Here is a 57,671-nt window from a genome sequence, read left to right as displayed (position 1 = left end):
CCTGGGCCAGCACCCGGACGCCTACGCGACGGTCTCGACCGCGGAGCAGGTTTACACCCGCAGCGCGCTGGAAGAGACGGTGGGCCCGGACGGAAGGATTCACGAGGGCTCTGCCAGGGCGACCGTGCGCGTGGGTGCCGAGGTGCAAGGCATGCTCGACCAGTCCCGGGCCGACCAGGTGGAGGCGACGAACCTCAAGACCCACGAGGACTACGAGAAGGCGGTCGCCAAGCGGTCGGGCTGGGTCGAGTTCGGGGCCACTGCGGGCATCGCGGCGGGCGTCGCCTTCCTTCCCGCGACCGCGGCCGTGGGAACGGCCGCGGTTCTCATTCCGCTGGCGACTGACACCGCCAGTGGTGCCGCCGAACAGCTCATCGGCCAGATGGTCGGCGACGTCTCCGACAACTCGGTGGATGAGCACAAGGAGAAGATGGAGGACCTCACAAGAGAGGAGAAGACCAAGGTTTACTCCGCTGGTGAAGGCATGGCCGAGGCCCCGATGGAGGAGTTCCTGGAGCGTCGCGGTGTGGGAAGGGACAGCGTTTTCAGTCAGGACCTGCACGAATCGTTGCTGATCGGCTACGGGGTCGGCAACGACCGGGAGAACCAGCAGGGAAACGACCCGGAGACGGGCTGAGGCCGGCAGACGGCCGAGGACACGTGAGGATGCGGACAGTGATCAGTCGTAGGTCGGTACGCGGGGGGCTTCTCCCGGCGGCCGTGGCCGGCTCGTTGTTTCTCGGGGCCACGGGTTGTGGAGGGGTCGGAGACGCGGACGGGACTCCGAAAACTCCGAAGGACTACAAGGTCGTTGCGGGGAAACAACTCTGCGGTGGCGATGCCATGTCCGCTGACGCGTCCAAGGCACTGAAGGTGATCACGGGGTCGTCGCGGTTCGAGGCGTCGGCGGAGAAGTACACCGTGGCGAAGGCCGCGGCGAGCCTTGTCGGAACGTTCCCGGGCTCCACCGTGCCCAAGGACGCCTGCCGTGTCTACACGCCCATCGGTACGCCGGACTTCGAGCTCAGGATCACCTGGGACCTGGCCGACAACGCCCCGACGGGCCCCTCGGCCCCGCAGTTCACCGAGTTCAAGATGGGGGAGCGGGCCGTGGCCGCGGCGGACAAGGCGTACGTCTTCTTCGCGTGCCGGAGCGACAGGCTGTCCGACTCCTCGGAAGTGGCCCACATCATCGTCGGCGTGGAGCGCGGGGGCATGCCCAAGCCATCCGAGGGCGACGGGGAGACGTTGAAGGACGCCTACGCGACCGTGGCCCATTCCTTCTCGCTGGCCATGGCCAGGGAACTGCGCTGCGAGAAGAACGGCGGGCTCCCCGCGAAGCCCGTGCTGGATCCCGCGTAGCCGCTGACGAACGCGGAAACGAGCATGATCAGGCGGTCCTCCTCTGTCCGGAGGAGGGCTGCCTGCAGTATGCGGTGTGCCACGGACGAGCGGTGCACGGGCCCCGTCTCCAGGGCGCGCCGACCTCGCGCTCGCCCACGACTTCGACCCGGTCCGCCCCCCGTACCGGGCGATGAGGAGAAACCTTCCCCGGTGGGGACCCGGTCGGGGTCTGCCGTCGGCAGCGAGCTTCCACTCGGCCTCGGGCATACCGTTGTCCCAGTCGGCCGGAAGGGTCACGCTCGCAGTGGTGTGGTGTAGCCGGTCTGGTCGGTGATCCAGGTGGCGGCGTCTACCCGGTCGGCGTCGCTGCCGGTGGTGCAGGGTGCACGCCCACGTCGGCCGCACTCCCCCGGCCCAAGCCGCGCTGCTGGTCGTACGCCCGGCCGTACCCTGCCGAGGGCCTGAGACACCGCTCGCGGATTCCCCGGCGACCGGAAGGTGCGCGCGCTTAGGGTCGGCACATGCGACTGAGTACCGTGATCCTTCCCGTCCGGCGGTGGCACGACGGGGGCCGTGAGCAGTGGGTACGGGCCGAGCGGCTCGGCTTCCACGCCGCGTACACGTACGACCACCTGTCCTGGCGGAGCCTGCGCGACCGCGCGTGGTTCGGGGCGATACCGACCCTGACGGCCGCCGCCGGGGTCACCGAGCGGCTGCGTCTCGGCACCATGGTGACCTCGCCCAACTTCCGGCATCCGGTCACCCTGGCCAAGGAGCTGATCTCGCTCGACGACGTCTCCGGCGGCCGGATCACTCTGGGCATCGGCGCCGGCGCCGCCGGGTACGACGCGACCGCGCTCGGGAAGGAGGCCTGGAGCCCGCGCGAACGGGCCGCGCGGTTCGAGGAGTTCGTGCCGCTGCTCGACCGGCTCCTGACCGAGGACGCGGTCAGCCACGACGGCACCTACTACTCCGCCTCCGAGGCCCGCACCATCCCCGGCTGCGTCCAGCGCCCCCGTCTGCCCTTCGCCATCGCGGCGGCGGGCCCCCGTGCGCTGCGGGTCGTCGCCCGCCACGGCCAGGCGTGGGTGACGATCGGCGACATCAGGCTCTGGCAGACCGGGACGGCCGAGCAGTCGATGGAGGCGATCCGCGAGCAGTCGGCCCGGCTCGACGACGCCTGCGCGGCGGAGGGCAGGGACCCGGCCGGGCTGGAGAGGATCCTGCTCACGGGGCTCACCCCGGACCGGCCGCTGGCCTCTCTGGACGCGTTCGTGGACTTCGCCGGGAAGTACGCGGCGCTCGGCTTCACCGAGATCGTCGTCCACGCGCCCGTACCGGACTCGATGTTCGACACCTCGGAGGAGGTCTTCGAGCGGATCGCGACGGAGGGACTCGCCCAACTCGGCGGTAACTAGGGGAACTCCGGGGCTGGCACGAACGTGCTTGGCCGGGTGTGGCCAGCGTCGCAACGTCCAAGGTGGGCCGGGTGGCGGCTCCCGCTACGGGGGGCCCCATCCGGCCTGGCCTGTTGGTGCAACGCGGCATGTACTGACAGTGACACGGCGGCCAGCCAGTATTTCTCTCGAGCGCCACAGCGGCCGGTTCATCCGATACGGCCCTCGCCATCGCTGGTTCCCGATTTCCCGAAGGAATAACGTGAAGAATTCCCAGCTTTCCGTCGCCCGGTTCGTCGTCGCCGCCGCCGCGGTCGCCGCCGTCGCCGCCCCGTTCGCCGTCCTCGCCGACGGCACCGGCCGCGCCGGCGCGGCGGTGACCGCCACCACCGACGCCCCGGCTTCGGACGCGAGCGTCACCGAGAGCCCGGAGCCCGGCTTCGGCTGGGGCTGATCGGCACCCGCCACCGAGCGAAGCACGTCCATGTATGCCGCCGTCGTCGTGTTCAAAGCCGGCGCCGACCAGGCCAAAGCCTCCGTCAGCAGCGCCTCGCTGACCGACGCGTTCTGGGCGCACGCGCAAGCGGACGACGGCCTGGAGCACGTACGGACCGCGGACCGCGCCGACGGCTTCTCGGTGGTGCTCTTCATGCATGGGGGAGACGAGACCGAGGTGGCCACATCCGCGCTCGCCCTGTGCTGGCGCCTGGTGATGGTCATGCCGCCCCTGGCGGGCTGGTATGTCGATTCCTGTGTCGTGCGCGGCGCCTGGCGATAACGGCGGCCACACGGATGCGGAATTCCGTCGGCCCCGACCGGGTCGATCGCCGCAGCAGAATTGCCCGGAGGAAGAGTGAGCATCTCCCTGAATCTGCCGGAATCCCTTTCTCTCGACGTCCTCGACCCGGACGCCGACGACGCGACGACGGTGTGCCTCCCCGTCCGCGCGCTGCGGTTCGGGGACTCGCCGCGCGGCGGCGGGCTGAACGACGCGCACTGCCGCATGCTGGCCGCCGCCGGGGACACCCTGCCCCCGGTCGTCGTGCACAGCCGCACCATGCGCGTCGTGGACGGCAACCACCGGGTGCGGGCCGCCGTGCTGGGCGGCCGGCAGGAGATCACGGCCCGGATGTTCGAGGGCACGGCCGACGAGGCGTTCGTGCTGGCCGTGCGGCTGAACACCCTGCACGGCCGCGGCCTGCTCCTGTCGCGTACCGACCGCACCGCCGCGGCGGCGCGCCTGGTCACCACCCACCCGCACTGGTCCAACCGCATGATCGCCTCCCTGACCGGCCTGTCGGCGGGCACCATCGGCCGCATCCGGGGCCAGCTGACCGCCGAGTCCGGCGGCGCGGTCGTACGGGTCGGCAAGGACGGGCGGGCGCGGCCCGTGGACGGCTCCAGCGGCCGGATGAAGGTCTACGAGCTGCTGATGAGCGACCCGACCGCGTCCATCCGCGACATCGCGCAGCGCGTCGGCGTCTCCCCGTCGACCGTGCACGACGTACGCAAGCGCGTCCTGGCGGGGGAGGAGCCGGTCTCCCGGCGCCGCCGGGCGCAGGCCGAGGACGAGACCGAGCAGGACCGCACCGTTGCGCCGCGCCCGCAGCCCGAGCCGGAACGGGAGGCGCCCGCCGACCCCGCGGCGATCATCGCGGCGCTCACCAAGGACCCGTCCCTGCGCTACAACAACATCGGCCGGCGGCTGATCCGCTGGCTCGACGGGTGCCGGCGCGGCGTGGCCGAGTGCCCGGAGATCGCCGAGCGGGTGCCCTCCCACAACATCGACCCGGTGGCGGCGCTCGCCCGCGAGTACGCCCACGCGTGGCTCGACTTCGCCACCGCGCTGGAAGAGCGCAACCGCGACGCCTGCTGACCGCCGTCCGGCAGGCGCACATGTCCGCGGCGGCCACTCACCATCCCGTGACCGGTCCCACAGGCCGCCGGGGTGCATTCTCGGAAGGGTATTCCATGGCTGACATGACCGAGGCATTCGCCGAAATAGAGGACATCAGGGCGAGCCTCCCCGAACGACAGTTCCTGCGGGACGAGACCGAACTCAAGGAGCTCTCCCGTCAACTCGGCTCCAGCCGTGCGCTGCGCGGTGTGCCGGCGGTCGAGGCGTTCCTCGACGACCTCGCCGTCTTCGAACCGGGAAAGCGTCTGGAGGCGACGAAGGCACACATCAACAACCGGCGCGACAACGTCATCTTCTCGCTCTTCGACGCCTCGTACTTCCCGCGTCTGAACCTCGACTGCCTCACGTACGACACGCTGCCGACCGACCCGTACCTGGCCGAGCGTTACGCCAGCAACACCATGCCCGTGAACATCACGGGAAAGACCACCGGATTCGGCTCCCGGGTCGTCGTGGCGCTGTTCCCGGAGAACCACATCGACGGCATACAGAAGCCGGACGACCTCATCTTCTACTTCATCGACAAGTTCCTGGAGCGGCACAACAGGATCACCCGTCTCCTCATCGACGAGGTGATGGAGCCGGGCAGCTTCCCGCAGATCCAGGGCGCCTCCGACCGGAAGGTCGAGCAGGCCTCGTCCTGGTGGGTCCGGCTGCACGAGTACCACCACCGCCACGGCGACATGCCGATCCCGGAGTACCTCTCGGCGAAGAAGCTGAAGCCGCTGGCCGGCCTGGAGGAACTGCGCGTCGACGTCTCCGGCATGCTCGTCTGCCTGCACGACACGAAGCTGCCGCGCGAGGAGGCGCGGGCCGCGTACGAGTTCATCCTCGCCGAGCGTCTGCTGCGCTACGCGGTGGAGGGCATCCCGCGCCCGAACTACGACGCGGTCGCCTCCCAGTTGCTCTTCAACTATCTGGAGGGCAACGGCGGGATCGGTCTCGTCGACGGCCGCATCCGGCTTACCGAAAAGCTCCCCGACGTGCTGCGCGATTTCCTCTCGGAGATCGAGCGCATCGAATCCGGTATCCACCGGGACCCGGTCGAGGTCGTGAAGCAGCGCCTTCTCGACTTCACCAACCGGTACACCGACTACGACACCGAGTCGCGCGACTACCGGCACATTCCCTACTTCGCCGAGGTCAAGAACCGACTCGGCGTCTGAACAACGTCACCGGGCCGGAGTGTTCGACCGTGCAGCACAGTCGATCACACCGGCCGATCAGTGCGGGCATCATCAGGAAATCGCCCTGCGTAAGAGCCGACTGTTCTAGAGGAGTAGTTGTGAGAAACGAAGGCGCGGCCCCCGAGGGCGAGGACCTGGCGGGAACGACCGCGGAACGCCCCTACGACCTCCTGGGCATAGGATTCGGCCCTTCCAACCTGGCTCTCGCCGTGTGCGCCCGTGAGCAGAAGCTGCCGCTCTCCTGCCTGTTCGTCGAGCGCCGCGAGGGCGTCGCCTGGCACCCCGGCATGCTCATCGACGGCGCCCGGATGCAGATCTCCTTCCTCAAGGACCTGGTGTCGCTGCGGAACCCGGCCAGCCCCTACTCGTTCCTCCAGTACACCAAGGCCAAGGGGCGGCTGGAGCGGTTCGTCAACCTCAACGAGTTCCGGCCGACCCGGATCGAGTACGACGACTACCTGAAGTGGGTCGCCGAGGACTTCCCCGACCAGGTCCGCTTCGGTACGCGGGTGAACCACGTGACGCCGGTGACGGCCGGCGGCGGCACCCTGTCGCTCTTCCGCGTCGAGACCGAGGAGGTCGCCACCGGCCGGCGCACCACCCACTACGCCCGCAACGTCGTCCACGCGGGCGGCGGGCGGGCGGGCCGGCCGGACGGTGTCGCCGACGTCTCCGCCGTCATCCACTCCAGCGAGTTCCTGACCCGCTTCCCGGAGCGGTTCAAGGACCACGACGCGCCGTACCGGTTCGTGATCGCCGGCGGCGGCCAGAGCGCGGGCGAGATCGCCGAGTACCTCCTCCACCACTACGACCGGGCCGAGATCCACCTCGTCGTCTCCGGGTACACCCTCCAGCCGACCGACAACAGCCCCTTCGTCAACGAGCAGTTCTACTCCGGCGGCGCCGAATCCTTCTACCGGATGGCGCCCGAGCACCGCGCGGTCGTCGCCGCCCAGCTGCGCGACGCCAACTACGGCGTGGTCCGCGAGGACCTGCTGGAGCGGCTCTTCAACACCGACTACCTCGACGAGGTCAAGGGCCGCCGACGGCTGCACATCCACTCCTTCTCCCGCCTCGGCGAGGTCCGCGAGGACGGGGACGGACTGGCCGCGACCCTCCACGGGCGGCTGGAGGAGCGCCCGGACGAGGTGCTCGCCTGCGACGGCGTGGTCCTGGCCACCGGCTACGACCGCTCGCTCGACCCGGAGATCTTCGCGGACGTGCTGCCCCACCTCGTCACGGAGGAGGCCGGCGCCGGTGTCTCCCTCACGCGCAGCTACCGGGCCCGTACCGGCTCCGAGCTGCGCGCCGGGCTGTACCTCCAGGGCTTCGGCGAGGCGCAGTTCGGCCTCGGTGACACGCTGCTGTCACTGCTGCCGTTCCGCTCCAAGGAGATCGTGGACGACATCGCCGACCGGGTGCCGGCCCCGGCGGGCATCGGCGGCTGCCCGGTGATGTCGCCGGGCGCGTCCGGCCGCCCGGCCGTCTCCGCCCCGGCCGGCGCGTCCGGCACCGCCGCGTACCCGCCGAGCTGGTACCTGGAGCACGACCGGGAGAAGCTCTACGCCCTGATGGAGCGGTTCCGCTTCGCCACGCTGATCTCGGCGCGCTCCGGCGACGAGCCGTTCGCCACCCACCTGCCGCTGATCCTCGACCGGTCCCGTGGCACCAAGGGCGTCCTCTTCGGGCACCTGGACCGGGCGAACGAGCACGCCTCGCTCATCGACGGCCGCCGCATGCTCGCCGTCTTCCACGGCCCCAACGCCTACATGCCGCCGGACCTCTTCGCGAGCGACCCGCTGCCCACCTGGAACTCGATGTCCGTCCACGTGCGCGGCCGGGTCCGGGTCATCGAGGACCGGGACACGCTGGTGCGCGGTCTGATCGGGATCGCGGAGCACTCCGAGCCCGACAACCGGCTGCGCGGCGACGACCCGCGCATCGACCGCATCATCGGCGGCATCCTCGGCTTCGAGTTCGAGATCGACGAGATCGTGGGCCGCTTCAAGCTGTCGCAGGACCGCGACGAGACCGACCGCCGGCACGCCGCCGTCGCCCTGGCCCGCGCGACCGAACGCGGCGAGCGGGACTTCATCGAGTACGCGGTGGGGCTCAGTCTCCTCACCGAGGACGCCCCCCGGGACCTGGCCGACCGCCCCCTCCTCCCCATCGCCATTGGAGGCATTCATGAGTGACACGACACTGACCCAGGAGCGTTACTTCGTGGTCCGCAACCACGAGGAGCAGTACTCGGTCTGGCGCGCCGACCGCGAGCTGCCGCAGGGCTGGGAGCCCGTCGGCGAGGCCGCCGCGAAGGAGGAGTGCCTGAGCCGGATCGAGGAGCTGTGGACCGACATGCGGCCGCTCAGCCTCCGGACCTTCATGGAGGGGGACCGATGAGCGGGACGCAGCTCCGGGACGTCTCCACCAACGCCTCGCCGATCTTCACCCTCTTCGACGCCGAGACGGTCGACGAGCTGACCCGGGACCACATCCTGCGGCTGGCCGTCGGGGTGCTCGGCGCGGTACGGATCCGCGGCTTCTCCTCCGAGGAGGAGTGCGCCGACATCATGGAGGGCCTGGACCACCGCGAGTTCGGGGCCTACGACGAGAACCTGATCTTCCCGCCCATCGCCAAGATCGGCCCCGCCGCGTACGACTTCTACGGCGCGCACACGCTGACCGACGAGTACTGGAAGACCGCGGACGAGGCGCTCCGCCTGCGCGGGAAGCTGCACCACGGCTCGGACCCGATGGACCTGGCCGTGGAGCGGGTCAGCCGCGCCTGGGGCGACGAGGTGGTGCCCGCCCGGTCCAGGGGCCGTGAGATGTTCGCGGGGATGATCCGGGAGATCCCGAACGGCGCCAAGCTCCACTTCGACGAGATCGTCCGGGAGTTCCCGGGCATCCTCGACGAGACCCCGGCCAGTTTCCTCACCCTCAACTGGTACCTCTCCATGCCCGAGCAGGGCGGCGAGACCCGTGTCCACCGGCGCCGCTGGCGGCCGGCCGACGAGCCCTTCCGCGACGGCTACGGCTATGACGAGAAGGTGATCGAGGACGAGCCGGTGGCGGTGGTCCGCCCGCGCACCGGCGACGCGGTGATCTTCGACTCGCGCAACCTCCACGCGGTCAACGAGATCGGTGGCGAGGGCCGCCGGGTCAGCCTCTCCTTCTTCCTGGGCGTGACCGGGCGCGGCCCGCTCCAGGTCTGGTCCTGAAACACCCCTACCCATGAGCAGAGTGATCACATGCGACTCAGCCAAGAGCAGGTGCGGCAATTCCGGACTCAGGGCTACCTGATCCTCGACGGGTTGTTCAGCCCGGAGGAGGCCGAGGCCCTTCAGGACGCCTTCCAGCGCGACTCCCTCATACCCGGTGACCACCGTGTGGCCGAGCAGGACGGCGGCGAGGTGCGCGCCGTCTACGCCTCCCACACCCGACAGCCCGAGTTCGCCGCCCTGATCCGCACCCCGAGGGTCCTCGGCCCGGTGCGGCAGCTCCTCGGCGGCGAGGCGTACATCTACCAGTTCAAGATCAACGCGAAGGCGCCCTTCTCCGGCGCCGGGTGGTCCTGGCACCAGGACTTCGCCGCCTGGCAGATGGCCGACGAACTGCGCCTGCCCCGGCTCGTCAACGTCGGCGTCTTCCTCGACGAGGTCAACGAGTTCAACGGGCCGGTGATCTTCTGCCCCGGCTCGCACCGCGACGGCCTGGTGAAGAAGGGCCGGGCGGCCGGCCCGGCCGCCTCCGAGCAGCACGTCGACCCGGAGGACATCGCCCTCACCCCGGCGGACATGACCGGGCTCGTGGAGCGCCACGGCCTGGTCAGCGCCAAGGGCGCCGCCGGCACCGTCGTCCTCTTCGACCCCGAGATCGTGCACGGCTCCGCGACCAACATGGCGCCCTTCCGGCGCCGGCTGCTGATCGTGACGTACAACGACGTCACCAACGTGCCCAAGCCGGCGGGCGAGCGGCGCCCCGAGTACGTCGTCGGCCGCGACACCGCGCCGCTGGAGCTGACCGACCAGGAGATCGTCCCGGCCCTGGAGGTGCTGGTATGAGCGTCGGACGCGCCGTCGTCCTGGCGGAGTTCGGCCGGCCGCTGGAACTGAGGAAGTTCCCGGTCCCGCCGGCACCGGAGGGCGGCATGATCGTCGCCAGCCGGTACGGCGGGGTCTGCGGCACCGATCTCCACCTCCAGCAGGGCCACCTGGAGGTCCCCACGCCGCTGGTCCTCGGCCACGAGGGCCTCGGCACCGTCCACGAACTGGGCGCCGGCGCCGGCACCGACGTCCACGGCACGCCGCTGCGCCCCGGCGACACGGTGATGTGGGCGTCCTCGATCGCCTGCGGCAGCTGTGTGCCCTGCCGGATCCACCGCGAGCCGACGCTGTGCGAGTACCGCCGCACCTACGGCGTGAACCGGCCCACGGACCAGGAGCCGGGCCTGTCGGGCTCCTGGGCCGAGTACATCTGCCTGCGGCCCGGCACGACCGTGGTGAAGGTACCGGACGGCGTCGACCCGGTGGCCGCGATGTCCTTCGCCTGCGCTGGCCCCACCATGGTCCACGCCCTCTACGAGCGGCGCCCGGTCCGCGTCGGCGAGACCGTCGTCGTCCAGGGCAGCGGCCCGGTCGGCCTGGCCGCCACCGCCCTCGCCCAGCTCTCCGGCGCCGCGCGGGTGATCCTCGTCGGCGGCCCCGGCAAGCGCCTCGCCACCGCCGCCGAGGCGCGCGTCGGCGACCACCACGTCAACATCGTGGAGGCCGCCGATCCCTCCGCCGCCCTCGCCGAGGTCATGGAACTGACCGGTGGCCGGGGCGCGGACCTGGTCATCGAGGCCACCGGCGCCCCGGCCGCGATCGACCAGGGCCTGCGCCTGGCCCGGCGCGGCGGCTCGTACCTGGTGGTCGGCCAGTACACCGACAGCGGGGACACGACGATCAACCCGCACCAGATCGTCCACCGCCAGCTGGACGTGGTCGGCTCCTGGGCGTTCACCGGCGCCCACCTCGTGCAGTACGTCGCGCTGCTGCCCGCGCTGGTACGGCGCTTCGACCTGGCGCGGCTGGTGACCAGCTACCCCCTGGAGGACCACGGCAGGGCGCTGGCGGACGTCGCCGCCGGAGCCGTGATGAAGGCCGTCCTCGTCAGCTGAGCCGGCCCCCGGACCGCACCCACCCCACGCAGCCCACCCACGGCCGCGGCGCGGTGCCGCGGCCCGGAACGAGGGAAGTACGCATGGCGACCCCGCCGAGCACCCACCAGCCCTGGCAGGCGGCCCTGGCCGGCCTGCCGGAGAAGATCGACCTGCCCGGCCTGCGCCGGCCCGACCAGGCCGGCCCGCCCGGGACGGCCACCGCCGAGTGCCGGCTCGACCCCGGGCTCGGCGGGGCGATGACCCGCCTCGCCGGGGAGGCGGACGGCGGCGCCACCCTCGCCACCGTCTTCACGGCCGGCGTCGCCGCGCTGCTCACCCTGCTGCGCGCCGGTGCCGATCTGCCGCTGGCCACCGCCGCGGCCGCCACGCCCACCGGCGTCCGGCTGCTGCGGGTGGCCGGCTCGGCCGCGACGGACTTCCGCGCGCTGATGGCGGCCGTCCGCGCCGGCGAACGGGCCGCCGCTGCCCAGGACGGCGTCCCCTTCGCCGAGATCGTACGGGCCGTCGACACCGCCCGCGGCACGCCCGGCCTGCCGCTCTTCCAGGTCGGCACGGCCGTGGACGCCGCGCCGCCCGCCCCGGGGCCGGGCCGCGACCCGGGCGAGCTGTGGTTCACCCTGCACACCACGGACGGCGCCGCGGGGGCCCGGCCGCACGTCCGGCTCACCTACCCGGTCGCCGCGCTCGACCGGGCCGCCGCCCAGGCCCTGTGCGACCGGCTCGTACGCGTCCTCACCCGCGCCGTGCGCGCGCCCGGCGCGAGGCTCGACACCATCGACTGCCTGCTGCCCGGCGAGGCCGCCGGCCTGATCGGCGAGGGGTACGCGGGCCCCGTCCCCGACGCCACCCTCGCCGGGTGGTTCGAGGAGCGGGCGGCACGCTGCGCCGACGCCGTCGCCGTCGTCGACGGCCCCCGGCGCGTGACGTACGCGGAACTCAACGCGCGCGCCAACCGGCTGGCCCGGACACTGACGGCGGCCGGGGCCGGCCCCGAGCGCGTCGTCGCGCTGGTCCTGCCCCGCTCGGAGCTGTCGGTGACCGCGTTCCTCGCGGTGCTCAAGACCGGTGCCACCTATCTGCCCGTCGACCCCGAACTCCCGGCCGAACGCGTGGCGTTGATGCTGGAGGACGCCGCGCCGGTGGTGACGGTCACGGACGCCGGGCACGCCGGGCTGCTGCCCGCCGGGGCCGCCCCGCCGCTGCTCCTCGACGCGGAGCTGTCCGCCTGCGCCGGGCAGAGCCCGGACAACCCGGCCGAGGCGGAGCTCACCGCTGTCGTCGGCGGCGGCACCCCCGCCTACCTGCTCTACACCTCCGGCTCCACGGGCCGCCCCAAGGGGGTCCTCATGACGCAGGAGGCCGTCCGCAACCTCATGGCCTGGCACCTGGACGAGATCCCCAGCGAACCGGGCCGCGTCACCGTCCAGTTCACCTCCGTCAGCTTCGACATCTCCGTCCAGGAGATGCTCTCGGCGCTGCTGTCCGGCGCGACGCTCGCCATCGTCCCCGAGGACGTGCGGCGCAGCCCGCAGGACTTCGCGCCCTGGCTGGAGGAGCACGGCGTCACGGACCTGTTCGCACCCAACGTCGTGATCGAACTGGTCTGCCAGGCCGCGCTGGAGCAGGGCCGCACCCTGCCCGCCCTCACCCATGTCGCACAGGCGGGCGAGGCGCTCGTCCTGAGCGAGGCCGTACGGGAGTTCTTCCGGCTGCGGCCCGGGCGGCGCCTGTACAACCACTACGGCCCCACCGAGACGCACGCCGTCACCTCGTACGTCCTGCCGGAGGACGTGGCCGCCTGGCCGGCGGCGGCGCCCGTCGGGACGGCCGTGTGGAACACCTCCGTGTACGTGATGGACGAGGCGCTGCGGCTGGTGCCGCCCGGTGTCGCGGGCGAGCTGTACGCCTCCGGGGTCTGCCTGGCGCGCGGCTACTGCGAGCGGCCCGGCCTGACCGCCGACCGCTTCCTGCCCGACCCGTACGGCCCGCCCGGCGCGCGCATGTACCGCACCGGTGACCTGGTGCGCCGCCGGCCCGACGGTGCCGTCGAGTACCTCGGCCGCACCGACCACCAGATCAAGATCCGCGGGATGCGCGTCGAACTCGGCGAGATCGAGGCCGCGCTGCGCGCCGCACCCGGGGTGCGCGACACCGTCCTCGTCACGGCCGGGGAGGGCGGCACCCGGCGCATCGACGCCTACCTCGTGCCCGCCCCCGGCGCCGACGCGCGGGCCCTGGGCGCCGCGACCCGCGCGGAGCTGCGCCGGACGCTGCCGCCCGCGATGGTCCCGGCCTCGTTCACCGTGGTGCCCGAGTTCCCGCTCAACTCCAACGGCAAGGTGGACCGGCGGGCGCTGCCCGAGCCGGTGTTCGGCGGTCCCGACGAGGCGGACCGGCCCCGCACCCCGGAGCAGGAGCGGCTCGCGAGGATCTTCGCCGAGGTGCTCGGGCTGCCCGCCGTCGGCGTCCACGACAGCTTCTACGACGTCGGCGGGCACTCGCTGCTCGCCGCCGAACTCACCGTCCGCGTCCGCAAGGAGTTCCGGGTGGAGCTGTCGCTCGGCGACGTCCTCGGCAACCCCTCGGTCGCCGAGCTCGGCGCGCTCCTGACCCGCGTGGAGCCGGCCCGCCCGCCGGTCGTGCCGCGCACCGGCGACGCGCCCGCGCCCGCCTCCTTCGCGCAGCAGAGCCTGTGGGTCCTCGACCAGCTGGAGGGCGCGAGCCCCCGGTACAACGAGCCGCTCGCCCTGCGGCTGACCGGGCGGGTCGACGTACCCGCGCTGCGCGGCGCCCTGGCCGACGTACTCGACCGCCACCACGTGCTGCGCACGGTCCTGACCATGGAGGACGGGCAGATCGTCCAGCGGGTCCTGGACGGCCCGGCCGCCGTGCCCGCGCTCGGCGAGACCGCCGTCGCGGCGGACGGCCTGGACGCGGCGCTGCTCGCCGCGGCCCGTGTGCCGTTCGACCTGGCGCGCGACCTGCCGGTGCGGGCGACGCTCTTCCGCCTGGAGGGCGTGCGGGAGGACACGTACGTCCTGCTCGTCGTCATGCACCACATCGCCTGCGACGGCGTCTCCCTCCCCACCTTCCTGCGCGACCTCGCCGCCGCCCACAACGCGCGCACCGCCGGCGCTGCCCCCGACTGGGCGCCGCTGCCCGTGCAGTACGCCGACTACGCCGTCTGGCAGCGCGATCTGTTCGCCTCCGACGGGACCGGGCCGGCGGCGGCGCTGCGCCGGCAGTACCGCTACTGGGAGCAGAAGCTCGCCGGGCTGCCGGCCGCGATCCCGCTGCCGCTGGACCGGCCGCGGCCCGCGATGCGCTCGGGCGAGGGCGCGGCCGTGCCGTTCTCCGTCCGGCCCGCCCTCCACCGCGCCGTCCGTGCCCTCGCGCAGGGCCGGCGCACCACCACGTTCACCGTGGTCCACGCGGCGCTGACGGCGCTCCTCGCCGAGCGGGGCGCGGGCGACGACGTCGTGGTGGCGGCGGTCGTCTCCGACCGGGGCGACCCGGCCCTGGACGATCTGGTGGGCTTCTTCGTCAGGACGCTCGTCCTGCGCGTCGACGCCTCGGGGAAGCCGGACTTCGCGGAGCTGCTCGACCGGGTGCGGGAGACCGACGTGGCCGCCTTCGCCCACCAGGACCTGCCGTTCGAGCACGTCGTGGAGCTGGTCAACCCGGCCCGCTCGCTCGACTGCCACCCGCTGGCGCAGGTGATGCTGGCCTTCCAGGTCGAGGAGGCGGAGCCGCCCCGGATGACCGGGCTGACCGTCCGGCACGAGCCGGTGGAGCTGGGCGTCGCCAAGTTCGACCTGTGCTTCAAGGTCGTGGAGCGGTTCACCGCGGACGGCGAGCCGGCCGGCGTGGAGGGGCTCCTGGAGTACGCGACCGATGTCTTCGACGCGGAGACGGCCGCCGCCCTGACGGCGGACCTGGCCGGCTTCCTGGAGGCGGGCGCCGCCGGCTCCGCCTGAGCCGCCGGCGGCACACGACCGAGGGCCACGGCGTCGACGCCGTGGCCCTCGGTGCGTACGGGGTGACCGCTCAGCCGGCCGGGACGCCCAGCCTCCCGGCGACCGTGGCGAGCACCTCCCCGGCGGCGGTCACGGGGAAGAAGTGACCGCCCTCCACGCGGCGGACGGAGAACGGGCCGCCCGCCCAGGGCCGCCACGCCTCGCAGTGGCCCTCGGGAGCCGTCTCGTCCTGGAGCCCGCCCAGCGCCACCATCGGCACGCCCACCCGCCCGGCCGGGGAGACCTCCCGGCGGCAGGAGTGGAACAGCCGCATGTCCGCGCGGAGCGTCGGCAGGAAGGTCCGCAGGAAGGCGGGGTCGGCCAGCAGCTCGGCGGGGGTGCCCTGCCACGCGTTCAGGTGCGCGAGCAGCTCCTCGTCGGTGGGCTCCGGGCCCGGCTCGCCCACCAGGTGCGGCGGCAGCGCCCCGGCCACGAACAGCGCCCGCTGCCCGGTGGTGGAGCCTTCGAGACGGCGGGTGACCTCGCGCGCGACGAGGGCGCCGGTGCTGTGCCCGAAGACGCCGAAGGGCCGGTCCGCGTGCCCGAGGATCTTCTCGGCGATCCGGTCGGCCAGCGCGGCGACGTCGGTGAACGGCGCCTCGCCGAACCGCTCCTCGCGGCCGGGGGTGAGGACGGCCTCGATCCGCAGCCCGGCCGGGGCGGCCGCCGACCACGGCCGGTAGGTGCCGGGTCCGGCGCCCGCCGCGGGGATCAGATAGAGCAGGACGTCACCGTCGCCCCGGGTGAGGCGCTTGAACCAGCGGTCCCCGGACTCCGCGCCGATCTTCGCCGCGATGGGCCGCTCCTGTGTCCGCAGCAGCATGACGAACCGGTCGTCCAGGGCCGGGGCGTCCCCCGCGAACTGGAGCCGGCCCGCCGAGTCCACCCAGAGCCGCACCTGACGGCGCCGGGCCTCGCCGATCAGCTGGTCGGCCAGGAATGACATCGGGGTCCTCCTTCTCGTTCGGTTGTCGTGGCCGGGCGGCGGCTCACTCGGCCTGCTCCGGCAGCGTGCGCATCCGGACCACGGGGGCGAACAGCAGCGGCAGGCAGCTCAGTACGCCGCCGATGACGGCCAGCCAGAGCGCGGGCCGCAGGCCGATCAGGGTGCCCAGGGCGCCGGCGACGAGCGCGCCGGCCGTCCGCACCCCGTGGATGAGCCCGAGGTAGGCGCCCTGCACGCGGGAGCGGAAGCGGTCCGGGGTGAGCGCCTGCTGGATGGAGGAGCCCGCGATGTCGCACAGCATCAGGCCCATGCCGGAGACGAACTCGGCGGCCACCACCAGGCCGAACGCCACCCACTTGTCCTGCGTCGCGAACGGGACGAGCGCCAGCGCACCGGGGAAGAGGACAGAGCCGATCAGGAACGTCGGCCCGATGCCGGCGCGCCGGCTGACCCAGCCGGTGACGAACGAGCCGAACAGGGCGCCGACGGCGCCGAGTCCGAGCGCGACACCGATCATCCCGGGTGTCAGCTTCAGTTCGCGCGCGATGAAGAGCAGGAAGAGCGTGAAGTAGACCGTGTAGCAGAGGTTGAGCAGGCCGCCGCCGACGAACTTGGCCCGCAGGGCCGGGGTCCGCGAGACGAAGAGCAGCCCGTCCCGGATGTGGGAGGACGACCTCTCCTTCTCGGGCGCCGGCTCCTCGAGGGAGATGGACCGCAGCAGGAGCGCCGAGCCGAGGAACGACACCACGTCGGCGAGGAGCGCCACGGGCGCCGACAGCGCCTGCACCAGCATGCCGCCGAGGCCGGGGCCCGCCACCCAGGAGAAGGAGAAGCTGCCGCGGGTCAGCGACATGCCCTTGACGTAGTCCTCGCGGTTCACGAGCGCGGCGAACAGGGAGTTGCTGGAGACGTTGAAGAGCATGGCCAGGACGCCCGTCACGAAGGCCACCACCCACAGGTGGGTGAGGGTCAGCGCGTCGAGCGCGTACGCGACCGGCACGGTGAGCAGCACGGCTGCGCGGCCGAGGTCGCTGAGGATCATCATGTGCCGCAGCCGGCCGTACCGGTCGACGAGGCCCCCGGCGTGCAGCGCGAAGAGCAGGTTGGGCAGCGAGGCCAGCGCGCCGAGGACGCCCATCTCCGCGGCCGAGGCGTCCAGCGCGAGCACGGCCGTGAGGGGCAGCGCCACGGTGGAGACCTGGTCGCCGAGGAAGGAGATGGTCTGCGCGGTCCAGAACCTGCGGAACGTGACCTGTTGCAGCAGTCGAGGTATGCGGTCCATCAGTTGAGTGGCCATCGATAACCATTTCGGTCGTGGAGAGGCGGCTACCGAAGTCGTCGGTCCGGCCGCGCCGGGTTCGGCGCACAATCTACCGGCACGGAACTGCCCTGGTACCCCCGCGTTCGACTGAACACTTGGCGCCATCGAACACCGGATATTCTCGATCCGGAGGCAGATGGAACACCTACGACGAAGAATTCGAGGCGCCGTGCTGCAGGATATGCCCGCACTCACAGATCCGCTTCTCTATTCCGAGGGCGACCCGCACGAGGTATGGCGGAGGCTGCGGCAGGAAAACCCGGTCTCCTGGCACGAGTACGGCGAGAACGGAGGCTACTGGGCCGTCACCACGCACGCGGCCGGTCTCGAAGTGCTCACCGAGTGGGAGCGGTTCACCTCCACCAAGGGAATCTTCCTGCGCCCCAACTTCAAGGACCCGTACCCCGGCGCCGGCAAGATGATGGCGCTGAGCGACCCGCCCCGCCACGACCAGCTGCGCAAGGCGATCATGGGCCTTTTCACCGTACGGGCCATCGCGAAAATGGAGGAGCGGACCCGGGACGTCGTCCGGTCCGCACTGCGCGGCGTGGTGGAGGCCGGCAGCTGTGATTTCGTCAAGGACATCGCCGCACGCATACCCCTGGCCGTCTCGGCGGAGCTGCTCAGTATTTCCATGGACGATGTGGAGATGCTGGCCAAAGTCACCACCGAGGCCGCCGAGAATTCCACCGACATCGACGGGGTCGAAGCACAGCTGGCGCATTTCGAAATCCTCCGCCACTACTCCGAGATCATCGACGAGAAGCGACGGAATCCCGGCCGCGACCTGGTGTCCGCGCTGACCACGGCACAGGCCGAGGGGCTCGACATCACGGACGACGAGGTGATCCTCACCTGTGACAACGTCATCGTGGCGGCCAACGAGACCACCCGGCAGGCGGTCGGCGCAGGCATGCTGGCGCTGCTGGAGAGCCCCGAGCAGTGGCGGGCACTGCGGGCCGGTGACCTCAAGCTGAAGACCGCCGCCGAGGAGTTCCTGCGCTGGACCGCACCGGTCACCCACATCCTGCGCACCGCCCAGCACGACACGGTGCTGGAGGGCGTGGAGATCCGCGAGGGCGACGCCGTCACCGTCTGGCTGCCGTCGCTCAACCGCGACGAGAAGGTCTTCGACCGGCCCGAGCGGTTCCTGCTCGACCGCGCCACCAACCACCACGTCTCCTTCGGCGGCGGCGGCCACTTCTGCGTCGGCGCCAACCTGGCGCGGCTGACCATCCGGGTCATGCTCGAGGAACTGGCCCACCTGCCCGCGGAGATCGAGGTGTGCGGCGAGCCGAAGCGGATCGCCTCCTACATCCTCGGGGGCCTCACCTCGCTCCCGCTCGCCTTCCGTCCGCACTGACCACCGACCGAACCATGGGGAGATTGGGCCGAACATGACCGCAGTGCGCGAACTGCTGGACCGGCTGACCGCGGACGGCATACAACTCTGGGTCCAGGACGGACGCTTGCGCTTCCGGCCCACCGGTGCCCTGACATCCGACCAGGTCGCCGACCTGCGTACCCACAAGGACGAGGTCGTCCGCCTGCTGACGCGGCCGGCCGACGCGCCCGGCGGCCTCTTCGACGCCCCGCGTCCGGAGGCCCTGCCGCTGTCGTACGGGCAGGAGAGCCTCTGGTTCCTCGACCGGCTCGGCCTCCAGTCCAGCTACAACGTCGGCACCACGCTCCGGATGGAGGGCGAGCTGGACACGCCCGCCCTGGTGCGCGCCCTCGACGAGATCATGCGCCGGCACGAGGTGCTCCGCACCCGCTTCCGCGAGCACGACGGCGTGGTCACGCAGATCGTGACGGACGACGCGCGGATGCCGCTGGAGCGGATCGACCTCACCGCCGAGCCCGCCGAGGAGCGCGAGGCCCGCGCCCAGGCCCATCTCGACCGGCACTTCTCCACCCACTTCGACCTCGCCGCGGACCGGCTCGTCACCGCGCAGCTGATCACGCTCGGCGCCACCTCGCACATCCTCGCCGTCAACGCCCAGCACATCGTCGTGGACGGCGCGTCCATCGGCCGGATCTTCGGCGAACTCAAGGAGCTGTACGAGGCGCTCCGCGCCGGCCGGCCCTCCCCGCTGTCCGAACCGGCCGCCCACTTCGCCGACTACGCGGTCTGGCAGCGCGGCCCGGCCGTCACCGAGGAGCACGCCCGGCAGCTGGAGTACTGGCGCGAGCGGCTCGCCGGCGCCCCCGAGGGGCTCGACCTGCCGCTCGACCACCCCAGGGGCGAGCTGCCCGACTTCGCCGGCGCCAACGTGAGCTTCACCGTGCCGCCCGGCCTCTTCGACCGGCTGCGCGAGGTCGCCGCCCGCAACGGCGCCACCCCGTTCATGGTCGTGCTGGCCGCCTTCCACGTCCTGATGGGCCGCTGGTCCCGGCAGGACGACGTGTGCGTGGGCACCCCCGTCGACTGCCGTGCCCACCCCGAGACCGCCGAGATGATCGGCTACTTCGCCAACACCGTCGTCGTCCGCGCCGACCTCTCCGGCAACCCCTCCTTCACGCGGCTGCTCGACGGGCTGCGGGAGAGCGTCATCGGCGCCTACGACAACCGCCAGCTGCCCTTCGACCGGCTGGTGGCGGCGCTGCGGCCGGGCCGCAGCCAGGTGAGGCAGCCGCTCTTCGACGTGATGTTCTCCTACCAGGGGCAGCAGGACTTCCACCTGGAGGGGCTCGACGTCACCTTCGTCGACCAGCCCAGCACCACCGCCAAGTTCGACCTCTCCCTCTTCGTCTCCGAGACCGACGACGGCCTCTACGGCAGCTTCGAGTACGCCACCTCGCTCTTCGACGCCCCCACCGTCGAGGAGCTGTCCCGGCTCTTCGTCCGCCTCCTCGAAGGCATCGCCGCCGACCCCGGCGCCCGCATCCTGGACCTGCCGCTGGTCACCCCCGCCGAGCGGCCCGAGCTCGTCACCGGTGGCGTCACCGGCCGGCTGCGCGAGGGCTCCCTCGCCGGCTGGTTCGAGGAGCGGGCCGCCGTCGCGCACACCGCCCCCGCCGTCGTGGACGGCGAACTCACCCGTAGCTATGGGGAGCTGAACGCCCGGGCCAACCGGCTCGCCCGCGCACTGGTCCGGCACGGCATCGGCCCCGAGCGGGTCGGCGCGGTGCTCCTGCCCCGCTCCGACCTGGCCGTCACCGCCTTCCTCGCGGTGCTCAAGAGCGGCGGCGTCTACCTGCCCGTCGACCCCGCCCTCCCGGCCGAGCGCGTCTCGGTGCTGCTCACCGACGCCCGGCCCGGGGTCGTCGTCACCGACGCGGCCGGCGCCGCGCTGCTGTCCGGCCACGACGTGCCCGTCCTCCTCGTCGACGAGGAGCTGTCGGCGTACGCGGGGGAGAGCCCCGCCGACCTCCGCGACGCCGAGCGCACCACGCCCGTCACCGACGCCACCCCGGCCTACCTGCTGTACACCTCGGGCTCGACCGGGCGCCCCAAGGGCGTCGTCATGACCACCGGTGCCATGCTGAACATGATGGAGTGGCACTTCACCACCCTCCCCACCGGCCCCGGCCGGGTCACCGCCCAGTTCACCGCCCTCAGCTTCGACGTCTCCGTCCAGGAGATGCTCTTCACCCTCCTCTCCGGAGCGGCCCTCGCGATCGTCCCCGAGGAACTGCGGCGCAGCCCCGAGCAGTTCACCGCCTGGCTCGACGACCGGCGGGTCACCGACCTCTTCGCGCCGAACGTCGTGATCGAGCTGACCGCCCGCGCCGCGCTCGCCACCGGCCGCCCGCTGCCCGCCCTCACCCACGTCGTGCAGGTCGGCGAGGGCCTCGTCCTCAGCGACACCCTGCGCCGGTTCACCGCCGCCGCCCCCGGCCGCCGGCTGCACAACCACTACGGCTCCACCGAGGTACAGGTCGTCACCGCGCACGACATGGAGCCCGGCATCGACGGCTGGCCCGATGTCGCGCCGCTCGGCCAGTCCGTGCGCAACACCGTCGCCTACGTCCTCGACGAAGGCCACGGCCTCGTCCCGCCGAACGTCCCCGGCGAGCTGTACGTCTCCGGCGCCTGCGTCGGCCGCGGCTACTTCGGGCGGCCCGCCCTGACCGCCGAGCGCTACCTGCCCGACCCCTACGGGCCGCCCGGCGCGCGGATGTACCGCACCGGCGACCTGGTCCGCCGCCGCCGCGACGGCAGCCTGGAGTACCTCGGCCGCACCGACCACCAGGTCAAGATCCGCGGCATGCGGGTCGAGCTGGGCGAGACCGAGGCGACGCTGCGGCTGCACGAGGGGATCGGCGACGCCGTCGTCCTCGCCCACGCCGACGTCCTCGGCTCCCAGCAGCTCACCGCCTACGTCGTCCCGGCGGCCGCCGGGACGGCCCCCGCGCCGGCGGACCTGCGCGGCTGGCTCCTCGACCGGCTGCCGTCGCACGCCGTGCCCTCCCGTTACGTCGTCCTCGACGCGCTGCCCGTCAACCGCCACGGCAAGACGGACCGCAACGCCCTGCCCGCCCCGGACGACGCCTCCTTCGGCTCCGGCACCGAGTACCTCGCCCCGCGCACCGGCGGCGAACAGCTCGTCGCCGACATCTGGCGGGAGGTCCTGCGCGTCGAACAGGTCGGCGCCCACGACGACTTCTTCGCCCTCGGCGGCCACTCCCTGCTGGTCTCCCAGGTCCTCGCCCGGATCAGGAAGCGCACCGGAGCCGACCTCTCCGTACGCGACTTCTACGCCGGGGCGACCGTCGCCCGCCTCGCCGGACTGGTCGCCGAGGCCGACGCGGTCCCCGACAACGTCGTCCCCAGGCCGGCCGGCGCGCCCGCCGAGACGTCCTACGCCCAGCAGCGCATGGTCTTCCTCCACCTCCTCCAGCCCGACGGCGGCCTCTACAACGTCCAGATCCCGCTGGCCCTGCGCGGGCCGCTGGACCGGACGGTGCTCGCCGCCGCCCTCGACGAGATCGTCCGGCGCCACGAGGTGCTGCGCACCACCTTCGACCTCGCCGGCGAGAACATCGCGCCGGTCGTCTCCGACGAGGCCGTCTTCCCCCTGGAGTTCCGCGACGTCAGCGGCGCCGACGACCCCGAGGCCGAGGTGCGGGCGCTGCTGCGGACCGAGGGCGAGACCGGCTTCGACATCCAGACCGGCCCCGTCGTCCGCGCCGTCGCCGTGCGGACCTCACCCGAGGAGCACCTGCTCGTCCTCACCGCCCACCACATCGTCTTCGACGGCTACTCGGTCGCCGTCCTGGTCGAGGAACTGGGCACGCTGTACGAGGCGTACCTGCGCGCGGAGCCCTCGCCGCTGCCCGAGCCGGTCCTGCAGTACGCCGACTACGCGGTGTGGCAGCGCCGCCGCCTCCAGGGCGGCCCCCTGCGCGACCACCTCTTCTACTGGAAGCAGTACCTCGCCGGCACCCCGCACGCCATCGAGCTGCCCACCGACCGGCCCCGGCCCGCCGTGCCCGACTTCGGCGGCGACGCCGTCGGCTTCACCGTCGACGCCGGTCTGACCGCGCGGCTGCGCGCCCTCGCGGGCCGGAACAGGGCCACCCTGTTCATGACCACCATGGCCGCGTACAGCGCCCTGATGCACCGGCTCAGCGGCCAGGACGACGTGTGCGTCGGCTTCTTCTCCGGCAGCCGGCCCACCGTGGAGACCGAGTCCCTCATCGGGCTCTTCGTGAACACGATCCCCGTCCGCTCCCGCGTCGTCCCCGGCCAGAGCTTCGGCTCCCACCTGGAGCGGGTCCGCGACTCCGTCCTCCTCGGCGACGCCCACCGCGAACTGCCCTTCGAACTGCTCGTGGACGAGGTCCAGCCCGACCGGGACGTCTCCCGCCACCCCGTCTTCCAGGTCGCCTTCAGCTACTACGCGGCGGCCCCGCAGGAGTCCCGCACCACCGGCTCGGGCCTGCGGATCGCCCCGTCGTCGGCCTCGCCGGGCACCTGGGCGGCCAAGTTCGACCTCACGCTCTACCTGCGGGAGTCGGAGGACGGCGAACTCCTCGGCGACCTGGAGTTCTCCACCGCCCTCTTCGACCGGCCCACCGTCGAACGGTTCGCCGCCCACTACGTACGGCTCCTGCGGAGCATCGCCGAGGCCCCCGACACGGCGCTCGAAGCCCTGCCGATGCTCGGCGACGCCGAGCGGCGCCAGGTCCTGGACGACTGGAACGACACCGCCGCGGAGGTCTCCACGGCCACCCTTCCCGAGCTGTTCCAGCGGCGCGCGGCGCTGGACCCGGCCGCCCCCGCCGTCCACTTCGAGCAGACCACGCTCTCGTACGGCGAGCTGAACGCCGAGAGCAACCGCCTCGCCCGCCACCTGGTCGCCCTCGGCATCGGCCCCGGCGACTTCGCCGCCATCGCCCTGCCGCGCACCGAACGCGTCCTCGTCGCCGTCCTCGCCGTCCTGAAGGCGGGCGCCGCCTACGTGCCGATCGACCCCGGCTACCCCGCCGACCGGATCGCCCTCATGCTGGACGACGCCCGGCCGGTGCTCGTCCTCACCTCCGAGCAGGCGAAGGACCGCGTCCCCGGCCACGGCCCCGCCCGCCTCGTCCTCGACGCGCCCGGCACCCGCGCCGCCGTCGCCGCCCACCCCGGCCACGACCTGACCGACGCGGAACGCACCGCCCCGCTGGACGCGCTCCACCCCGCGTACGCCATCTACACCTCCGGCTCCACGGGCCGGCCCAAGGGCGTCGTCGTCGCCCACCGCAGCGTCGCCAACCTGGCGGCCTGGGCGGGCGAGACCTTCACCCCCGGCCAGCTGGCACGGGTGCTGGCCGCGACCTCGCTCAACTTCGACGTCTCCGTCTTCGAGATGTTCGGCCCGCTGCTCAACGGCGGCTCCGTCGAGATCGTGCCGTCGCTGCTCAGCCTCGCCGACCCGCCCGCGGGCCCGTACACCGCCTCCCTGCTCAGCGGGGTGCCGTCCGCGCTGGCCCAGATCCACGGCACCGGCGGCCTGCACGCCGAGGCCGGCACCGTCGTCATGGCCGGCGAACCGCTGTCCGCCAAGGCCGCCAACGACATCGGCGGCGCCGTCGGCGCCGGACTCGTCGGCAACCTCTACGGCCCCACCGAGTCCACCGTCTACGCCACCGCCTGGTTCACCCGCGACCGCGTCGAGGGCGTCCCCCCGATCGGCCGCCCGCTGCGCAACACCCGGACGTACGTCCTGGACGCGGCGCAGCAGCCGGTGCCGGTGGGCGTGGTGGGCGAGCTGTACCTGGCCGGCGAGGGCCTCGCCCACGGCTATCTGCACCGGCCCGGCCTCACCGCCGACCGGTTCGTGCCCGACCCGTACGGCGCGCCCGGCACCCGCATGTACCGCACCGGCGACCTGGTCCGCTGGACCGCGGACGGCGACCTCCTCTGCCTGGGCCGCGCCGACCACCAGGTGAAGGTCCGCGGCCACCGCATCGAACTCGGCGAGATCGAGGCCCACCTGGCCGACCACCCCGACGTGGACCAGGCCGTCGCCGGCGTGCAGCGGCTCCCCTCCGGCGACCGGCGGCTCGTCGCCCACGTCGTCTGCCACCGGCCGGTCACCGCCGACACGCTGCGCGAGCACCTGGAGGCCAGACTGCCCGGCTACATGGTCCCCGGCGCGTTCGTCCAGCTCGACGCGCTCCCGCTGAACATCAACGGCAAGGTTGACCGTTCCGCCCTGCCGGAGCCCGAGGACGACGGCGGCGCGGACGGCGACCACGTGCCGCCGGTCACCCCGCTGGAGAAGGAACTGGCCGAGATCTGGGCCGACGTCCTGTCCCGGCCGCGGGTCGGACTGACCGACAACTTCTTCGCCCTCGGCGGCCACTCGCTCCTCGTCACCCAGATGAGCGTCCGCATCCGGCAGCGCCTGGGCGTGGAGATCGGCCTGCTCGACATCTACACCACCGAGAACCTGGGCGAACTCGCCCGCACCATCGCCCGCATGAACGGCATGACGCCGTGACCCACCCGTCCCGAAAGGGGAATGCAGTGTCCATCGAAGGGACTCCGGTCATGACGCCCGGCGAGGACCCGGTGGCGGTGCCCTTCCGGCTCCGCCCGCAGCTTCGGGAGCAGGCGTCGGAGACGGCCCGCCGGTACGGCGTGGGCGAACGCGCCGTCCTGCTCGCGGCGCTGCTCGCCACCCGCTTCCGGCACGCCCGCCGCGAGCACGCCGAGATCCGGCCGGCGCCCGACGCGGAGCGGGCCGTCCCGCTGACCGTCGCCGGGGAGCTGACCTTCGCGGAGCTGCTCCGCGCGGCCGACAAGGGCCTCACCGACGGCCCCACGGCGGAGCCGGCCGGCAGCGCGGCCTCCGGCGGGGCGGTCGAGCGGCTGGTCCTCCAGTACGACGAGGATGCCGCACCGGTCCCGGGCGCCGACCACCTGCACTGCGTGGTGCGGGCCGTCGAGCCCGAGGTCGAAGGGGCCCTGGTCTGCGGGCCGCTGCCCTCCGGCTGCACCGCCGAGGAGTGGACCGCCCGCTTCCTGACCCTGCTCGCGGACGCCGTCCGGCGCCCCGAGGCCCGCGTCGACGAGCTGGCGCTGCTGTCGCCGGAGCGCCAGGCCGCGCTGGCCGCCGACGCCAACGCCTCCTTCGAGGAGTACCGCGACCTGCGCACCCTGCACGGGGCGTTCGAGGAGACGGCTCGCCGCCACCCGGACGCGGTCGCGGTGGAGGCGGGCGGCCGGGCGACGACCTACGCCGAACTCGACGGCCGCGCCAACCTGCTCGCCCACACGCTGGCCGCCGCCGGCATCGGCGCCGAGAGCCTCGTCGCCGTCCGGGTCGAGCGCTCCGCCGACCTGGTCGTGGCCCTGCTCGCCGTCCTCAAGCGCGGCGCGGCGTTCGTCCCGCTGGTGCCGTCGCTGCCCGCCGAGCGGGTGGCCGTCATCACCGGCGACGCGCGGGTGGCCGCCGTACTCGTGGACGCCTCCGGCACCGGCCGGCCCGACGGGCTCGGCGTGCCGCTGATCCCGGTCCCCGCCGAGGGCTCCGCCCCGGCCGCGCCCGAGGCGGACGTGCCCCTCGACCAGGCGGCGTACGTCTACTACACCTCCGGCTCCACCGGCACCCCGAAGGGCGCCGTGCTCGACCACCGCTGCGCGGCGGGCCGCCTGGAGTGGCTGGGCCGCCGCTACGGCCTCCAGCCGGGCGACCGGGTCATCCACAAGACGCCGCTCATCTTCGACGTGGCGATCTGGGAGATCTTCGGCCCGCTCGCCGCCGGCGCGACCATCCTCATGGCCGACCCGGGCGCCGAGTCCGACGTGGTGCACCTGAGCCGGCTGCTCTCCACCGAGCGGACCGTCTTCGCGCACTTCGTCCCCTCGATGCTCAACGCCTACCTCAACCTCGCCCCCGAGGCGGACTGCCCCGACCTGCGCTGGGTGCAGCTCTCCGGCGAGGCGGCCGGCACCCGTCTCCTGGAACGGTTCGCCGAGCGGTTCGAGGCGGAGCTGCACAACCTCTACGGCCAGACCGAGACCTCCGAGGTGGCCGGCTGGGAGGGCCGTTCGTACGACGGCACCGGCGGGCTGCCCATCGGCCGCCGGCTCGGCATCTACCGCCTGTTCGTCCTGGACGAGGCGCTGCGTCCGGTGCCGCCCGGAGTCCCCGGCGAGCTGTGCGTCTCCGGCACCGGCGGCCTGGCCCGCGGCTACCTCGGCCGGCCCGGGCTGACCGCCGAGCGGTTCGTCCCGCACCCCTACCCGGTGGCGGACGGCGAACGGCTCTACCGCACCGGCGACCTGGTGACCGTCGACGCCGACGGCCTCGTCCAGTACCTCGGCCGCGTCGACAACCAGGTCAAGATCCGCGGCTGCCGGGTCGAAACCGGCGAGGTCGAGGCGGTGCTCGCCGGCCACGACGCCGTCCGCGAGTGCGCCGTCACCGTCTTCCGGGACGAGGAGGACGACAACCAGCTCGCCGCGTACGTCGTCATCGGCGACGACGGAACCGTCGAGGAGCTGGCCGCGTTCGCCGAGGAGCGGCTGCCCGGCTTCATGCTCCCCGCCGTCTACGTCCGCCTCGACGCGCTGCCGCACACCCCGTCCGGCAAGCTCGACCGGCTGCGGCTGCCCGCGCCCTCCCTGGACGACCGGCAGGCCCGCGCCGGGGACGACGCGCCGCACAGTCCCCTGGAGGAGCAGGTCGCGGAGCTGTGGCGGGAGGTGCTCGGCGTCGAACGGATCGGCCGTACCGACAACTTCTTCGCCGTCGGCGGCAGTTCGCTGAAGTCGCTGCAACTCCTCAACCGCGTCAACGCGGCCTTCGGCGTGCAGGTCTCCGTCCGCGACTTCTTCGCCCTGCCGACGGTCGAGGGCGTCGCGGGAGGCGTCGAACGGGCCCTGACCGAAATGGTCGCGGGGCTCTCCGACGAAGAGGCCGCTATGCTGCTCGGCAGGCTCTGAGCGGCTCGCGTGCGAAGAGCGGCGGACAGGACGGCCGGGAGGGCTTGGTCTTGAGTGCACACGGGCCCGGGGTCCGGATCGAGGGCGCCACGGAGAACAACCTCCGCGACATCGACGTGACCCTGTCCGAGGGCGTCACCGCGGTCGTCGGCGCCTCCGGGTCCGGCAAGTCCTCCCTCGTCTTCGACACGCTCCACCGGGAGGCCAGGCACCGCTTCCTGGCCACCCTCGCGGGTGCCCCGGCCGCCGCCGCGGCCCGGGCGGCCCGCGTCCGCGCCGTCCACGGGCTGCGGCCCGCCGTCGCCGTCGGCCAGAACGTCCTCAACCGCAACCCCCGCTCCACCGTCGCCACCGCCGCCGGCGTCCACCCCTTCCTGCGGGTGCTCTTCGCCCGGTTCGCGGTCCTGCGCTGCCCGCGCTGCGCGGAGGTCACCGAGACGGTGACGGCCGAGGAGCAGCTCTCCTTACTCCGGGCCGCCGCCGCGTCCGGACCCGTCGAGGTGGCCGCCCCGCTCACGCGCGGCGCCCTCGGCACCCACACCCGGCTGCTGGCCGGACTGCGCGAGCGGTACGGCGCCGAAGAGGTCACCGTCGACGGCCGGCCCTGGTCCGGTGACCCGCTCGACCCCGGCCGGCCCCACGACATCGCCGTCCGGGTCGGCTCCCTCACCGCCGCCGACGACGCCCGGGCCGCCCGGCGGCTCCTGGACGAGGTCGCCGCACTCGGCTGCGTCCAGGTCTCCTTCCGTACGGCGGCCGGGACGCGGACGCTGTCCCGGGCCCGGCTCTGCGCCTCCTGCGGGGCGCCGCTGCCCTCGGTCCGGCCGCAGGACTTCCGGGCCGGCGGCCCGGACACCGAGTTGTACGAACTGGCCGGCCTGACCCTGCCCGCCCTGCTGCGGCTCGATGCCGACCGGGCCCGGCAGACGCTGGCCGGGGCCGCGCTCCCCGCCCACGCGGGCACCGCCCTGCGGCACGTCCTGCGCCGCCTCGACGCGCTCGTCTCCCTCGGCCTCGGCTACCTCGCCCTCGACCGCTCCTCGCCCACCCTCTCCCGCGGCGAGGCCCAGCGCCTGCGCATCGCCGTCCTCCTCGCCAACGACGTCGAGGACCTCCTGCACATCCTCGACGAACCCACCATCGGCCTCGGCGCCGCCCAGGTCGCCCGTCTGATGGACGAACTGTGCAAGCTCCCCGGCCCGGTCGTCCTGGTGGAACACGACCGCACCGCCGTCGCCTCCTGCGACCGCGTCGTGGAGATCGGCCCCGCCGCCGGCTCCGGCGGCGGCCGCGTCGTCTTCGAGGGCACTCCGGCCGGCCTCTGGCGCGCGGACACGGTCTCGGGCCGCTGGTTCTCGGGCCGCGAACGCCTGACGGCGCCTCAGGCGGCGGGGACCGGCACCCGGTGGCTCACCGTCCGCGACGCCCGCCACCACAATCTCGCCGGGTTCGACTGCGCCTTCCCCCTCGGCGCCCTGACCGTCGTCACCGGACCCTCCGGAGCCGGGAAGACCACCCTCGTACGGGACGTGCTCGTCGCCTCCCTGGAGGCGGGGAAGCCGCGCGGGTGCGCCGCCCTCGAAGGGGAGGCGATCGTCCCGCTCACCGTCGACCAGTCGCCCATCGGGGTCAACCCCCGCTCCAACCCGGCCACGTACACCGGGCTCGCGGACCGCGTGCGGGCCGTGCTCGCCGACGCGACCGGGCTGGCCGCCGGCACGTTCTCGTTCAACCGCTCCGAGGGCGCCTGCCCCGCCTGTGCCGGTATGGGATCCGTCGAGGTCAAACTGCGCTTCCTGCCCTCGGAATGGGTGCAGTGCGAGGCGTGCGGAGGACGCCGGTTCAGCGCCGAGGCGCTCGCCGTGCGCGCCGGACTGCCCGACGGGAACACGTACTCCGTGGACGAGATCCACGACCTCAGCGTGCGCGACGCCCTGCCGCTCTTCGGCCACGACGCCCGCGCCCGCCGCATCATCCAGGCCCTGCTCGACGTGGGCCTCGGCTACCTGCGGCTCGGGCAGCCCTCGCCCACCCTCTCCGGCGGCGAGGCCCAGCGCGTCAAGCTGGCCAAGCAGATCGCCGCCACCCGCCCCGCGCAGCTCGTCTACCTGGACGAGCCGACCACGGGACTCCACCCGGCCGACGTGCCCCGGCTCGCCGCCCTGCTGCGCCGTCTCACCGACCGCGGCTGCACGGTCGTCGTCGTGGAGCACAACCGCGACATCGCGGCGATGGCCGACTGGTCCGTCCGGATCGGCCCGGGCAGCGGCCCGGACGGCGGACGGCTGCTGCACGCGGGACCGCCCGAGCCGCCCGACGCACCGCCGGTCCGCCCGCCGGCCGTCCCGGCCCGCCGCCCGCGCCCCGCCCGCACCGCCGTGGAGATCCGCGGTGCCCGCGCCAACAACCTCCGTGACGTCTCGGTCGACATCCCCAAGGGCGCGATGACCGCCGTCGTCGGCGTCTCCGGTTCCGGCAAGTCGTCCCTCGTCCGCGACGTCCTCGAAGCGGAGGCCACGCGCAGGCTGCTGGAGTCGCTCTCCCTCTACGAGCGCCAGTCGGTGCGCGAGGGCCCGGAGGCCGGCGCCGCCTCCCTCACCGGGCTCGGCCCCACCCTCGCCATCGGCGCCGACGGCCGGGCGCCCGGCCTGCGCAGCACCGTCGGCTCCACCACCGACCTCAGCCCGCACCTCGGCGTGCTCCTCGCCTACGCGGGCGTCCGCCGCTGTCCCGACTGCGGCGGAGAGCAACGGCGTTCGGGCCACCGGCCGGCCAGCCCCTGGACCTGCGCGGGCTGCGGGCGCCCCGGCCCGCCGGCCGAACCGCCGGACTTCTCGCCCCTGCGCTACGAGGCGGCCTGCCTGCGCTGCCACGGCATGGGCACGATCGCCGTGCCCCGCGTGGAACGCCTGATCCACCGGCCCGAACGGGCGCTGTGCGACGGCGCGATGTACTCCCCGGGCTTCTATCCGCGCTCGTACCTCTCGAAGCCCGCCAACGGCGGCTACTGGATGCTCCTCGCCCTCGGCGAGCGGTACGGCTTCGACCCGGAGCGCACACCGTGGCGGGAGATGAGCCCGCAGGCCCAGGAGGCGTTCCTCTTCGGCGAGGAGGAGGTCACCCTCTCCTCCGAGGCCCGGGTCACCCCCTCGGCCACGGTCGTCTGGCGCGGCGTCTTCCGCATCATGGACGGCTGGGACGTCGGCGGCCTCTACACCGAGCGGGTGCCCTGCTCCTCCTGCGCGGGCGGCCGGCTGCGCCCGGAGTTCCTCGACCGGCGGGTGGCCGGGATGAACCGCTACGACCTGCACCACCAGCCGGTCGACGCCGTACGGGACGCGCTCGCCGGGCTGCGGCTCCCGGACGGCGCGCCGGGCTGGGCGGTCCGCTCGCACGCCGTCGTCCTGCGCCGCCTCGGCTTCCTCGGCCGCGTCGGCATCGGCCACCTCCACCTGGACCGGATGGCCAACACGCTCTCCGCCGGCGAACTCCAGCGGGTCCGGCTGACCGCCCTCCTCGGCGCCGAACTCACCGGCATGACCGTCCTGCTGGACGAGCCCTCGCGCGGTCTGCACCCCCGCGAGGTCGACGTGCTCGGCGCGGTCCTGGAGGAGCTGCGCGACCACGGCAACACGGTGATCCTGGTCGACCACGACACGCGCCTGGTCGCCCGGGCCGACCACCGGATCGTGATGGGACCCGGGGCCGGCCGGCACGGCGGCACCGTCGTCGCGGCCGGCAGCGCGGACCGGGTGCGCGAGGACCCCCGGGCGCGCCTCCTCCTGGAGCGCCCGCTGCCCGCACGCGCCGCCGGGCCGCGCCGCGAGCCCACCGGCTGGATGACCGTCCGCAAACCGGCCGAGAACAACCTCGACGGCCAGGACGTGCGCATCCCGCTCGGAGTCCTCACCGGCGTCTGCGGGGTCTCCGGCTCCGGCAAGTCGACGCTGGCCCTCGGCATCGTGGCCCGCGCGCTCGCCCCCAGGAAGCTGACCACCTCGGCCGCCGCCACACCCGTCGCGCCCGGAGCGCACGAGGGCATCGACGGCGCCCCGAAGCAGGTCCGGCACACCGACCAGAGCAGCGTCGGGATCACCTCGCCCGGCGCCTTCCTCAAGGTGCTCGGCCCGCTGCGCGAGGCGTACGCCGACTCCGCCCCGGCCCGGGAACGCGGCCTGGCCCCGGCCGACCTCCAGCCCCGCTGCGACGGCTGCAAGGGGAAGGGCGCCGTGGCCGAGGACATGGGCTTCATGCCGACCGTCCACCGGCCCTGCGACGCCTGCGGCGCGACCGGCTACCGTGCCGAGGCCCGCGAACTGTCCGTGCGCGGCCACAGCCTGCCCGAACTGGAGCGGCTGAGCATCGAGGAGGTGCTCGGGCTGTGGCCGGACGTGGAGGCGGTCGCCGCCCCGCTGCGCGGCGCCGTGGAGCTGGGCCTCGGCTATCTGACCCTCGGCCAGGGACCCGGCACCCTCTCCGGCGGCGAGCGCCAGCGGCTCAAGCTGGTGCGCGAGATCACCGGCGCGCCCGGCCGCCCCGCCCTGCACATCCTGGACGAGCCCACCACCGGTCTCCACGACGCCGACGTGGAACTCCTGGTGGAGGCCCTCGACGGCCTGGTGGCCCGGGGCCACGGCGTCCTCGTCGTCGACCACGACCCCCGGCTCCTCGCCTGCTGCGACCGGCTGCTCGAACTCGGCCCCGGCGGCGGACCGGAGGGCGGCGTGCTCGTCGCCGAGGGCACCCCCGAGGAAGTGGCCGCCGGGGACACGCCCACCGCCCCGTACCTGCGTGAGGTGCTGTCATGACCGGAGCCGCGTGGCCGCTGCTGTGCGACCCCTCCCCGGCGCTGCGCTGCCGCGTCCTGACCGAGCTGCTCGACGTGGCGGACGACGACCCGGAGCTGGCCGACCTGCTGCCGCGCCGCGCGGAGGACCCGGAGGCGCGCGCCCTGCTGGCGGAGGAGCCCGAGGGACTCCAGCCGCTGGCCCAGCTCCTCGGCCGCCTCGGCCGGCTCGGCTTCGACCGGGGCCATCCCCGGGTGGCGGAGCTGGTCGAGCGGGTCTTCGCCCGGCAGCGCGCCGACGGCTCCTTCCCGCTGGCGGAGTTCCGCACCGACGACCGCTACACGATGATCCCGCTCCAGGTGTCCGTACCGCTGCGGGGCCTCGGCGCCGTCGGCGCCGCGACCGACCCCCGGGCCGAACGCGCCTACGAGTGGCTGCTCGCCCAGCGCGCCGAGGACGGCTCGTGGCCCACGGGCCTCGTCGCCGGCCAGCCCGGCGGCGTCCCCGGCTACCGGAAGCTGCCCGGCTCGCCCGGCTGCCGCGCCAACACCGAGGCCGCCCTGGCCGCCCTCGTCCAGCACCCGCGGCGGGCCCGCTCCGAACCGGCCCGCCGCGCCGCCGACCTGCTGCTGCGCCGCGAGACCCGCGACGAATGGGCGCTGGGCACCGAGATCGCCCGGCTGCACGGCCGGGAGCGCGCCACGGGCTTCATCTCCCTGCACTCCCGCTTCGACCTCGCCTTCGTCCTGGAACTGGTCTCCCGTACGGGCGTCTCGGCGCGCGACCCCCGGGTCGCGGGCCTGACGGCCTTCCTGGAGGGGCTGCGCGGCCCGGCCGGACTCTGGGAGCACCCGGCCCATCCGGAGCTGAGCCGCTGGCTCACCCTCGACCTCCTCGCCGCCCTGCGCCGGCTCGACGGCGGCGAGTGGACCGGTGAGGGACCGCGGCTGCGCTTCCGCGCCGGCGACGTAGCCGTGAAACACCACTGATTCCGCCGCCGGCGCCGTAGCGCCCCCTGCCCGCGCTGTTCGACTGAAAAGCTTGGCCAGTCGAATTGGACCGGGGATCGGATAGCTTCTTTCTTGTCTTCAAGAAGTGCTTCCGTTTCCTGTGTGGGGTGTGGACAGGTGAGTCAGCTCAGTGCCGGCCAAGCGCAGCTTCTCGAAATGCTCCGCAATCGGAAAGCGGAAAAGGCCGAAGTCTCGATTCCGAAGGTGGAGCAGGGTGCCAGAGTTCCGCTGCTTCCTGCACAGGCTCGTATCTGGTACTTCACCAGGCGTTTTCCGCAGAGCACGGAATACAACCTCTTCGACGCCGTCACCCTCGCGAAGGCTCCCGACCGGGAGCGGCTGACCGCCGCCGTCCGGACGCTGACCGAGCGCCACGACGCGCTGCGGCTGCGGATCGTGGAGGTGGACGGCGAGCCCGTGCAGGAGGACTGCGGCGTCCCCGCCCCGCCGGTGCTCTGGCACGACCTGCGCGACCTCGGCCAGGAGGCCGCCGAGGCCCGGGCCGCCGCGATCGTCCAGGAGGCGGCGGCGCGTCCGCTGCGCACCGACGAGGCGCCGATGTTCCGCGTCCTCGCGCTGCTCCTGCCGGACGGCCGGGCCGTGCTCGCCCTCGGCTTCCACCACGTGATCATCGACCACTGGTCGGTCGGCCAGGTCATGGGCGAGCTGACCCGCCTGCTGGCCGGCCACGAGCTGCCGCCCGCCCACGGCATCGGCTACCTCGACTACGCCGCCGCCCAGGCCCGGAGCCTCGACCCGGCCCGTGAGGCACGCGAACTGGCGTACTGGACGGAGCGGCTCGGCGGCGAGCTGCCCGTGCTCGACCTGCCCAAGGACCGGCCCCGGCCGGCCACCGAGACGCGCGGCGGCGAACTGGTCGGCTTCCACGTCGAGGCCCCGCTCGCCGACCGGGTGCGCCGCTTCGCCACGGCCGAGAACACCTCGATGTTCGTCGTCCTGCTCGCGGCCTACCAGACCTTCCTCTCCCGGCTCACCGGCCAGAGCGACGTCGTCGTCGGCTCACCGCTCGCCGGCCGCGACGACGAGACCGCCGAGAAGATCGTCGGCTGCTTCGTCAAGCCGGTCGCGCTCCGCGGCGACCTGTCGGCGGCGCCCGCCTTCCGCACGCTGGTCCAGCAGACGCAGCGGACCGTGCTGGAGGCCCAGGACCACCAGATGGTGCCGTTCGAGCGGGTCGTCGCCGAGCTGGGCGTCGTCCGCACCCCCGGCGTCAACCCCGTCTTCCAGACCATCTTCGGCTTCCAGGACGGCGTCATGGTCGACGCCGACGCCGGCGGCGGCTCCCTCGTGTCGCTCGACACCAAGTCGGCCCGCACCGACCTGTCGCTGTCCGTCACCGACGAGGGCGGGCGCCTGCGCGGCCTGCTGGAGTACTCCTGCGACCTGTTCCACCGCTCGACGGTCGAGCGGTTCGGGCAGATGTACCTCGACCTGCTCGACGCCCTCCTCGACGCACCCGGCACCTCCGTCGCCGACGCCCCGCTGCTCACCGAGGACGGCCGCCGCCACATCCTGCACGGCCTCAACGCGTACGCGAAGCCGGACATCGCGTACCGGACGCTGGCCGAGCCCTTCGAGGAGCAGGTCCTGCGCACCCCCGACGCCGTCGCCCTCATCGGCGAGGAGGGCGAGGTCACCTACGCGGAGATGAACGCGCGCGCCAACCGCCTCGCCCACCACCTGCGGGACCGGGGCGTACGGCCCGGCGGCAAGGTCGCCGTCTGCATGGACCGCGGCTTCGCCATGGTGATCGCGCTGTACGCCGTCGCCAAGACCGGCGCCGCCTACGTGCCGATGGATCCCGAGCTGCCCGACGGCCGCATGGAGTTCATGCTCGCCGACACGGAACCCCAGCTGGTCCTCGCCGACGAACTCGGCGCCGGGCAGCTCCCGCAGGGGCCCTGGCCCGTGCTGTGCCTCACCGGCGACGAGCGTCCCTGGGAGGAGTGCCCGAGCGACGACCTCACGGTGTCCACCCGGCCCGACGCGCTCGCCTTCCTGCTCTACACGTCCGGCTCGACCGGCCGCCCCAAGGCCGTGGCCTACCCCGTCGACGGCGCCCTCGCCAACATCTTCTGGCTCCAGCGGCACTACCCCTTCGGCCCCGGCGACGCCAACATCCTCAAGACCTCGTACGGCTTCGACGTCTCCACCTGGGAGCTGTACTGGCCGCTCTACTACGGCGCCCGCCTCGCCGTCGCCCGCCCCGGCGGCCACCGCGACCCCGAGCACCTGCTCGACCTGACCGAGCGGTACCAGGTCACCACCCTCTTCTTCGTCCCCACGATGATGGAGGTCTTCCTGGCGGCCGCCCCGCCCGGCAGCTGCCGCTCCCTGCGCCGGGTCGTCATCGGCGGCGAGGAGGTCAAGCCCCGGCTGCGCGACGCCTTCCACGCCCACTTCGACGCCGACCTCGTCAACTGCTGCGGCCCCACGGAGGCCGGCACCGTCGTGGAGGGCGTCATCCCCCGGGAGCCCGGCGTCCCGGTCCTGCCGCTCGGCCGGCCCTGCGACAACTTCCGCGTCTACATCCTCGGCCCCGGCCTGGAGGTCCTCCCGGTCGGCGTCCCCGGCGAGATGTACATCGGCGGCGAGACCGGCCTCGCGCACGGCTACCACAACCGCCCCGCCCTGACCGCCGAACGGTTCCTGCCCGACCCCTTCGGCCCGGTCGGCGAGCGGATGTACCGCACCGGCGACCTGTGCCGCTACCGCGAGGACGGGGTGATCGAGCACCTGGGCCGCATCGACCGCCAGGTCAAGGTCAGGGGCCTGCGCATCGAGCTCTCCGAGATCGAGTCGGTCCTCCGCGACCACCCCGACGTGCACGCCTGCGTCGCCCTCGCCCCGAGCGCCTTCGAGGGCCGCATCGCCGCCTTCGTCGTGCCCGAGCCGGGCCACGAGCCCGTCCCGCGCGAACTGGAGCGGCACGCCCGCCACCACCTGCCGACGCACATGGTGCCCGCGGCCGTCGTCACCGTCGACCACATCCCGTACAACGTCAACGGCAAGATCGACGACAAGGCCCTGCTCGGACAGCTCGGCAGCGAGGCCGCCGGCGGCTCCACGGAGCTGGTCGCCCCCGAGGGCGAGACGGAGACCCGGCTCGCGGCGGTCTTCCGCGAGGTGCTCGGCATCGAGACGCTCAGCGTCACCGACGGCTTCTTCTCCCTCGGCGGCCACTCCCTGCTCGTCTTCAAGCTCATCGCCGCCTGCGGCCGGGAGCTGGGCATACGGCCCACCGTCGGCGACGTCTTCGCCGCGCCCTCCGTCCGCGAACTCGCCGTCCGCCTCGGCACGGCCCGCGAGGAGCGCCCCGGCGACGACGTGCTCGTCCCGCTCGTCCGCCCCCAGGGCCGGCCCGTCGTCCTGCTCGTGCACGGCGCCGGCGGCTCCGTCCTGCCCTTCCACGCGGTCGCCCGGGGCCTCGCCGACCAGTACGACGTCTACGGCCTCCAGGCCGCCGAGGACCCGCGCGGCGTCACGACCATCGAGGAGATGGCGGCCCGGTACGTCGCCGCCGCCGACGCCGTACGCGGCACCCGCCCGGTCTTCCTCGCCGGCTGGTCCGTCGGCGGCTGCGTCGCCCTGGAGATGGCCCGGCGGTGGCAGGAGCGCGACGTGGAACTCGCCGGCGTCGCCCTGCTCGACTCCTGGCTGCCGCCCGCCGCCATCGGCGACCCGCCCGCCGCCGAGCAGGCCCGCGCCGCCTTCACGGCCATGGACCTGCTGAAGGGCGAGGGCGACGCGACGGCCCGGCTGGCCGGGCTCTCCGAGGAGGCCGCGCACATCCCCGCCCTGCTGGAGCGGCACCGCGCCGCCTTCCTCGCCTACGCGCCCGAGCCGTACAAGGGCGAGGTGCGTCTGCTGCGGGCGGCCGACCCGTACCCCGATCCCCGGATCGCCTTCCCCGCGATCCTGCGCGGAGAGGACCACGGATGGCGGGAACGGATCTCGGGACTCTCCTTCCGCGAGATCCCCGGGAACCACTTCACCCTCGTCTCCGAGAAGAATTCGGCGGACCTCGCCGATGCCATCCACGAAATCGTCGACGAGACGCTCTCGTTCAGCGAAATCTAGGAATCTGGAGTAGTCGTGACTGATATCGAAATCAGCGCCGGCGCGCGCGGCGCACTCGACGAGCGAGTCGATCTGGAGATCGCCGAGGCCGGACTCGGCCGCGCCGACAACCGCTTCTTCAGCTTCGCCCGGGGATTCGAAACGGAGGATTTCCGCGGCCCGCTCGCCGTCGCTCACCAGTGGCGCGCGATGACCAAGGCGTTCATGTTCACCACCCTGGCCGGGCTCGGCGTGACGGCTCGCGCCCTGGCCGCCCAGCAGTCCCCGTCCCGCGACGTCCTGGCCGCCTTCCAGACCATCTTCCGCGTCATCGGCGACGACCTGGACAACCTCGCCCCGGTCTTCAGCGCGGTCGCCCCCAAGGGCCCCGCCGGAGCCCACTACGTGTGGTGGGAGGACTCCCTCATCACGCCGCTGTCGGAGCACGTCGACGAGGCCGGCCGGAAGTCCGCCGCCGAACTCCCCGAGGGCGTCGTGCGCCTCATCGAGAACATGGAGCGCTTCGCGGACTCCCCGCTCGGCGCCGCCGTCCAGCTGCGGGTCGTCGAGACGATCGCGCTGGACATCGCCGTCGCCTTCCGCCGCGTCTACGGCAAGCTGGAGGTGAACGGCGAGCGCCTCTTCCCCGAGACCGAGGACCTCGCCTGGATCGACTCGCACATCAAGGCCGAGACGATGCACGCCGCGCAGGTCAGCGACGACGAGACCGGCATGACGTTCCTCGTCACCACCCAGGCCGAGGCCCGCGCCTTCGCCGAGATGACCGCCGAGTACTCCGCGAGCTGGGCCGGCGCGCTGAACGCCTTCGCCGACTCCCTCGGCCTGCCCGCCGCCGTCGCCGCGACCCAGGCGGCCTGACATGCGCTCTCACCGCATCGCCGCGCTCACCCTCGACGACGAGCGGCTCGCCGCCGACCTCGCCGTCTCCGAGGGCTTCGCCTACAACGACTCCTACGCCGACTTCGTCAGCACCGGCCTGCTGCGCAGCACCATGCTGTGGAACCAGAGCGGCAGCCTGGAGGAGGCATCCCTCGGCGACTACGAGGGCTCGGCGCGGCCCACCCCCCACGGCGAGGCGCTGACCTACGTCAGCGAACTCATCGGCCGGCTCTTCCGCACCGAGCACCTCAAGTACGCGCGCTTCATGCGGCTCGCCGGCGGCAGCCTCTACGTGCCGCACCGCGACTTCCTGGAGCTGAAGGCCGACATGGTGCGGGTCCACCTCCCGCTCCAGACCGACGACAACGTCTACGCCTCCGAGGAGAACACCGTCTTCCGGATGCGCCGGGGCGAGCTGTGGTGCCTCGACGCCACCCGGACGCACTCCGTCGGCTCCTTCTCCGACCGCGACCGCGTCCACATCGTCTGCGACTTCACCGCCGACAGCCTCCGGCAGGTCCTCGCCTTCGACGTGCCGGACGAGCCGGACATCCCGGCGGGCAACATCGCCGAGCGTCCGCCCCTCGACGACGCGGGCCGCAAGGCGCTGCTCGGCCTCGCCGACGTCGTCGACGAGCACAACTACCAGGAGATACAGACCCTCCTGATCAAGCAGCACTTCACCACCGGCATCTCCGGCGACGACGTCTTCGCCCTGCTGAGGGAGATCGCGGCCGGCAGCGGCCGGGACGACCTGCTCAGCCGCGTCACCGCCCACGAGGAGTACTGCATGGTCAGCCGGTAGCCGGACGCGTCGCGCACGACAGGCCCTGGGACCGCACGACGGAAGGAGACCGCACTCCATGCGGTGGAACGGAATCTATCTCAACGCCTGCGGTGCGGTACTCGGCCGCGGTGAGGAGACCTCGGTCGCGGTGGCCGAGGGACGGTACGACGCGGCGGAGGCGGAGGCCGACGGCTTCCTCTCCATCAGCGTGGCCGACGACGGCCCCGCCGTCGAACTCGCGGTCAAGGCCGCCGACCTCACCATGGGACGCGCCACCGTCGAGCCCGACGACATCGACCTGGTCGTCCACTCCAGCTGCCACCACCAGGGCCTCGACCACTTCGCCCCCGCCTCCTACGTCCAGGGCCGCACCATCGGCGGCCGGGCCGCCGCCGTGGAGGTCAAGCAGTACTCCAACGGCGGCCTGGCCGCCCTGGAGATCGCCGCGGCCTACCTGACCGCCCGGCCGAAGAAGTCCGCCGCCCTGCTCACCACCAGCGACGTGTTCGCCCTCCCCGCCTTCGACCGCTACCGCTCCGACAAGGGCGTGGTCTTCGGTGACGGCGGCACCGGGCTGGTGCTGTCCCGGCGGGGCGGCGTGGCCCGGCTGCTCTCCACCGCCGTCATCAGCGACGGCACCTACGGGGCCGTCTACCTCGGCAACAAGCCCTTCGAGGACGCCCCGGCCGACGGCGACGGGCCGGTCGACCTCCGCGCCCGCCGCGACGAGTACCTCCTGGAGAACGGCGAACTCCTCCTGAAGATCGTCCAGTCGCTCACCGAACGCCAGCAGGAGAGCGTCTCCGTGGCGCTCGCCGACGCCGGCCTCGGCGCCGGCGACATCGACCGCTGGGTCCTCACCAACGTCGGCCGCACCCTGGACGACCTCGACTTCCGGTCCATGTTCGGCATCGAGGACGCCAGGACCACCTGGGAGTGGGGCCGCAGGGTCGGGCACATCGGCGCCGCCGACCAGATCGCCGGACTCACCCACCTCCTGGAGACCGGACAGGTCGTCCCCGGCGACCGGGTGGCGCTCTGCGGCATCGGCATGGGCTTCACGTACGCCTGCGCCGTCGTCGAGATCCTCGAACAGCCCCGGTGGGAGGCCGCCGCGTCATGACCGGATCGCCGCCGCCCGCCCCGGCGTCCCTGCCCGGGGACGACCTTCTGGACCGGATCCGCGCCCTGCGCGACTCGCCCGCGGCCACCGACACGGGACTCGGGGGCGAACTCGGCGCCGTCGCCGACCCCCTGCTGCTGCACGAGGCAGGCCGGCTGCTCGAAGGCGTGGCGGCGGCCCGGCTGACCCGCGCACCGGACACCCGCGTCGGCACCCTGCGGGTCGCCGTCGCCGCCACCTTCACCGCCGACGACGCCGTCCCCCTGCTGCGGGCGGCGCTGCTGGCCGGCGGCATCGACGCGGAGCTCCACCTGTGCCCCTACGACCAGCTCGGCATCCAGCTCACCGACCCGGCCTCCGCCCTCGCCGAGTTCGCGCCCGAGGTGACGCTCTGCCTCCTGGACGCCGGGGCCCTGCTGCCGCGCGACTGGGACCCGTCCGCCCTGGACGGCGTCCGCACCGCCGTACGCGACCGCGTCGACGCCCACACGGCCGCCGCCGCGGGCTTCGCCGCCCGCACCGGCTGCGCCGTCCTCCTGCACACCGTGCCGCTGCCCCGCCCCGACCGGCGCAGCGTCATCAGCTTCCGGGGCGGGGCGGCGCTCGGCCGGATCTGGCGCGAGGCGAACATCGCGCTCCTCGCCGCCGGCGAGACCCACGACGGGGTCTACACCGTCGACCTGGAGGCGCTCCTCGCCGACGTGCCCGGCCCCGTCCGCGACGAACGGCAGTACCGGTTCGGCCGGATGGCGTGGACGCCGGCCGCGCAACTGGCCTACGCCCGTGAGGCCGCCGCCTTCTGCCGGGCCGTCGCGGGCCTCGGCCGCAAGGTCCTCGTCCTCGACCTCGACAACACGCTGTGGGGCGGCGTCCTCGGCGACGACGGCCCCGCCGGCATCGAACTCGGCACGGTCTACCCCGGCGACTGCTACACCGACCTCCAGCGCCGGGCCCTGGCCCTGCGGCGCCAGGGCGTGCTCCTCGCCGTGTGCAGCAAGAACGAACGCGCCCTCGTGGAGGAGACCCTGGCCGGCCACCCGGACATGGTGCTCCGCCCGGACGACTTCGTCGCCGTCGTCGCCGACTGGCAGCGCAAGGACCTGCACGTCGCCGCCCTCGCCGAGGAACTCAGCCTGGGGCTCGACGCGTTCGTCTTCGCCGACGACAGCCCCTTCGAGTGCGGCATGGTGGCCGGCTCCCTGCCCCAGGTCGACGTCGTGGGCCTGGACGGCGACCCCGCCTGCCACTCGACCAGGCTCCTCGAACCCGCCCGCTTCGCCCAGCTCGGCGTCACCGCCACCGACGCCGAACGCACCGCGCTCTACCGCGGCCGGCGCGAACGCCACCGGCTGAGCACCACGCACGAGACGGCGGAGGAGTATCTGCGGGCCCTCGGCATCCACGTCACCGTCGGTCCCGCCGACGCGTACACCCTGCCCCGGCTCGTCCAGCTCGAACAGCGCACCAACCAGTTCAACATGACCGGCCGCGCCCACGGTGAGGCCCTCACCCGGCGGCTCGCCGGCGACCCCGGGCACCTCGTGCTCGCCGTCGAGGTCACCGACCGCTTCGGCGGCGAGGGCGTGGTCGGCGGTGTCTGGCTGGACCGGGGCCCGGACCGGTGGACCGTGCGCAACCTCGTCCTCAGCTGCCGGGTGCTCGCCCGGGGCGTCGAGCGGGCCGTCCTGCAGTACGTCGCCGACACCGCCCGTGCCGCCGGCGCCGCCGTCCTGGAGACCCGCTTTTGCCCGACCGCCCGCAACGCGCCCGCCGCGACCCTCTACCCCTCCGCCGGCTTCACCCGCGCCGAAGGACCCGCCGGCGACGACGAGACCGTCCACCACGAGGCCCGTCTCGACCGGCTCCCCGCCCTGACCCCCGACTGGATCACCCTGGTCGCCAAGGAGGCCCCGGCCCATGTCTGACACGATGACCACCCTGCGACCCCTCGTCGCCCGCGTCTCCCACCACCCCGCCGAGTCCCTCGCCCCCGACACCCGCTTCACGGCCCTCGGCAGCTGGGGCAGCCTGGCGGCGATGCGCCTGCTGGCGGCCGTCGAGCAGACGTACGGCGTGCAGCTGGACCTGCGTGCCTACATGAAGCTGGAGACGGTCGGCGAGCTGGCGTCGGAGATCTCGACCCGCCTCTCGGGAGGGCCGGCGGCCCATGCGGGGTGAGCCCGCGGGCGGGACCGGCCCCCGCACGGACGGCCCGCCGTGATCCTCGGTGTCGACCACGTCGGCCTCGCCACCGCCGAGCCCGCCCGGGCCGGGGAGCAGCTCGCCGCGCTCGGGATGGTCCGCACGGACCACGGGCGGGCCGACGCCTACGGAGTCGCCTGCGAGTTCTGGAACCTGCCCGGGGACCGGGCCGGTACCGCCGTCGAGCTGGTGTCGCCCACGCGCGCCGGGTCGGCGGTCGACGGGCGGCTCGCCGGGCAGGGGCCGGGCCTGTACCACCTCGCCCTCGTCGTCGACGACCTCGCCGGCGAGACCGCCCGCCTGCGCCGGGGCGGCTTCCTCGCCCTGGACGCCGAGCCGTGCCGGGGCGCCCGCCCCGGTATGCGCGTCGCGTTCCTGTACCTGCCCGAGCCCGCCGAACTCCTGGTGGAGCTGGTCCACTACGCGCCGCCCGCCCCGTCCCGCTGAAGCGGGGCGCGCACGTCCCGTTCCCGTACATCCGCCACCACCACATGGCCTTCACACCCTGGGGAGAACATGCCCTCCGACACGACCGCCGCCGCCCCCGCGAAGACCCGCGTCCAGCGCCGTCGTCATTACCTGATGTGCCGCCCCTCCCACTTCGAGGTGGTGTACGCCATCAACCCGTGGATGGACCCGGCCAAGCCGGTCGACACCGGTCTCGCCGTCCTCCAGTGGGAGCGGCTGCGCGAGCTGTACCTGGAGCTCGGGCACACCGTCGACCTGATCGACCCGCTGCCCGGTCTGCCCGACATGGTGTACGCGGCGAACGGCGCCACCGTCGTCGACGGCCGGGTGCTCGGCGCCAGCTTCCGCAACGCCGAGCGCCGCGCCGAGGGCCCCGCGTACCTGGAGTGGTTCCGGGCGAACGGCTTCACCGAGCGGCACGACCCGGCGTACGTCAACGAGGGCGAGGGCGACTTCCTCGTCACCGGCCGCTTCGTCCTGGCGGGCCACGGCTTCCGCAGCGACGCGCGCAGCCACCAGGAGGCGCAGTCCTTCTTCGGCCGTCCGGTCGTCAGCCTGGAACTCGTCGACCCCCGCTACTACCACCTCGACACGGCGCTGGCCGTCCTCGACGGCGACGAGATCATGTACCACCCGGAGGCGTTCGCCACGGGCAGCCGCGAGGTGCTGCGTTCGCTCTTCCCGGACGCCCTCGAGGTGTCGGCGGCGGACGCGGAGGTCTTCGGCCTGAACGCGGTCTCCGACGGCCTCAACGTCGTCCTGCCGGAGGCGGCCCGGCTCCTCGCCGGCCGGCTGCGCGAACGCGGCTTCAACCCCATCGGCATGGACTTGTCCGAACTCCTCAAGGGCGGCGGCAGCGTGAAGTGCTGCACCCTCGAGATCCGTCACTGAGCACCCGTACCCCCCGTACCGACTCAGGAAGGTATTCCCCATGGACGTGATGACGGCGGTCATGACCAGGCGCAGCGAGCAGACCCTGCACGGCCCGGCCCCGAGCGACGGGGAGTTCGCCTATCTGCTCCGCGGCGCGAGCACCGCGCCGGACCACGGGCGGCTGCGGCCCTGGCGGTGGGTGCTGCTGCGGGAGGAGGACCGCGACGCCCTGGGGCGCTGCCTGGCGGACGAGGCGGGAGGGGACGAGGTGACCGTGGAGCGGATGCGGGCCAAGCTGCGCCGGGCCCCGCTGGTCGCCGCGCTGGTCTTCTCGCCGCGCGAGGGCCGGATACCGGAGTGGGAGCAGCTGGCGGCCGCCACGTGCATGACGCACGCGCTGATGCTGCTGCTGCACTCGCGCGGTTACGGGAGCATCTGGCGCACCGGCGCGCTGGCGCGCAGCACGACGGCGGCCGGGCTGCTCTGCCTGGAGCCGGGGGAGCGGCTGCTGGGCTCCCTGGACATCGGGACGCCCGACCCCACGGCGACGCGCCACCGCCGTCCGATGGAGGACGTGTCGGGCCTGATCACGTCCTTCGCCGACCTGCGGGACCGGAGCGCGGCGGTCCGGGTGCCGGCCGGGCACGGGGCGGCCTAGGCCGATGGGGGTTCCCGCGCCGCTGGTCCCGCGTCCCGTCGGGCAGGGGCTGCCGGACGCGGGGCTGGAACCGCCGGAGGCGGGCGGCCCGCCGCAGCTGTGGCTGGTCCGGGCCGACGCCTACGCCGTGGGGCCGGACGCCGCCCGTCTGCTCGCCGGGGACCGGGCGGCGCGGCGGTCGCGGTTCGCGCCCGCGACGGACCGGCACCGCCACACCGTGGCCCATGTGGTCCTGCGCCGGCTGCTCGGCGCGTACCTGGGGCAGGATCCGGCCGAGGTGGCGCTTGTGCGCCTGCCGTGTGAGCGCTGCGGCCGGCCCGGCGGCCGGCCGGCGCCGCGCGGGGCGGACCTGCACTTCTCGCTCTCCCACAGCGGTGAACTGGCGCTGTACGCGTTCGCCCGCGCCCCGGTCGGGGTGGACGTGGAGGCGGCGCCGCCCGCCGGCACGGCCGGCGAACTGGCGGCGATGCTGCACCCCCGGGAGCGGGCGGAGCTGGCGGCGCTGCCGCCGGCGGAGCGCGGGGAGGCGTTCCTGCGCTGCTGGACGCGGAAGGAGGCGTGCCTGAAGGGGCTGGGGGCGGGGCTGACGCACGGGATCGAGGAGCCGTACGTGGGGGGCGGCGAGGTGCCGGGAGCGGTGGCGGGATGGCGTCTCGCGGATGTGCGGATCCCCGCGGGATATCGCGCGGCGGTGGCCGTATCCGTACGCTGATGTCCCGTGATGGGCGCCTCTTTTTTGGCGCGATTGGGAGGAACGTTTCTCCGGCGAAGCGATAAAATGCGCTTTCAGTTATGGTCTCACACCTGACCAGTTTCGGGGGCGGTCGCGCTTCGTCCCTGGGAGCTGTGAGAAGGCACCTGACCATCCCAGGGGGAGGAGTGGCTGTTGCTGGAAGTGCTCGGTTTGGAGCCGGATGTCGAGGCAGTCTACCGATTGCTGTTGGAACGGCCCGATATGGGGGTGCGGGACATCTCCGCGAACCTGGGCCTGCCGGAAAAATCCGTCCGCCACGCGCTGGACGACCTCGCCGACCTGCACCTTCTCCGCCCGGGGGAGACTGACGAGCAGCACCTGACGGTGAGCCCCGAGGTCGGACTGAGCGTCCTGCTCAACCGCATCGAGCTGGAACTGGGTGCGAAGCAGCGCAAGTTGGAGACGGCCCGTTCTTCGGTGGCCGCGCTGATCACGCGGTACGGCCAGCAGCGGCACGCGCCGGAGATCATTCGTCAGCTCTTCGGCCTGGAAGCGGTCCGACTCCGCCTCGAACAGCTCGCCGCGACCGCCCGCACGGAATGCCTCTCTTTCTTCCCCGGCGGGGCCCAGCGCCCGGATGTCATGGAATCGAGCAAACCGCTCGATCAAATGGCCCTGGAACGCGGTGTTTCCCTCCGCACGCTCTACCAGGACAGTTTCCGCAACGACCCCGGCACGCGGGAGTACGTCCACTGGCTCTCCACGCTGGGCGGCGAGACGCGCACCGTCCCCAGCCTTCCCATGCTGATGGTCCTCGTCGACCGTGAGATCGCCCTCGTCCCCCTCGACCCCGAGGACGTCCGCCAGGGCGCCCTGGAGATCCGCAGCCGCGGCGTCGTGGAGGCCCTGCACGTCCTGTTCACCCGCTTCTGGGACGCCGGCATCCCCTGGTACGAACAGGACGGCCCCGACTCCACCGGCCTCTCCCGCCGTGAACGCGAGCTGATGTACCTCCTGGCGAGCGGCCACACCGACGAGGCCATCAGCAAGAAACTCGGCGTCTCCCTGCGCACGGTGCGCCGCACCGTCTCCAACCTCATGGCCCGCCTGGAAGCCCGCAGCCGCTTCGAGGCCGGGGTTCTGGCCGCCCGCGCGGGCTGGCTCTCCTAGGGACAGGGCGACGTCCGCGAGGGTCGCCGCCACGAAGGCGGCGACCCGGAACCGGCGACGGTGTGCGGTCGCAGGGGGCGTGTGAGGCAGGTCGCGTCAGGTGCGGGTCCAGCGCTGGTTGCTGCCGTTCGAGCAGGAGTAGAGCTGGATCAGGGTGCCGTTGGCGGTGCCGTTCCCGACGGCGTCGAGGCAGAGGCCGGACTGGACGCCGACGATGGATCCGTCGGAGTTGAGGCGCCATTTCTGGTTGTCGCCGCCCCAGCAGCCGTAGATCTGGACCTTGGTGCCGTTGCCGGTTCCGCCGGCGTCCAGGCACTTGTTGCCGTAGACCTTGAGTTCACCGGCGTCGGTGAGCGTCCACTGCTGGTTGGTGGCGCTGTTGCAGTCCCACAGCTGGACCTGGGTGCCGTCGGTGGTACTGGCGTTGGGCACGTCCAGGCAGCGTCCCGAGCCGACGCCCTTGATCTGTCCGCCTCCCGTGGGGGGAGGCGGGGTGGTGGAGCCACCGTTGAGCGCGTTGAGGACCGCGGTGTAGGCGGGCTTCTTGCTGCCGTCGCCGTTGAACAGCAGGGGCGTGTCACCCGAGCGCCAGGAGTCGCTGTCCCGCACGCCCCAGACGGTGATGCCGAGGCAGCGCGAGACGGCCAGGCAGTCGTTGGTCACGTTGGCGTAGGTCGTGGACGAGGCGCCCTGGATGTCGAGTTCGGTGATGGCCACGTCGACGCCGAGAGCGGCGAAGTTCTGCAGCGTCGTGCGGAAGTTGCTGTTGTAGGGGCTGCCGCTGTTGAAGTGCGACTGGAAGCCGACGCAGTCGATCGGCACGCCGCGCTGCTTGAAGTCGCGGACCATGTTGTACACGCCCTGGGTCTTCGCCCAGGTCCAGTTCTCGATGTTGTAGTCGTTGTAGCAGAGCTTGGCCGACGGGTCGGCGGCGCGTGCGGTGCGGAAGGCGACCTCGATCCAGTCGTTGCCGGTGCGCTGCAGGTTGGAGTCCCGGCGGCCGCCCGAACCGTCGTCCGAGAAGGCCTCGTTCACGACGTCCCACTGGGCGATCTTGCCCTTGTAGTGGCCCATCACGCCGTTGATGTGGTCGATCATCGCCTGGCGCAGCGTGCTGCCGCTGAGGCTCTGCATCCAGCCGGGCTGCTGGGAGTGCCAGGCCAGGGTGTGACCGCGTACCTGCTTGCCGTTCTGCACCGCCCAGTTGTAGACGCGGTCGGCGGCGGTGAAGTTGAACTGGCCCCGCTGCGGCTCGGTGGCGTCGATCTTCATCTCGTTCTCGGGCGTCACCATGTTGAACTCACGGCCTGCGATCGACGTGTACGCCGAGTCGCCCAGCCTGCCCGAGGCGATGGCGGTGCCGAAGTAGCGGCCGCTCTGCGCCGCCGCGGCGCCGAGCGTGCTCTCGGCGGCGTGTGCGGCCGGCGGCGCGGCCAGCGCGGTGACCGTACCGAGGACGCCGGCGACCAGCGCCAGCAGTAAGCCGCGGGTTTTCCGGCAGCGGACCAAGGGTCGGGAAAGGGCACAAGAGCCCATGGGTGTGCCTCCGAGGTAGGAATCACGGATGGACTGCGACACGGATGCGCAGGTGCGAACCTCACCGGGACGAAGCGGGGCGGCGCGGGTGCTGTGGTGCGCGGATGAGGCCGGTGTCTCAGACAGGGATGATTGAGGCGGTGACCAGGGATCGTCAATACATCTCGCAAGAAAAATTTACGATCGCTGTACGAAACTTTCGAATTAATGGCGAGGGCGGTGAGCCAGCAACTTCCCTCTTTTGCGCCGGCCTTACGCCTCGCAGCGTTGCCGTGCGTGCGGAGCGTGCGCTGACCGGAGCATGGGAAAGCGAACGTTTTCGTCCGTGACCGCGATTCATGCGGGAGGTGTTGACGCCGTTCATCGGTTCTCTATCATTCGGGTTGCTCGAAGCTTCGACACTCGTTCGGTATAGCGAACATACGGATTTGCTCGATCGCGCGTGCAGGGACAGTCCGGGCATATGCGTGTCATGTGCCTGTCATAACGCCACTCCGGCTACCCAAGGGTGAGGAAGTACTCCATGCACAGAGGACGTTTCAGCCGCAGGCACCCGTCCGGGGTGCTCGCCGCCGTGGTCGCGACCCTGGCGGCGCTGGCGGCGATGCTCGTCGCCGCCCCGGCCCAGGCGGCTTCCAGCGGCGCCTTGCGGGGTGTCGGTTCCGGCCGGTGCCTCGACGTGCCGGGCGCCAGCCAGACCGACGGCACGTATCCGCAGTTGTACGACTGCTGGGGCGGGACCAACCAGCAGTGGACGCTGACGGACGGCAACCAGCTCACCGTGTACGGCAACAAGTGCCTGGACGTTCCGGGCCACGCGACCGCGGCCGGTACCCGGGTGCAGATCTGGACCTGTTCCGGCGGCGCGAACCAGCAGTGGCGGGTGAACTCCGACGGCACGGTCGTCGGCGTCGAGTCCGGGCTGTGCCTGGAGGCCGCGGGTGCCGGTACGGCCAACGGCACGGCGGTGCAGATCTGGACGTGCAACGGCGGCAGCAACCAGAAGTGGACCGGTCTGTCCGGGACGACCCCGCCGGACGGCACGTGTGCGCTGCCGTCGACGTACCGGTGGACGTCGACGGGCGCGCTGGCGCAGCCGGCGAACGGGTGGGCCTCGGTGAAGGACTTCACCACCGTCACCTACAACGGCAAGCACCTGGTGTACGCGTCGAACGTCTCCGGGTCGTCGTACGGCTCCATGATGTTCCAGCCCTTCACGAACTGGACGGACATGGCGTCGGCCGGCCAGACCGGGATGAGCCAGGCCGCGGTGGCGCCCACGCTGTTCTACTTCGCGCCCAAGAACATCTGGGTGCTGGCGTACCAGTGGGGTGCCTGGCCCTTCATCTACCGCACGTCGAGCGACCCCACCAACCCCAACGGCTGGTCCGCTCCGCAACCGCTGTTCACCGGGAGCATCTCCGGCTCCGACACCGGCCCGATCGACCAGACCCTGATCGCCGACGGCCAGAACATGTACCTGTTCTTCGCCGGTGACAACGGCAAGATCTACCGGGCGAGCATGCCGATCGGGAACTTCCCGGGCAACTTCGGCTCGTCGTACACGACGGTCATGAGCGACACGAAGGCCAACCTCTTCGAGGCGCCGCAGGTCTACAAGGTGCAGGGCCAGAACCAGTACCTCATGATCGTCGAGGCGATGGGCGCGAACGGGCGCTACTTCCGCTCCTTCACCGCCTCCAGCCTGAGCGGCTCGTGGACCCCGCAGGCCGCCAGTGAGAGCAACCCCTTCGCCGGCAAGGCCAACAGCGGTGCCGGCTGGACCAACGACATCAGCCACGGTGACCTGGTCCGCAACAACCCCGACCAGACCATGACCGTCGACCCCTGCAACCTGCAGTTCCTCTACCAGGGCAAGTCCCCCACCGCGAGCGGCCCGTACGACCAGCTGCCGTGGCGACCGGGCGTGCTGACCCTCCAGCGCTGAACCGTCCCGTCCACCCCGCCGGCGGCCGGCCCCGTCCCGTTGGGCCGGCCGCCGCTCCGTTCGGTGCGGGCGGGCGGGCGGCGGGCGGTTGTTCACTCGGCCTGGTCCGGCAGGGTGCGCATGGCCGGGACCGGGGCGAACACCAGGGGAAGGCAGCTCAGCACGCCACCGATGACGGCCAGCCAGAGCGCGCTGCGCAGCCCCAGCCGGCCGTGGCGGCCGGGGCGCGCCGACCCTCCGGCGCTCAACCCGTCCCGTGCACGCCGCCGGCGGCCGGCCCCGTCCCGTTGGGCCGGCCGCCGCTCCGTTCGGTGTGGGTGGGCGGCGGGCGGTTGTTCACTCGGCCTGGTCCGGCAGGGTGCGCATGGCCGGGACCGGGGCGAACACCAGGGGAAGGCAGCTCAGCACGCCGCCGATGACGGCCAGCCAGAGCGCGCTGCGCAGACCCAGCCACGTGCCCAGACCGCCGGCGGCCAACGCGCCGACGGTGCGCACACCGTTGATGAGCCCCAGATAGGCACCCTGCACCCGGGACCGGAGGCGGTCCGGTGTCAGGGCCTGCTGGATCGAGGAGCCGGCGATGTCGCAGAGCATCAGGCCCATGCCGGAGAGGAACTCGGCCATGACCACCAGGCCGAAGGCCACCCACTTGTCCTGCGTCGCGAACGGCACCAGGGCCAGCGCCCCGGGGAAGACCACCGAGCCGAGCAGGAACGTCGGCCCGATGCCGAGGCGCCGGGTGAACCAGCCGGTGACGAAGGAACCCAGCAGCGCGCCGACGGCACCGAGGCCGAGGGCCACACCGATCATTCCGGACGTCAGCTTCAGTTCGCGTGCGATGAACAGCAGGAAGAGCGTGAAGTAGACCGTGTAGAAGAGGTTGAGCAGACCGCCGCCGAGGAACTTGGCCCGCAGGACCGGGGTCCGGGAGACGAACCGCAGCCCGTCCCTGATGTGCGAGGACGACTCGTGCTTCTCGGGAGCCGGCTCCTGCGGGGAGATCGACCGCAGCAGGGACGCGGATCCGAGGAAGGACAGCACGTCGGCGAGGAGCGCCCCGGGTGCCGACACGATCTGCACGAGCACACCGCCGACGCTGGGGCCCACCACCCAGGAGAAGGAGAAGCTGCCCCGGGACAGCGAGGTGCCCTGCACGTAGTCCTCGCGGTCCACGAGGGCGGCGAACAGGCTGTTGCTGGAGACGTTGAACAGCATCGCCAGCGTGCCCGTCACGAAGGCCACCACCCACAGGTGGGTGAGCGTCAGCGCGTCCAGCGCGTAGGCGACGGGCACGGTGAGCAGCACGGCCGCGCGTCCCAGGTCGCAGAGGATCATCATGCGTCTGAGCCGGCCGTGGCGGTCCACGAAGCCGCCCACGTGCAGGGCGAACAGCAGGTTCGGCAGGGAGACCAGAGCCCCGAGGAAGCCCATGCCCGCGGCGGAGGCGTTCAGCGCGAGCACCGCGGTGAGCGGGAGCGCGATGGTGGACACCTGGTCCCCGAGGAAGGAAATGGTCTGCGCTGTCCAGAACCTGCGGAACGCGACCTGGTGCAGTAAGCGGGGCAGGCGGTCCATGAGCTGATTGGTCATTCATAACCGTTTCGGTCGCGAGAGGCGGCTGCCGAAGCCGTCGGCCTGGCCGCGACATTGTTCCCGCACAACCAGGTGCAGGCAAACGCGGCCGGGTGCCCGGGCGTCCGACTGAACGGATCGCGCCATCCGGTGCCGAACACCTCGCCCCGGCCGCGCTGTTGGTTAGGGTGACCGGTGGCTCCCGCGCGGGCCGAGTCGGACACGACGGGGGGCTCGTCGGTGGGCAGTGGGCAGCAGCAGAAGCCGGAGGCCGGTGCGCGCGGTCCCGCCCGCCTCCGCCCGGACCGGCCGGCGCCCGAGGTGCTGCCCCCGTCCCTGCGCGTGCGGCTCGGACCGGTCGCGGTCCTCGCCGCGCTGGTGGTGGCCGTGCTCGGGGTGCTGTACGCCGGCCACGGCGAGTCCGGCACGGTGGACCGGTGGATCACCCCGCCGACGGCGGACAGTGTGCGGCCACCGTGGCGGTACGTCGCCCTCACCCTGGACTGGCTGGGGGAGCCCGTGGGAGCGGCGGTGCTGGTCGTGGCCGTCGTGACCGGCTGCCTGCTGCTCCGGCGTCCCCGGGGCGCGGTGCTCGCCGTCGCCGTCGCCGGTGTGGCCGTGGGGACGGCGACCCTGCTCAAGCACCTGGTGGGACGCACCATCCACGGCGACGGCAACCTGTCCTACCCGAGCGGGCACACCGCCTTCGCCACCGCGCTCGCCTACGCGGTCGCGCTGCTCGCGGCCGGCCGCCCCGGCCCCGGCAGGACGGCCGGCGCGTCACCCGTGCTCGCCGCGGCGCTGGTGGCCGGCGCCGCCATGGGATGGGCGGAGGTCGCCCTGAGCGCGCACTACCCGACCGACGCCCTCGGCGGCTGGTGCACCGGGCTCGCGGTGACACCGGCGACCGCGTGGCTGGTCGACCGGGCGGCCGGCGCCGGCCGGCGAGAGGGCGGCTGACGCCGCGTCACGCCCGTCGGCGGAACACGGGCTTCACCGGCCGTCCGCCCAGCCACGGGGTGGGGTCACCGGCGTCCAGTGCCTTCCGGTACACCCCGCACGCCTGGGCCACCACCTCGACGGTGTGGTCGATGTCGGCGTCGCTGAGCGCGCTGCTCACCACGAACGACGGGGCCAGCACCCCGCCCATGAGGAGCCGGCGCAGGAACAGGGTGCGGTACCGCTGCGACGGCTGGCCCTTCTCGTCGAGGGTGGCGAAGACCAGGTTGCTGGCCCGGCCCCGGACGACGACGTGGTCGCCGACGCCCATCGCGGCCGCGGCCTCGCGGACCCCGGCGGCCAGCCGCTCGCCGAGCGCGTGCAGCCGTGCGGTGACGCCCTCTTCGACGTAGGTGGCGAGCACGGCCATCGCGGCGGCCAGGGAGTGCGTTTCCGCGCCGTGCGTGGTGGACAGCAGGAACACCCGGTCGCCGGAGTGCCGCAGCCCGCCCCGCTCCATCAGCTCCCGGCGCCCGGCCAGCGCCGAGACGGCGCATCCGTTGCCCAGCGCCTTGCCGAACGTGGACAGGTCGGGGACGACGCCGTACAGGCCCTGGGCGCCCGCCTCGGACCAGCGCAGGCCCGTGATCATCTCGTCGAAGACCAGGACGCAGCCGTGCCGGTCGGCCAGCTCCCGCAGGCCGGCGAGGTAGCCGGGCGGCGGCTCGGTGTGGGTGGCGGGTTCGAGGATCAGGCAGGCGACCTCGCCCTGGTACCGGGTGAGCAGCTCCTCCGTGGCGGTGAGGTCGCCGTAGGGGAACGCCACGGTCAGCTCGGTGGTCGACTCCGGGATGCCGGCGGACATCGGAGTGGTGCCGATGAACCAGTCGTCGACGGAGAAGAACGGATGGTCGGCGCAGAGCGCCACCCGCGGGCGCCCGGTGACGGCGCGGGCCAGGCGCACCGCTGCGGTGGTGACGTCGGAGCCGTTCTTCGCGAACTTCACCATCTCCGCGGTCGGCACCGTGGCCAGGAAGCGTTCCGCCGCCTCGACCTCCACCACGGACGGCCGGACGAAGTTGCCGCCGCGGTCGAGTTCCCGCCGCACCGCCTCCGTCACGCGCGGGTGGGCGTGGCCGAGGCTGACCGACCGCAGGCCGGAGCCGTACTCGACGTAGCGGTTGCCGTCGACGTCCCACACGTGGGCACCGCGGCCGTGGCTGATGACCGGGGCCAGGTCCTCGGGGTACTGGTCGTCGCCCTTGGCGTAGGTGTGCGCGCCCCCGGGAACCAGGGCGTGCAGCCGTTCGTTCATGGCCCGCGAGCGGGGCAGGCGGAACTCCTCGGTGTCCAAGCCGGTTTCACCCTTCCATCTGCTTCAGGACCTCGGCGAGGCTCGGCGCCTCCCGGTCCCGCTGGGACATCGATGTGACCGGCAGCGGCCACGGGACGGCGAGGTCCGGATCGTCGAAGGCGATCGTGACGTCCTCGGCCGGGTCGTGCGGGCGGTCGATCCGGTACGAGGTGTCGGCGGTGTCGGTGAGCGCCTGGAAGCCGTGCGCGCACCCCGCCGGGATGTACAGGGTCGCCTGCGTGTCCCCGGACAGCTCGAAGAAGGCCCGGCCCAGGTAGGTCGGCGAGGCGGGCCGCAGGTCCACGACGACGTCGAAGATCCTGCCGTAGGAGCACCGCACCAGCTTGGCCTCGCCGGCGCCGGAGCGCAGGTGCAGTCCGCGGAGCACGCCCCGCACCGAGCGGGACACGCTGTCCTGGACGAAGGAGTCCGGGTCGAGACCCACCGAGCGGACCAGGTCGGCGTCGAAGGTGCGGCAGAAGAAGCCGCGCTCGTCGGCGTACGGCGTCGGCTCGAACAGGTACGCGCCCTCGATCTGCGGGACTTCGGTCGCCTTCATGAGGCCTCCTGCCGGGCGGGGGTGCGGGCACGGCCGGCCGCCGGGAACAGGGCCGTGGTCAGGGCGGTGAACTGGTGGTCGAGCCGGCGGGCGGCGGCCTGGTTCCGTTCGGCGAGGATGTGCCGCAGCTCGGCCGATCGCTTCTCCAGCTCCCGGAACTGTGCGAGCAGCCGGTCGGCGTCGAGCGCGCGCGCCGGGTGGCAGTACGTGCCGAGGCCCATCCGCTCCATGAGCGCCTCGCTCTTCGCCGCGTAGGTGACGGCGAGCGTCGGCGTCCCGGTCTTCAGCGCGCAGATCAGGTTGTGGTACCGGATCGCCACCATGGTGCCGGCGGCCGCCGTCTCCTTCATCAGGTCGGCCAGGCAGGCCGTCTCGGCGGCGGTGACCAGCGGTGAGTCCACCGCGTCGAGGATCGCGGCGACCACCGGCGCGTCGCACGCGTCGCCGGTGAGCAGCCGGACCGCCCTGCCCTCCTCGGCCAGCGCGCGGACGAACCGGATCGTCCCGTCCAGGTACTGCCGGTGGATCTCCCCGGCCCGGGCCCGGTCGTCGTTGCCGCCGTGGAAGTCCATGACCCCGACGCAGACCGGGCCCGGCGGGTCCGAGGGCGCGTTCGGCCCCGGTGCCGGCAGGGCGAACGCGAGGTCCGGGTAGACCTCGTCGCGCGAGGTGTCCACGCCCATCGCCCGCATCGCGTCGCGGGACCGGTCGTCCCGGTACGACCGGTACGCGGCCAGCCGTGCCGACCAGCGCACCAGGGCCCGGGTCGGCCGGTCGCCGATCGTCGCGGCGCCGACGCTGACCAGCGCGACCCGCGTGCCCAGCAGCCGGCCGCTCGCGCAGAGCAGGAACAGCGCGTACGGGAAGCCCCACGGCCGCAGCGGCAGCGTGGCCTCCAGGACGCCCATGCCCGGCACGATCACCACGTCGTGCCGGCGCACCCAGGCGGCGGTGCGGAAGACGTCGACGAGTTTGCCCAGGCCCTTGGACACGACCGCGCCCGCGCGCGACGCGGTCCGGTACTCCCCGCGGTACCAGTGCAGCCGCGTCGCGGGGATGCCGAACCGGGCCGTGACGGCCTCGGGTCCGCCGCACAGCGCGTCCACGACCGCCCCCGGGTGCTCGGCGCGCAGGTAGCCGAGCAGGGCCTCCAGCGACCCGTCGTTGCCGAGGTTGCCGGAGCCCAGCAGGCCGAACACCCCGACGCGTGGCCCGGTCCTCATGCCCGCCGCCCCTCACGGCCGGCGACGAGGGCGTCGACCGAGACGGTGAGCGCGGCCGGGTCGACCGGGGCGCGGTCCTCGACCCGCTCGCCGGCGCCCGGCCGGGCCCGGCTGGTCATCCACGCGGCCAGGTGGCGGTAGCAGGCACGCCGGTCGGCGGGGGACAGCGGCGCCCGCCGGATCGCCGAGACGAAGCCCCAGACGTACTCGGCGAGCAGCCGGGGCGTCGGGTGCAGCGGACCGGCCCGGCGCGGGTCCAGGTTGACGCACCGGGCCCGCTTGGACGGGTTGGCCCGCTCGGCGCGGGTGGGGTGGTCGCGGCGGAAGTACAGCAGCTCCGGCACCTGGTGGAAGGGCCCGTGCAGGCCGATCTCGGCGACGAACGTGCGGTCCGCGTGGTGGTAGCTGTCCATGGGTTTCACCCGGCGCAGCACGTCGGCCCGGATCACCCCGTAGAAGTCGTCGCCGCCGGGCTCGAACAGCATGCTGCGGAAGCGCTCCGGCGCGTGCGGGGAGGCCGTGGCGAGCGTGTACTCGTACGGCACCTTCACCTGGCCGTCGCCGTCGATGACCGCCTGGTCGGCGTGCGCGAGGATCACGTGCGGCCGCTCGTCCAGCGCCTCGACGCAGCGGCGCAGCAGGTCCCGGCCGTACAGGTCGTCGTGCGAGGCCCACTTGAACAGCTCGCCGCGGCACTCGGCGAACACGAGGTTGTGGTTCGGGGTGGCGCCGATGTTCCGGGGCAGGCGGACGTACCGGATGCGGGAGTCCTTCGCGGCGTACGCGCGGCAGATGTCCTGGGTGCCGTCGGTCGAGGCGTTGTCGGAGACGACCAGCTCGAAGTCCTCGTAGGTCTGGCCGAGCAGGGCGTCGAGCGACTCGGCCAGGTACTCCTCGCCGTTGTAGACGGGCAGGCCGATGCTCAGCCTGGGTCGGTCGGTCATGTGGTCCTCACTTCGGGAACGGAGTGGTGGTGCCGCTCGCGCAGGGCGGACCGCAGGTGCAGCCACCACACGGCCGAGCCGCTGACGGTCGCGGCGGCGACCCCCCAGGCCGAGCCGACCGTGCCCCCCGCGGCCGCCCCGCCGAGCCCGCCGCCGACATAGCAGGCGGAGGCGAACAGCTGGGAGCGCAGGCTGCGCCGGGCCGCGCCGAGCGCGCGCAGCCCGGCCGCCGCGCCGGTGCCGAGGCCCGCACCGGCGACGCTGAGGGTGATCGGCACGATGAGCTGCGAGGCGGAGTGCCAGACGCCGCCCAGCACGAGGTCGCCGAGCCGCTGCGGCAGCAGCAGCAGCGACCCGCCCCACAGCAGCGCGGCGGCGGCCTGCCCGCCGCCGAGCAGCAGGCAGAACGTGCCGAGGCGGTGCGGGGCCTGCCGCAGCACCCGTGCCGCCTCCGGGACGGTCACCAGCGACAGCCCCATCAGCACGGCGAGGAAGGGGCCCATCAGGAGCTCGGCGCCGCGCACCGCGCCCACCGCGCCGACGCCGGCGATGGCGCCGAGCCCGTACGCCCGCAGCTGGCTCGCGCCGCTGAGGCTGACGTTCTCGACCAGGTAGCGGGAGCCGAGGTCGCGGTGCTCGCGCAGCCACACGCGTACGCCGCCCGCCTCGGGCCGGATCCCCGACTGGAAGCAGCCGTATCCGGCGGCCACCGCGGCGGAGGCCCCCCAGGCGAGCACGAACGCGGCCACGCTGCCGACGCGTGCCGCCAGCACCATGGCCGGGACGAGCGCCACGCACCACACGAGGTCGTTGACGAAGGCCTTCCGCCCGGTGCCGGCGGCGAAGAACGAGAACCGCCAGGCGTCCTGCAGCAGCAGCCCCGGCAGCACCACGCCGAGGCAGGCGAACGCGGGCCCCACGCGGCCGCCGAGACCGAGCCCGGCGGCCAGGCACGCCGCGCCGATGGCGGCGCCCACGCCGAGCGCGGTACCCGAGGACCGGGCCACCGCCGCGCGCCAGGACGCCTCCGGCACACCGCTGAAGCGCACCACGAGAGGGTCGGTGGCAAGGCCGCGCGAGACGTTGAGCACCACGCCGTAGGTCACCCAGGCGAGGCTGAACACGCCGAACGCGGTCACCCCCAGCGAGCGGGCCACGTAGATG

At 73.1% G+C, this 57,671-nt stretch carries 41 protein-coding genes (2 of these 41 running past the window's edge); 31 read left to right on the top strand and 10 right to left on the bottom strand.

Features of this window, described 5'->3' with window-relative positions:
• The 13 genes from AB0947_RS01840 to AB0947_RS01780 all read left to right on the top strand — a co-directional run.
• Nucleotides 1-637 carry the 3' portion of a hypothetical protein gene (locus tag AB0947_RS01840; protein WP_366748310.1) on the top strand. Its footprint begins 1,712 nt before the window's first position, so 637 of the gene's 2,349 nt are visible here — the last part of the coding sequence; the start codon falls outside the window, past its left edge; its stop codon occupies nt 635-637.
• Nucleotides 638-843: 206 nt separating this feature from the next.
• Nucleotides 844-1,362 (top strand): hypothetical protein, encoded by a 519-nt coding sequence (locus AB0947_RS01835; protein WP_366748309.1) that lies wholly within the window; start codon nt 844-846, stop codon nt 1,360-1,362.
• Nucleotides 1,363-1,865: 503 nt separating this feature from the next.
• Nucleotides 1,866-2,762: an LLM class flavin-dependent oxidoreductase gene (locus AB0947_RS01830; RefSeq protein ID WP_366748308.1), complete on the top strand. Its 897-nt coding sequence runs from the start codon at nt 1,866-1,868 to the stop codon at nt 2,760-2,762.
• A 241-nt stretch (nt 2,763-3,003) separates the two neighbouring features.
• Complete coding sequence (locus tag AB0947_RS01825) at nt 3,004-3,195, top strand: hypothetical protein (protein WP_366748307.1); 192 nt, start codon at nt 3,004-3,006, stop codon at nt 3,193-3,195.
• 30 nt (nt 3,196-3,225) lie between these two features.
• Nucleotides 3,226-3,519 (top strand): hypothetical protein, encoded by a 294-nt coding sequence (locus AB0947_RS01820; RefSeq protein ID WP_366748306.1) that lies wholly within the window; start codon nt 3,226-3,228, stop codon nt 3,517-3,519.
• A 75-nt stretch (nt 3,520-3,594) separates the two neighbouring features.
• Nucleotides 3,595-4,617 (top strand): AsnC family transcriptional regulator, encoded by a 1,023-nt coding sequence (locus AB0947_RS01815; protein WP_366748305.1) that lies wholly within the window; start codon nt 3,595-3,597, stop codon nt 4,615-4,617.
• 104 nt (nt 4,618-4,721) lie between these two features.
• Nucleotides 4,722-5,825: a DUF6421 family protein gene (locus AB0947_RS01810; protein ID WP_366748304.1), complete on the top strand. Its 1,104-nt coding sequence runs from the start codon at nt 4,722-4,724 to the stop codon at nt 5,823-5,825.
• A 119-nt stretch (nt 5,826-5,944) separates the two neighbouring features.
• On the top strand, nt 5,945-8,041 hold the full coding sequence (locus AB0947_RS01805; protein WP_366748303.1) for a SidA/IucD/PvdA family monooxygenase: 2,097 nt from the start codon (nt 5,945-5,947) through the stop codon (nt 8,039-8,041).
• On the top strand, nt 8,034-8,246 hold the full coding sequence (locus AB0947_RS01800; protein WP_366748302.1) for an MbtH family NRPS accessory protein: 213 nt from the start codon (nt 8,034-8,036) through the stop codon (nt 8,244-8,246). The genes AB0947_RS01805 and AB0947_RS01800 overlap by 8 nt, the downstream gene beginning before the upstream one ends.
• Nucleotides 8,243-9,067, top strand: a complete 825-nt coding sequence (locus tag AB0947_RS01795; protein ID WP_366748301.1) for a putative 2OG-Fe(II) oxygenase — start codon at nt 8,243-8,245, stop codon at nt 9,065-9,067. The genes AB0947_RS01800 and AB0947_RS01795 overlap by 4 nt, the downstream gene beginning before the upstream one ends.
• Nucleotides 9,068-9,097: 30 nt before the next feature.
• On the top strand, nt 9,098-9,910 hold the full coding sequence (locus AB0947_RS01790; protein ID WP_366748300.1) for a phytanoyl-CoA dioxygenase family protein: 813 nt from the start codon (nt 9,098-9,100) through the stop codon (nt 9,908-9,910).
• A complete protein-coding gene (locus tag AB0947_RS01785; protein ID WP_366748299.1) occupies nt 9,907-11,007 on the top strand; it encodes a zinc-binding dehydrogenase in 1,101 nt (366 codons plus the stop codon). Before AB0947_RS01790 ends, AB0947_RS01785 begins: the two co-directional genes overlap by 4 nt.
• An 83-nt stretch (nt 11,008-11,090) precedes the next feature.
• Nucleotides 11,091-14,987, top strand: a complete 3,897-nt coding sequence (locus AB0947_RS01780; RefSeq protein ID WP_366748298.1) for an amino acid adenylation domain-containing protein — start codon at nt 11,091-11,093, stop codon at nt 14,985-14,987.
• Nucleotides 14,988-15,057: 70 nt separating this feature from the next.
• Here AB0947_RS01780 and AB0947_RS01775 read toward each other — a convergent pair whose 3' ends face one another.
• Nucleotides 15,058-15,972, bottom strand: a complete 915-nt coding sequence (locus AB0947_RS01775) for an alpha/beta fold hydrolase (RefSeq protein WP_366748297.1) — start codon at nt 15,970-15,972, stop codon at nt 15,058-15,060.
• Nucleotides 15,973-16,015: 43 nt separating this feature from the next.
• A complete protein-coding gene (locus tag AB0947_RS01770; protein ID WP_366748296.1) occupies nt 16,016-17,254 on the bottom strand; it encodes an MFS transporter in 1,239 nt (412 codons plus the stop codon).
• Between the two features lie 220 nt (nt 17,255-17,474).
• Here AB0947_RS01770 and AB0947_RS01765 point away from each other — a divergent pair, with 220 nt between their 5' ends.
• The 16 genes from AB0947_RS01765 to AB0947_RS01690 all read left to right on the top strand — a co-directional run bounded on the left by AB0947_RS01765 (nt 17,475) and on the right by AB0947_RS01690 (nt 46,432).
• Nucleotides 17,475-18,656: a cytochrome P450 gene (locus AB0947_RS01765; protein ID WP_366748295.1), complete on the top strand. Its 1,182-nt coding sequence runs from the start codon at nt 17,475-17,477 to the stop codon at nt 18,654-18,656.
• Between the two features lie 34 nt (nt 18,657-18,690).
• The gene (locus AB0947_RS01760; protein ID WP_366748294.1) at nt 18,691-25,230 is read left to right on the top strand and encodes an amino acid adenylation domain-containing protein; all 6,540 of its coding nucleotides are present in this window, start codon (nt 18,691-18,693) and stop codon (nt 25,228-25,230) included.
• Nucleotides 25,231-25,256: 26 nt separating this feature from the next.
• Nucleotides 25,257-27,680, top strand: coding sequence for a non-ribosomal peptide synthetase (locus AB0947_RS01755; RefSeq protein ID WP_366748293.1), 2,424 nt, complete (start codon nt 25,257-25,259; stop codon nt 27,678-27,680).
• 50 nt (nt 27,681-27,730) lie between these two features.
• Nucleotides 27,731-32,488, top strand: coding sequence for a hypothetical protein (locus tag AB0947_RS01750; protein WP_366748292.1), 4,758 nt, complete (start codon nt 27,731-27,733; stop codon nt 32,486-32,488).
• The gene (locus AB0947_RS01745) at nt 32,485-33,456 is read left to right on the top strand and encodes a hypothetical protein (protein ID WP_366748291.1); all 972 of its coding nucleotides are present in this window, start codon (nt 32,485-32,487) and stop codon (nt 33,454-33,456) included. Before AB0947_RS01750 ends, AB0947_RS01745 begins: the two co-directional genes overlap by 4 nt.
• 225 nt (nt 33,457-33,681) lie before the next feature.
• Entirely contained in the window at nt 33,682-37,578 is a 3,897-nt protein-coding gene (locus AB0947_RS01740; protein ID WP_366748290.1) for an amino acid adenylation domain-containing protein, read from the top strand.
• A gap of 15 nt (nt 37,579-37,593) precedes the next feature.
• Complete coding sequence (locus AB0947_RS01735) at nt 37,594-38,436, top strand: DUF6202 family protein (protein ID WP_366748289.1); 843 nt, start codon at nt 37,594-37,596, stop codon at nt 38,434-38,436.
• A gap of 1 nt (nt 38,437) precedes the next feature.
• Nucleotides 38,438-39,262: an aspartyl/asparaginyl beta-hydroxylase domain-containing protein gene (locus AB0947_RS01730; protein ID WP_366748288.1), complete on the top strand. Its 825-nt coding sequence runs from the start codon at nt 38,438-38,440 to the stop codon at nt 39,260-39,262.
• 58 nt (nt 39,263-39,320) lie between these two features.
• Nucleotides 39,321-40,367 (top strand): ketoacyl-ACP synthase III family protein, encoded by a 1,047-nt coding sequence (locus tag AB0947_RS01725; RefSeq protein ID WP_366748287.1) that lies wholly within the window; start codon nt 39,321-39,323, stop codon nt 40,365-40,367.
• Nucleotides 40,364-42,292 carry an HAD-IIIC family phosphatase gene (locus tag AB0947_RS01720; RefSeq protein WP_366748286.1) on the top strand — a complete coding sequence of 643 codons (1,929 nt, stop codon included), beginning with the start codon at nt 40,364-40,366 and terminating at the stop codon, nt 42,290-42,292. Before AB0947_RS01725 ends, AB0947_RS01720 begins: the two co-directional genes overlap by 4 nt.
• Nucleotides 42,285-42,545 (top strand): acyl carrier protein, encoded by a 261-nt coding sequence (locus AB0947_RS01715; protein ID WP_366748285.1) that lies wholly within the window; start codon nt 42,285-42,287, stop codon nt 42,543-42,545. Before AB0947_RS01720 ends, AB0947_RS01715 begins: the two co-directional genes overlap by 8 nt.
• 39 nt (nt 42,546-42,584) lie before the next feature.
• On the top strand, nt 42,585-43,016 hold the full coding sequence (locus AB0947_RS01710; protein ID WP_366748284.1) for a VOC family protein: 432 nt from the start codon (nt 42,585-42,587) through the stop codon (nt 43,014-43,016).
• A 69-nt stretch (nt 43,017-43,085) separates the two neighbouring features.
• On the top strand, nt 43,086-43,928 hold the full coding sequence (gene ddaH, locus AB0947_RS01705; protein WP_366748283.1) for a dimethylargininase: 843 nt from the start codon (nt 43,086-43,088) through the stop codon (nt 43,926-43,928).
• 40 nt (nt 43,929-43,968) lie between these two features.
• Entirely contained in the window at nt 43,969-44,568 is a 600-nt protein-coding gene (locus AB0947_RS01700) for a nitroreductase (protein WP_366748282.1), read from the top strand.
• A 4-nt stretch (nt 44,569-44,572) separates the two neighbouring features.
• Complete coding sequence (locus AB0947_RS01695) at nt 44,573-45,280, top strand: 4'-phosphopantetheinyl transferase superfamily protein (RefSeq protein ID WP_366748281.1); 708 nt, start codon at nt 44,573-44,575, stop codon at nt 45,278-45,280.
• Nucleotides 45,281-45,508: 228 nt separating this feature from the next.
• A complete protein-coding gene (locus AB0947_RS01690) occupies nt 45,509-46,432 on the top strand; it encodes a helix-turn-helix transcriptional regulator (protein ID WP_366748280.1) in 924 nt (307 codons plus the stop codon).
• Nucleotides 46,433-46,528: 96 nt separating this feature from the next.
• On the opposite strand, the gene AB0947_RS01685 is transcribed toward AB0947_RS01690, so the two are convergent.
• On the bottom strand, nt 46,529-47,968 hold the full coding sequence (locus AB0947_RS01685; RefSeq protein WP_366748279.1) for an endo-1,4-beta-xylanase: 1,440 nt from the start codon (nt 47,966-47,968) through the stop codon (nt 46,529-46,531).
• Nucleotides 47,969-48,491: 523 nt separating this feature from the next.
• On the opposite strand from AB0947_RS01685, the gene AB0947_RS01680 reads away from it, so the two are divergent.
• Nucleotides 48,492-49,916, top strand: coding sequence for a non-reducing end alpha-L-arabinofuranosidase family hydrolase (locus AB0947_RS01680; protein WP_366748278.1), 1,425 nt, complete (start codon nt 48,492-48,494; stop codon nt 49,914-49,916).
• Nucleotides 49,917-50,008: 92 nt separating this feature from the next.
• Here the strand turns inward: AB0947_RS01680 and AB0947_RS01675 are convergent, their stop codons facing one another.
• Nucleotides 50,009-50,164 (bottom strand): hypothetical protein, encoded by a 156-nt coding sequence (locus AB0947_RS01675; protein ID WP_366748277.1) that lies wholly within the window; start codon nt 50,162-50,164, stop codon nt 50,009-50,011.
• Nucleotides 50,165-50,252: 88 nt separating this feature from the next.
• Entirely contained in the window at nt 50,253-51,506 is a 1,254-nt protein-coding gene (locus tag AB0947_RS01670) for an MFS transporter (protein WP_366748276.1), read from the bottom strand.
• A gap of 303 nt (nt 51,507-51,809) precedes the next feature.
• On the opposite strand from AB0947_RS01670, the gene AB0947_RS01665 reads away from it, so the two are divergent.
• Entirely contained in the window at nt 51,810-52,448 is a 639-nt protein-coding gene (locus AB0947_RS01665; protein ID WP_366748435.1) for a phosphatase PAP2 family protein, read from the top strand.
• A 7-nt stretch (nt 52,449-52,455) separates the two neighbouring features.
• Here AB0947_RS01665 and AB0947_RS01660 read toward each other — a convergent pair whose 3' ends face one another.
• The 5 genes in view from AB0947_RS01660 to AB0947_RS01640 are tightly spaced (at most 7 nt apart) and all read right to left on the bottom strand, a layout consistent with a single transcriptional unit that may run on beyond the window.
• Nucleotides 52,456-53,781 carry a glutamate-1-semialdehyde 2,1-aminomutase gene (locus tag AB0947_RS01660; RefSeq protein WP_366748275.1) on the bottom strand — a complete coding sequence of 442 codons (1,326 nt, stop codon included), beginning with the start codon at nt 53,779-53,781 and terminating at the stop codon, nt 52,456-52,458.
• A 7-nt stretch (nt 53,782-53,788) separates the two neighbouring features.
• A complete protein-coding gene (locus AB0947_RS01655) occupies nt 53,789-54,340 on the bottom strand; it encodes a dTDP-4-dehydrorhamnose 3,5-epimerase family protein (RefSeq protein WP_366748274.1) in 552 nt (183 codons plus the stop codon).
• Complete coding sequence (locus AB0947_RS01650; protein WP_366748273.1) at nt 54,337-55,563, bottom strand: polysaccharide pyruvyl transferase family protein; 1,227 nt, start codon at nt 55,561-55,563, stop codon at nt 54,337-54,339. Before AB0947_RS01650 ends, AB0947_RS01655 begins: the two co-directional genes overlap by 4 nt.
• A complete protein-coding gene (locus AB0947_RS01645) occupies nt 55,560-56,507 on the bottom strand; it encodes a glycosyltransferase family 2 protein (protein ID WP_366748272.1) in 948 nt (315 codons plus the stop codon). Before AB0947_RS01645 ends, AB0947_RS01650 begins: the two co-directional genes overlap by 4 nt.
• Nucleotides 56,504-57,671, bottom strand: the 3' portion of a protein-coding gene (locus AB0947_RS01640; RefSeq protein WP_366748271.1) for a hypothetical protein. Its footprint extends 152 nt past the window's final position; 1,168 of the gene's 1,320 nt are visible here — the last part of the coding sequence; the start codon falls outside the window, past its right edge — the gene reads right to left on this strand; the stop codon is at nt 56,504-56,506. The genes AB0947_RS01645 and AB0947_RS01640 overlap by 4 nt, the downstream gene beginning before the upstream one ends.

This window comes from Streptomyces sp. NPDC047841 (assembly GCF_040704085.1).
Classification (GTDB): Bacteria; Actinomycetota; Actinomycetes; order Streptomycetales; family Streptomycetaceae; genus Streptomyces; species Streptomyces argyrophylli.
Note: the sequence above shows the minus strand (reverse complement) of the source record. Positions and strands in the feature narration are given on the sequence as shown.

Excerpts from the sequence above, each read along its gene's own strand:
- AB0947_RS01700 (WP_366748282.1), top strand. The coding sequence starts at position 43,969 with ATGGACGTGATGACGGCGGTCATGACCAGGCGCAGCGAGCAGACCCTG.
- AB0947_RS01745 (WP_366748291.1), top strand. The coding sequence starts at position 32,485 with ATGACCGGAGCCGCGTGGCCGCTGCTGTGCGACCCCTCCCCGGCGCTG.
- AB0947_RS01715 (WP_366748285.1), top strand. The coding sequence starts at position 42,285 with ATGTCTGACACGATGACCACCCTGCGACCCCTCGTCGCCCGCGTCTCC.
- AB0947_RS01830 (WP_366748308.1), top strand. The coding sequence starts at position 1,866 with ATGCGACTGAGTACCGTGATCCTTCCCGTCCGGCGGTGGCACGACGGG.
- AB0947_RS01680 (WP_366748278.1), top strand. The coding sequence starts at position 48,492 with ATGCACAGAGGACGTTTCAGCCGCAGGCACCCGTCCGGGGTGCTCGCC.
- AB0947_RS01725 (WP_366748287.1), top strand. The coding sequence starts at position 39,321 with ATGCGGTGGAACGGAATCTATCTCAACGCCTGCGGTGCGGTACTCGGC.
- AB0947_RS01650 (WP_366748273.1), bottom strand. The coding sequence starts at position 55,563 with ATGAGGACCGGGCCACGCGTCGGGGTGTTCGGCCTGCTGGGCTCCGGC.
- AB0947_RS01730 (WP_366748288.1), top strand. The coding sequence starts at position 38,438 with ATGCGCTCTCACCGCATCGCCGCGCTCACCCTCGACGACGAGCGGCTC.
- AB0947_RS01800 (WP_366748302.1), top strand. The coding sequence starts at position 8,034 with ATGAGTGACACGACACTGACCCAGGAGCGTTACTTCGTGGTCCGCAAC.
- AB0947_RS01765 (WP_366748295.1), top strand. The coding sequence starts at position 17,475 with ATGCCCGCACTCACAGATCCGCTTCTCTATTCCGAGGGCGACCCGCAC.
- AB0947_RS01835 (WP_366748309.1), top strand. The coding sequence starts at position 844 with ATGTCCGCTGACGCGTCCAAGGCACTGAAGGTGATCACGGGGTCGTCG.
- AB0947_RS01760 (WP_366748294.1), top strand. The coding sequence starts at position 18,691 with ATGACCGCAGTGCGCGAACTGCTGGACCGGCTGACCGCGGACGGCATA.
- AB0947_RS01780 (WP_366748298.1), top strand. The coding sequence starts at position 11,091 with ATGGCGACCCCGCCGAGCACCCACCAGCCCTGGCAGGCGGCCCTGGCC.
- AB0947_RS01645 (WP_366748272.1), bottom strand. The coding sequence starts at position 56,507 with ATGACCGACCGACCCAGGCTGAGCATCGGCCTGCCCGTCTACAACGGC.
- AB0947_RS01685 (WP_366748279.1), bottom strand. The coding sequence starts at position 47,968 with ATGGGCTCTTGTGCCCTTTCCCGACCCTTGGTCCGCTGCCGGAAAACC.
- ddaH (WP_366748283.1), top strand. The coding sequence starts at position 43,086 with ATGCCCTCCGACACGACCGCCGCCGCCCCCGCGAAGACCCGCGTCCAG.
- AB0947_RS01795 (WP_366748301.1), top strand. The coding sequence starts at position 8,243 with ATGAGCGGGACGCAGCTCCGGGACGTCTCCACCAACGCCTCGCCGATC.
- AB0947_RS01720 (WP_366748286.1), top strand. The coding sequence starts at position 40,364 with ATGACCGGATCGCCGCCGCCCGCCCCGGCGTCCCTGCCCGGGGACGAC.
- AB0947_RS01670 (WP_366748276.1), bottom strand. The coding sequence starts at position 51,506 with ATGACCAATCAGCTCATGGACCGCCTGCCCCGCTTACTGCACCAGGTC.
- AB0947_RS01770 (WP_366748296.1), bottom strand. The coding sequence starts at position 17,254 with ATGGACCGCATACCTCGACTGCTGCAACAGGTCACGTTCCGCAGGTTC.
- AB0947_RS01810 (WP_366748304.1), top strand. The coding sequence starts at position 4,722 with ATGACCGAGGCATTCGCCGAAATAGAGGACATCAGGGCGAGCCTCCCC.
- AB0947_RS01695 (WP_366748281.1), top strand. The coding sequence starts at position 44,573 with ATGGGGGTTCCCGCGCCGCTGGTCCCGCGTCCCGTCGGGCAGGGGCTG.
- AB0947_RS01820 (WP_366748306.1), top strand. The coding sequence starts at position 3,226 with ATGTATGCCGCCGTCGTCGTGTTCAAAGCCGGCGCCGACCAGGCCAAA.
- AB0947_RS01785 (WP_366748299.1), top strand. The coding sequence starts at position 9,907 with ATGAGCGTCGGACGCGCCGTCGTCCTGGCGGAGTTCGGCCGGCCGCTG.
- AB0947_RS01790 (WP_366748300.1), top strand. The coding sequence starts at position 9,098 with ATGCGACTCAGCCAAGAGCAGGTGCGGCAATTCCGGACTCAGGGCTAC.
- AB0947_RS01775 (WP_366748297.1), bottom strand. The coding sequence starts at position 15,972 with ATGTCATTCCTGGCCGACCAGCTGATCGGCGAGGCCCGGCGCCGTCAG.
- AB0947_RS01655 (WP_366748274.1), bottom strand. The coding sequence starts at position 54,340 with ATGAAGGCGACCGAAGTCCCGCAGATCGAGGGCGCGTACCTGTTCGAG.